The sequence below is a fragment of the Occallatibacter sp. genome (genome assembly GCF_049582745.1).
In the GTDB taxonomy this organism is placed as follows: Bacteria; Acidobacteriota; Terriglobia; order Terriglobales; family Acidobacteriaceae; genus Telmatobacter.
In genome coordinates this window covers 115,343-173,013 of sequence record NZ_JBAUUO010000067.1, presented here as the reverse complement: position 1 = coordinate 173,013, position 57,671 = coordinate 115,343, and the positions used below count along the sequence as shown (strand labels likewise).

Below are 57,671 nucleotides of genomic sequence, written 5' to 3'. Positions count from 1 at the left end.
TACTCCGATTGGTAGGGTTCTCGCTTGTCCGGCAGGATTCGAATTACGCTCTGGAGAAAATGGCGGTTCGGGACTTCGCATCCGTGGTAACGAGAATGTCGATCGATGTAGGAGAATAGAGGTACAGATGCGCAGCAAAGGAAAACAGGAAGCGGGCTTCACGCTGATGGAGTTGATGATCGTGATGATGATCATCGGCATCCTGACGACGCTTGCCATTCCGAGTTTCAAAGCTGCGATCAAAGCCGCGCAGGAAGCGGTGCTCAAGGAAGACCTGCGGGTTATGCGTTCTGCAATCGACTCCTACACCATGGATAAACAGAAAGCGCCTCAATCGCTTGACGACCTGGTGCAGGATGGGTACCTCAAGGCTATCCCCGAAGATCCAATGACCAAGTCGCGCGACACCTGGAACACGGATGTCAGCGACTCGCTGCACACCCTGGATCAGACCGATCCAGGCATCGACGATGTGCACTCCGGGTCGTCGGAAACAGGATCGGACGGGCAGCCATACTCTGCGTGGTAATGGCGAGGGGAACAGAATGGCTCGTAGAACGATCGGGTTGCTCCTGCTTGGGGGGATGGTCGCGCTGTGTGGCGCGCTGCATGCGGAACCCACCAAGACCATCATCATCAAGGTATTCGACGGAAAGACGGGGCGCCCTGTGGTGCCGACCGGCTACCAGGTGCGCGTCGACCACCTGACCATGCTCCACCCCGATTGGGTGAAGCAGAATGAAGACGGCACTGCCGAACTGACCATTCCCGCCAACGCTCACGAAATGGCGCTCCACCTTGCGTACAACGACTCCATGGATCTTTACGTGAATTGCGACAAGGACAAGAACGCATTTGGCGATGTCTGGTATCTCGTGCCCGAGATCATGTCGAAGGGGATGGTTACTGCGAACGGATGCGGGAAGGCCAAGGCGAATGAAAAGTACAAGACCACGGCAGCGCCCGGCGAACTGATCCTGTTTGTACGCGAGATGAACATGATGGAACGCACCAAGGACTGAGACGCACAGGTTGCGCCGACGCAACGGCGTGTGGAGAACCTCCAATTGGCGCCCGCCCCTTCACCGGCAAATTCAGACTCGTTGCAGTTTGAAGCTTTCTGTCTCTATCGCGCGCTCATGCGCGATCGAGCCTTCGATGAGGATGCCGAGCCGAACCTTGGTGGCAGGCTCTTGTACGTGGGCGAACTGAATGCTCACAGCCGAGCGATGGTGATCGCCGGCAACGTTGCGGGCTGTGCAACGCTTGCTGTCGCCGATGATCCGATGGTGCATAAGCTGGCGATGCGCGATGGCGTGGTTGACTTCGTTGTCAGATCGCTGGACGAGTCTCTGCGCATTTTTAAAAACGAAATTCGCAAGCGGAATGCGGTGGCGGTAAGCGTTACCGCGGCACCATTTGCGGTGGAGCGCGAGATGCTGGAGCGCGGAGTCCTGCCCGATCTGCTTTTTGCGGACCTGCGCGATGAACCGCGGAGAGTATGTCACTTCGGGCCGGGAGAGCAGGGAGTCCATCCTGATACGCCAGATGCGAGCGCCGCCAGAATCAACTGGCAGGTGGAGCAGGCTCCTGCGCGGTGGATGCAGCGGCTCGATGCGATTGCCATTGAGTGTCTTGCGGAGGACAAGCAGGCATCCCGCTGGATTCGCCTCGCTCCGCGTTATTTCGGGCGCACGGAGCAGGGGCACAGAGCGCTTTACTGCGATGCACTCGCTGCAAACGAGATCGTGCGCTGTTTCGGAGAGGCGGTTCGGAGCGGTGCAATCGGAACGAAGGTTGCAATGAGCCTTCGTATTCGCGGCGAGGCGAAGGAGTTTCAGTTCGATTCTGCGGCTAGCGGCTAGTGTGCTTAAAGTCCTTAACGGAAACCGGAAAAGGCAAAAGCAGATTCTTCGCTCACTACCCCCAAACTGAAGTACGTTTGGGGCCCCGTTCGCTCAGAATGACATCGCATGAAGGACGCCGCATATGAATGACACCGCGTATGAAGGACGCCGCATATGAAGGACGGCGCATATGAAGGACGGCGCATGTGGCGCATGTGACGGGAGTGATCTCAGAGTCGGGATATTAGACTGCTTCGATGGCGCTGGATGCTTCGATTCGGATCCAGAGTTCCTTGATGCCGGCGCCGGTTTTGGCGGATACAGGGAGCACTTCATCCAACTCAAAGGTTTTCTTGATGGCCAGAAGGTTTCTCGTGCGCGCGTTGCCGCTGAGGCGGTCCGTCTTGGTTGCGACCACCAGAAACTCGCGACCAGCGTGGCGGAGCCAGTCGACGAGCTTTCCGTCGTTCGGCTGCGGCGGAATGTTGGAGTCAACGAGGCAGACGCAGAGTTTGAGCGGCCCGCGCTCGGCGAGATACGGATCAATGAACTTCGGCCATTCGGCTGAAATGGATTTCGAGATCTTGGCGTAGCCGTAGCCGGGAAGGTCGGCGAAAATAAGTTTGCTTTGCTGGCGTGGATCGAGCAGTGCGAAGAAGTTGATGGCGCGCGTGCGGCCGGGAGTTTGCGAGACTTTTGCGGCCTTCTCGCCTACCAGTGCGTTCAAGAGGCTGGATTTGCCCACGTTGGAGCGACCGAGGAACGCGATCTCCGGCACCGTTGGAGCAGGAAACTGCTCAGCCGCCAGCGCGGAGAGCAGGAATTGCGTGGTGTAGCGCGTCGAAGGCATGCCTATCTCACTTGCAGAGGTCTGGGGAGTGAGGCCTCGCATTTCCTTGAGGATACAAGATCGAGACCGGAATGGCGTGTATGCAGAGCCCGCATGTTGGCGCTACGCCTCAGTGCAAAAAAGTAATGTCGTGCGACGAATGAACCCAAAAACCAACTACGTTGGGAATTAAACCTGCCCTATACTGAGCTCACCGCCACAACTTTTTGGAGTCAACGTGCATACACTCGTTGCGATCTGTCTGTTGGCCGCGACTACCAACGGCCCGGTTGTCCATATCATCAACCTTGAAGAGCCTCCAGTCACACAACCGGCGCTCGTAAAGATTCCTAAAGGCCCCAACAGCCTGACTCTCTACAACGTGAAGGGCGAGCGGGTCGCGGAGTGCCAGAAGAAGGACGACGCGTTTTCGAACTGCAAGGTCGAGCCGGGGTTCACCTTCGACGATGTGATGAATGCGTGGGTACACGCGTTCGAGGATATGCAGGGCAAGTAGGGCATCGACGTTCCCACTCATGCGCAAAGTGCGCATGAATGGGGCATAGTCGGAGTGGGGGCGATGCCGTAAACTGCGCGTTTTACTGCCGAGCGACCTGTCCGGATACGACGTCGGATGATGGCGGGACGGCGGAGAGCACTTCGGCCTCTTGAGGAACGGGCGTGGGTAGCGGGCTTTCGAGCGCCAGCGCGAGCACTTCGTCCATGGTGTCGACGAAGTGGAGCTTCATGGATTTCTTGATGTTGTCGGGTAACTCGGCAACATCTTTCTCGTTGGCCTTGGGCAGGATGACTTGGAAAATTCCCGCGCGCAGGGCGGCGAGGAGCTTTTCTTTCAAGCCGCCGATGGGCAGAACCTTGCCGCGCAGCGTGATTTCGCCGGTCATGGCGATGTCGCGCCGGACGGGGATCTTGGCGAGCGCGCTTGCAAGCGCTGTAGCCATGGTGATGCCTGCGGACGGGCCGTCCTTGGGTATGGCGCCTTCTGGTACGTGCAGGTGGAGGTCGACGTTGCGATAGAACTCGCGGCTGAGCCCCAGGGCCTGTGCGCGTCCGCGGATGTAGGCGAGGGCGGCCTGCGCCGACTCCTGCATGACGTCGCCGAGCTGGCCGGTGATGGTGAGCTTGCCCTTGCCGTCGAGGACCGTGACTTCGGTGGTGAGGATGCTGCCGCCGACTTCAGTCCACGCAAGGCCGGTTACGAGGCCAACTTCGCTCTTCTCGTGGACTTCGGAGTCGCGGAAGCGCGCCACGCCGAGGAATTCGCTGATGCTCGCTGCGGTGATTTCTTCCTTGTGCTTTGCGCCCTTCTTCACAACGCGGCGAGCCACTTTGCGACATACGTTGCCGATCTCGCGTTCGAGGTTGCGGACTCCTGCTTCGCGGGTGTAGTTGCGGATGATCTCGAGGATGGCATCGTCGGTGAAGACGACGTTCTTGTCGTTCAAGCCCGTTTGTCCGCGCTGCTTCTTCACCAGGTATTGCTTGGCGATTTCGAGTTTCTCCTGCTCGGTGTAGCCCTGAAGACGCAGCACTTCCATGCGGTCCTGCAGCGCTGCGGGAACGGTGTGCAGCACATTGGCCGTGGCGACAAAGAGGACCTGCGAGAGGTCGTAGTCCACGTCGAGGTAGTGATCCTGGAAGGTGGTGTTCTGCTCGGGATCGAGAACTTCAAGCAGGGCGGAGGCGGGATCGCCGCGGAAGTCGGAAGCCATTTTGTCGACTTCGTCGAGCAGGAAGACAGGGTTCTTGGTGCCGGCGCGCTTCATGTGCTGGATGATCTGTCCGGGCAGTGCGCCGATGTAGGTGCGGCGATGGCCGCGAATCTCGGCTTCGTCGCGCACGCCGCCTAGAGAGAGGCGAACGAACTTGCGGCCCGTTGCCTTGGCGATGGACATGCCGAGCGAAGTTTTGCCTACGCCCGGAGGTCCGACGAAGCAGAGAATCGAGCCCTTCGGATTTTTGACAAGCTGGCGGACCGCAAGGAATTCGAGGATACGCTCCTTGATTTTTTCGAGGCCGTAGTGATCTTCGTTCAGCACTTTTTCGGCGAAGTCGATGGAGCGTGTTTCTTTCGATTTTTTCTTCCACGGCACTGCGAGCAGCCAGTCGATGTAGTTGCGGCTGACGGTGGATTCGGCCGACATGGGCGGCATGGCTTCGAGCTTCTTGAGCTCCTGGATCGCTTTCTCGAGTGTTTCCTTTGGCATGCCGGCGGCTTCGATCTTTTTGCGGAGTTCGTCGAACTCGCTCTTTTCGCCGCGGCCGAGTTCCTTCTGGATGGCCTTGATTTTTTCGTTGAGGTAGTACTCTTTCTGCGCGCGCTCCATCTGGCGCTTTACGCGCGACTGGATGTTGCGGTCGAGATCGAGTTTTTCGATTTCGATGTCGAGCACATCGGCGATGCGCGCGAGGCGAGCAGCGGGATCGAAGATGCCGAGCAGTTCCTGTTTTTCCTCGATGCCCATTTGCAGATTGGCGGCGATAGTGTCGGAGAGCTTCGCCGGCTCATCCATCCGAACGGTCGCGATGATGGTTTCGTAGTTGAGCGACTGCTGGAGCTTTACATACTGCTCGAACAAGGTGGTGACGCGCTGCATCAGTTGCTCGACGGCCGGTGTCATTTCAAAATCGGTCTTGCCGGTGCGCACGGTGGCGACGAAGAATCCATCCTTGTCGTTCACTTCGGTCGACTTTGCGCGTTCGACGCCTTCGACCAGCACCTTGATGTTGCCGTCGGGCATTTTGACGCTCTGGACAATATTGCAGATGGAGCCGACCTGGTAGATCTCCTTAGCCCTGGGCTCGTCGATGGAGGCGTCGTGCTGGGTGGCGAGAAATATTTTGCGATCGCCATTGAGTGCTTCTTCAAGAGCGCGCACGCTCGAAAGGCGGCCGACGACGAACGGCGTCATCATGTAGGGGAAGATCACCATGTCCCGAATGGGCATCATGGGAAGTTTGCGCGGCTCGCTCTTGTCTTTGGAAGAAGTCATAAATGCACCATGAGTCTTAGACGCGGGACGATGCCAGGGGACTCATGTATCCCGCGCGCCTTGTTGGGATTGTACAGCGGATTGGGCAGACGGAGGGCACACGAATGCCTAAAGACTCAGAGGTCACATCTGCGGTGGTGACGTGACCTTTGAGTATACGAAAGTCAGTTGCGTGGGAGGAAAGTGTCGACGGACCGGCGATATCAGTTTGCGGTCGGGATCTTTGACGCATCCTCGACTACGACAACTGCGACGTGGTCCATGCGACTTTCAATCTTCAGGCCGAGTTGATCTTCAAGGGCTCGTTTCCATGCTGTAAAGATGTCAGTTCCCAACTCAGGCGGTCGGTCCACGCTGAAGTCGTAGGTGCCTTGCAGCCCTGTCTTGTCGAGGACCGGAATCGCGGGACCACCCGCTTTCACAGGAACACCGGGGTTCTCGGGCGCGGGCATTGTGAATTGAATGGCCAGAAGATCGGCGAACTGCCGCATGTCTCCGCGGAAGCGAAATCCATGACCCGCTGAGGGCGTACTTTCGTCCTGAACAGGTTTGATTTTCGGGCCATTCTTGCCGATTTCCAATTCGTATACGCGCATCAATTTGCTCTCGCTGTGTTGCTTCAAGCGGAAGCGGTCGACGAGAAGCGCGCGCAGCATCGGCTGCATCTGCTCCCTGGTCGCGCCTTCGGGAGCGCGCGCCGCGATGTCGTATTCGTTGTGGTCGAGCCACGACGACCCGGAGACCTGGTTGACCTGACAGTGCCACGCTTCAGCAATAAGACGTCGGAGCGTGACGTTCTTTCCGTTGAAGCCGTCGGGTGTGTAGGCAATCTGGTTGTTGTAGTCGGGCCCGACTTCGTTCTGGCTGGGCCTGACCGACGCAGCTTCAAACGAGGTTGCCGGTGGCTGGGGCTGCGCAAGTGCGACGGCGCTCAGGAAGCCGAGAAGAACTGTGGAGCGCGGCAAAAACATGCGATTTACGATATGCGCCGTTGGTTTCAAATGCAAATTGATTGCATGCGAAGGGGGGCGCCGGCAAAGAATAGTTTGAGGTCTCAAGATCATTGAGGTGAGTCTGGAGCCGAAAAAAGCAGATTCTTCGCTCACCACCCCCGAACTGAAATACGTTCGGGGCCCCGTTCACTCAGAATGACACCCTCGTTTTGTTCAAGCTAAAACTCAAAGGTCACATCGCCGGGGCGTTGTGACCTTAGTGTACGAAAGCTAGTTGTGCAACGAGGTTATCCGGCTTTTTCAAGCAGGCAGAGCGATAGATCGCGGCGCTCGACCATGTCTTTGGTGATTTCGAGATCGCGCACCTTCTTGTTGCTGGGCAGGTGATACATCAGGTCGAGCATCAGTTCTTCGAGAATCATGCGCAGACCGCGTGCTCCAACCTTGCGAGCCAAGGCCTCACGGGCAATACCACAGATGGCTTCCTGCGTGAAGTGGAGGCGAACATTCTCATACTCGAGCAGACGCTGGTACTGCTTGACGATTGCGTTGCGCGGCTTGGTGAGGATTTCAACCAGCGCATCTTCGTCGAGCTCATCGAGGATACCCATGACGGGGAGGCGGCCGACGAATTCGGGAATTAATCCGTACTTGATGAGGTCCTGCGGTTCGGTCTTGCGGAGCAACTCGGTGTCGCGATGCGAGCGTGTCGTTGCCGCATCGGCCTCGGCATCGACGGCTTTGAAGCCGAGAGCTTTCTTGCCGACACGACGGCCGACTACGCGCTCGAGGCCGACGAAGGCGCCGCCGCAGATAAACAAAATGTTGGTGGTGTCGACTGCGGTGAACTCCTGGTGCGGGTGTTTGCGTCCACCCTGCGGCGGGACATTGGCAACGGTGCCTTCGAGGATCTTGAGCAGTGCCTGCTGTACGCCCTCGCCGGAGACATCGCGGGTGATGGAGGGGTTCTCGTCCTTGCGGCCGATTTTGTCGATTTCGTCGATGTAGATGATGCCCTGCTGAGCGCGGGTGACATCGCCGTCGGCTGCCTGGAGGAGCTTGAGGATGATGTTCTCGACATCTTCGCCGACGTAGCCGGCTTCAGTGAGCGTGGTGGCGTCAACGATGGCGAAGGGAACATCGAGCATCTTGGCCAGGGTGTGCGCCAGGAGCGTCTTGCCGGAGCCGGTGGGGCCGATAAGCAGGATGTTCGATTTTGCGAGTTCGACTTCGTTGTTGCGCATGCGATTCATCTGCACGCGCTTGTAGTGGTTGTAGACGGCGACAGCGAGTTTTTTCTTGGTCTGGTCCTGACCGATGACGTAGTCGTCGAGGAAGCTTTTGACCTCCTGCGGCTTGGGCAGATGGCCGGCGGCGTTTGCGGGATGGGTGGCATCTCCGCGATCGTCTTCAAGGATGGAGTTGCAGACAGCGACACACTCATCGCATATGTATGCCCGTGGATAGTCGCTGGGCGACGAGATCAACTTCGCTACAGCGTCCTGCGATTTGTGGCAGAACGAGCACCGCAGCGCTTCTTCAGGTCCCGTGCGCGTTTTCATTTTTTTGCTCCCTTTGGACTGGCCTTTTCAAAAAGTGGCTTACAGACTGCGCGGCCGCTATGTGCGCGGTCGATCGATGATTTCGTCAATGATGCCGTATTCCTTGGCTTGCGTCGAGTTCATGATAAAGTCGCGTTCCACGTCGCGCTCAATGCGGTCGAGCGGCTGATTGGTGTGCTTCGCCATCAGGCTATTGGTGATTTCGCGGATGCGCAGGATTTCGCGTGCATGAATATCGATATCCGTTGCCTGGCCGCTCAGCCCACCCATCGATGGCTGATGGATAAGGATACGCGCGTTTGGCAGAGCAAACCGCTTGCCCTTTGTTCCGGCGAGCAGCAGGAATGCACCCATGCTGGCCGCCTGACCAATGCAGTATGTCACGACATTGTTGCGTATGAACTGCATTGTGTCATAGATTGCCAACCCGGCGGTAATGGAGCCTCCGGGGGAGTTGATGTAGAGCTGGACGTCCTTCTCCGGATCTTCGCCCGAGAGAAACAGCATTTGAGCAACAATGAGATTGGCTACCTGATCGTCGATCGGCGTGCCGAGGAAAATGATGTTGTCGCGAAGCAGACGGGAATAGATGTCGTAGGCGCGCTCGCCGCGACTCGTCTGCTCAACCACCATGGGAACCAGTGCCATTCGAGTTTTATCCCTCGCGGGGTTATTGCCCCGTCCTATTTGATGGCCGTGGGGTCCGGGGTGGTGCAAGTTCCGGTCAGCACGGCGGTTTCGCGAACTCAGCGACTACGCAGGCAATCTTTCGTACAGCAGACTAGCGGTTTTTTCGCGTTTCAATTGTTCCCGGATTCTAGCGAGACCGCCGTCGTCCGTCAAACGCTGGCGGAGGGTTTCGTACGGTTCGCGGGACTGGATTGCCGCCAATTGTAACTCCCTGTCGAGCTCTTCGTCGGTGATCGCAACCCCTTCTTTTTCAGCGATCCGGTCCATCAGGATGTGGGCTTTGACCTCGGCGAGGGCGGAATCGCGCTGGGCGCCGCGGAGGCGGCCGAAATCGAGCTTGCGCATCTGTTCTGGGTTCATGCCCTGGGCGGCGAGGGCCCGCAGGCCACGCTCGAGGCGGGCATCGATCTGGTCTTGCACAAGGCTTTCCGGCACCGGGAACTGGTATTTATTGACCAATTCGGCGAACAGGCGGTCCTTGGTTTCGGCTTCAACGCTGCGGCGCTTGCGGCTGGCCATGTGTTCGCGGACACGGGACTGCAAATCGTCCAAACTTTCGTAATTTCCGACTTCCTTGGCGAACTCGTCGTTCAATTCGGGCAGCGTCCGTTTTTTAATGGCTTTCACGGCGACGTCGTAGGCGACGGTCTTGCCCTGGAGCTTGGCTTCGGGATAGTCGGCCGGGTAGATGACTTCTGCTTTCAGTTCCTGGCCGGGTTTGGCGCCGCGCAGGGCCTGGGTGAACGCATCTACCGTATCTTTGCCGCCGACCTCGACGAGGGAGTCTTCGCCGGTGATGGGAGTCGCCTCGGCGTCCTCGGTCATAAGGCCGGTGTAGGATATCTCGGCCCAGTCGCCGTCGACGATGACGCGGTCTTCATCGACGGGCTCAACGATGGCTCGGGACTCCAGGAGCTGGGTCATTTCGTGATTGAATTCATCGACGGTCACTTCGACCGAGGGTTTCTCTACGACAACCTGCTCATAGCCTTCGATGGAGAAGTCAGGCAGGTATTCGAAGACAGCCTTGACGTGTAGCGGCTGGCCTTCTTCCACGGTCAGTTCGGTTACCTGTGGCTGGCCCACGGGGCGGATGCCGAGTTCGCGGACGCCTTTGCTGAAGCGGTCAGGGAGCAGGCCGTCGATGACTTCTTTGCGGATCTCGGTGGCGAACCGGCGGCGGACTACGGCCTCGGGCACTTTGCCGGGTCGGAAGCCGGGAAGCTTGGCGTATTTCTGGTAATTGCGAACAACGGTGCGGAAGGCTTTGGACACTTCCTCTGCGGGAACATCGAGCACCAGTTCGCGGGTGCAATCGGGATTGAGAACCGGACCATGTTGATGCTCGTGGGGTAGATGTTCGTGGTTAGGGTCGTGTTCGTGATCGTGGCCTTCGTGGCCGTTTGCGTCTTCGGGTGTACCCGATGCGGGGTTGGTTTCGAGTGTGTCAGCGGTGCTCAACGTTGTACCTTCCGGGCGCGACAGGCGCCAAATCTTGCTGCTACAGCGGGCTGTCACCAGACGGTAACAGCGTCGTGTGGCGGGGATAATGCCTCAGTTCATGGTAAGAGGGTTTGCGGGGGCGGTCAAACGGGCCGGGCCGGAAGGGTTGCCTGGCGGACCGCAGAAGACACGTTACTGCTCAGAGACCTCTGGTTTGCGGACGTAAGGCAGGAAACGGGGGTGGGCGGCGCCGCACTGGGAGTAGTGCAGACGGGCTTCGTTGAGGCTTAACTCGCCGTTGACGGTGTTCCGGACCTCGGATGCGTCGTCATCCTCCTGGCCGTCGTCCTCCCACCAGCAGACAGGACAAAGTGCCAAGGTGTTTGGCGCGTCGAGAGTCCGGTAGCCGCAGCAAGGGCATCGAAAACGAATCAGTGCCGTCCCCATGCCGGGATTGACGGTTTTTGGCGGTTGCCGGTTTACGAATGCGCTGTTGCAAAATTCATCAAACTCGGGGCGGCGCTGGGACGTCAGTACTTCAAAGTGCGGATAGGTCAGCGGGGCCGTGGGCTGTAGAATCGGGGCCGCAGGAGGAATTCGAACTTGATGCGCGCTCCAGGTTTTCGCAACTCATTTCTGTTGATCTCAATGTTGATGGTCTCGTTGATTGCTGCCGCTCCCGCGGGTGCCCGTGGTGAAGGGCCACATCCTCTGAAGGTGGCAATCGTGGGTCTTGAGCACGGCCATGTAGAGGGCTTCCTGTCGCAGCTTCCGAAGCACACGGATGTGCAGCTGATAGGGATCGCCGACGCAAACACAGAATTGTGGCAGAAGTACGGGAAGAAGTATTCGCTGCCGGACGCGCTGTTTTACAAGAGCGAAGCCAGCATGATTGAGCGGACCAAGCCGCAGGCGGTGCTGGTGTATACGTCGATCGGCGAGCACCGCCATGCCATCGAGATCGCCGCGCAGTATGGAGTGTCGGTGATGGTCGAAAAACCGCTGACCATCTCTCTTGAGGACGCGCTCGCGATTCGGCGCGTCGCACGGGAACACAAGATCCAGGTTCTGGTGAATTACGAGACCACGTGGTACCCGAGCAACAGGGCAGCTTACGAAGAAGCGAGCGAGGGGCGCATCGGCGAGATTCGGCGCGTGGTTGTTCACGACGGTCACCAGGGGCCAAAAGAAATTGGCGTGCCGCCTGAGTTTCTGAACTGGCTTACCGATCCGAAGCAGAATGGAGCCGGCGCGCTCTACGACTTTGGCTGTTATGGCGTGGATCTGATGACGTGGCTGATGCACGGAGAGACGCCGCAGACAGTGACGGCTGTGGTGAATCACGACAAGCCGCAGCTCTATCCGAAGGTCGACGATGACTCGACGATCATTCTGCAATATCCGCATGCGCAGGCCGTCATTATGGGGTCGTGGAACTGGCCGTTCGGGCGGAAGGATATGGAGGTCTACGGAGCGACGGGCTACGCCATTACGGTTGCGGCCGACCAAATTCGGATTCGGCATGAGCATGATTCCGAGGAGCGCATGACGACTGCGCCGGAGCTGCCTGCGCGGGAGCGCGATTCGCTTGCGTATCTCTCGGCGGTGCTTCGGGGGGAGATTGTGCCGAAGGGAGACCTGACGGCTCTCGATACCAACGTGATCGTGATGCAGATTCTGGATGCGGCGCGGGAGTCGGCGCGAACGGGGCGCACGGTGAAGTTGAGCAAGCTGGGGAGTAGTTTGTTGAGGTTCTGATCCGCGGAGGGCGGTTGTCAGAGCTACGATGAATTGGCCGTGCGCAAGCATCTTTCAGCCACTCTCAATTCCTTCTTTATCCAACACGACAGGCGATCTGAAGATAGAGATTCGGGACCCTTGGCCAAGCGTAGACTGGGTTTGAAGTCTTGCAGTCTTCGTAGACAGAAGGTAAGGGCGTGACGGCCTCACCGGGTCCGGTTCCATCGGGGAAAATCGAGCAGCAGCATCGCGATGCTCGTTTTGCGATGCGGCTATCTTTGTTCGTCGGCGTACTCATGCTAGTCGGCAAGGTGGCCGCGTACTTGTTTACGGGGTCTTCGGCCATCTTTTCCGATGCGGCTGAATCAGTCGTGCATGTGGTCGCCGTTGCGTTTGCTGTATTCAGTCTATGGCTGAGCACCCGACCGGCGGTTCCGCAATTCCACTATGGATTCGAGCGAATCACGTTTTTCTCCGCTGGTTTTGAAGGCGCAATGATCGTGCTGGCCGCTGGAAGCATCATCGTTACGACGACTCAAAAGTGGAGACACGGTCTAACCCTGGATCACCTGGGAGGCGGGGTGACGCTGGTCTTGGCCGCCGGAGTGGTGAACGCCATTCTGGGCTGGTACCTGGTGCGGATGGGTAGACGGAGTCACTCGCTGATTCTTGAGGCGGACGGAAAGCATGTCCTGACGGACAGTTGGACGAGCTTTGGCGTCGTTGCGGGCTTGGGATTGGTGATGATAAGCGGATGGAAGCCGTTCGATCCGCTAGTTGCCTTTGCCGTGGCGGCAAACATTCTGTGGTCGGGCGGTCGCCTGATGTGGCACTCGATGAAGGGATTGCTTGACTACTCCGACCCCAAGATCGGTCACCAGATTCGCAATCAGCTCGATGTCATTTGCAAGGAACTGGGGCTCCACTACCACGGCGTGCGCTTCAGAACCACAGGCTATCGCCAGATCATCGAGGTCCACCTATTGTTTCCCCACGCCATGGCAGTGGGCGAAGCACACCGGCAAGCGACAATGCTCGAAGAGCGGCTGACGATTGATTTGGAGGTGCCAGCGGAGGTCACCACCCATTTGGAGTCTCTTGAAGATCATGCCGAAGTCCATCACGTACAGCACTACACTGGACGACCCGACTAGTATCTCGTTACCAGCTTGAGGCTGCCAGAAACATCGAGTTGCCGCACCGGGGCGGGTCGGATCAATCACAGCCGGTCGTACAAACGGCCGTGGCGCAGGTCGGGTGCGATTTCTACGGACTTGATGGTGTGCGTCAAATGCTGGTGCCAGGCAACATCGCGCCACATACCAACGAATTGTGGACCGCAAAAGTTGCTGGTGGCGATCGAGAGCCAACGCCCGGAGGATGCGGCACGGCGGACGCCGATTGCACAGAGGTCCTTGACCCAATCCCACTTGAGGAGAGGCCAGTCCTTGTAGTCGACCACGGCCCAGCACTCGGTGGTGATCAGAGGCATTTTGATTTTGCGCGAGACGCCGGCGAATGCGTCGATGTTGGTTTCGAGTCCTTTCTGCCAGTAGTCGGGACGCGCGCGGTAGACGTCTTCTGCCTTGAGACCCAGGTTGGTGTAGCCCTTGGGATCGAAGCGTTCGTAGGTGTATCCGGCGAGCTTGTAGAACTCGCCGCCATACTGTTGGGCCATCCATATATGAGGATCGAGCAGGTCGAAGTCGTGGAGGTCGTGATCGAGGAAGCTTTGCATGCTGCCGCCGGCAACCGAGAACAGCAGCGGCATGGCGGGATATTGGGCGCGGACGAGAGCGATAGCCTTGTGCATATAGTCGAGCGATGCGGGATTGTCCCACTGGCCATAGGTGAGCGGCGGTTTCATGAACGGAGCCCAGTCTTCGCCGGGCCATTCATTGCAGAGATCGGTGTAGAGGATTGAATCGATCAGGTCGGCACCGGAGATCAGGTCAAGCGTCTTGATCCAGTTTGCGGCCATGACCTCAGGGGCGGTGATGGTCATGCGGGTGTCGGCGTCATCTTTGCGGTACCAGGTGGAGAGACCGACCTTGATGCCGCGGTCGCGGCATTTGCCGATGAAGTCAAAGAGCGCGGGCAGCAGGACGATGCGGTTCACATCGGGCGAGCCCCACATCTGGGTATTCCATTCGGGCCAGAGCGTCCAGGTCTTATGGGGGTCGGCCGCGAGCAGGTGCGGGAAGGGATCGATGCGCACGGCGTTGTATCCGCGTTCCTTCAGTTCATCGAGGGCGCGATCCCAATCTTCGAAGCCGGCGCCGGGCCAGCGGCGCTCGATCCAGGAGAACTCCCACATGGTGATGGCGCGGGGGTGTTTAACATTCGCTGGCATTGCGTCAGTTCGGTGGGCTGAGATGGCGGACAGTGCTGCAACCGATGCAGCGGCGCCGAGAAACTCTCTACGGTCCATGGCCCCTCCAGATTACGTCGAAACTCAACGACTCTTCGGCACAGCAAAGCCATCGAATGCCCTGCGTACCAAAAAATCTAAATCTGCTATTGCGGCGATACGTGGAAGCAGGCAACCGTCGTCTTCGGCTGCACGGCTGCGGCGGTCGCATCTGTCTCTCTTGTGCTGAGCGCAGTGACTTCCGCACTATTCAGCGCACGGCGATAGACGCGCACTTCTCCCACATCGCCGTTGAAGAAGAGTCCGTCGTCGCGTTGCGCTCCGATAAGCAGCGGTCCCGGGCCCGCGCCCCACGGAACAAGGTCGTGGACCGTTTCGACCTCGCGGCCGTTGACGTAAAGATGCAACTCGCCCAGCGTCTGGTCGAAAACGGCCGCGGTGTGGACCCAGGTGTCCACCGCGAGACCATCACCGCTGGCCCAGTAATCGGTCCAACGGGTTCCGAATGTCGTGGTACCCCACTGCGCAGCGGGTTTGGCCCAAACCCGAGTCGCCATTGTGAGCCCCATCTTGGACCCACCTGCGAAACCCACGCGGAATAGGCTGCGGGCTTGTGCGGGCGCACCCAGGCTGCAACGCTGATAGAACCCGCGGTATTGAAGTCTTGATTGCCGGGAATCTCAATGAAGGCGCCATCGCCACTAAAGCGATATGCACTATTTGGCCGGCCATGGCGATCGGGCACAAGGGGTGCTGCGTGAACCGTTGGTGCGATGTTCGGGTGACAGACATCGGCGGCCGCTCCCTGCATGGGAAGGTAAGCAACGAGCCCGTCGTTCAAATGCAACGCGGTTCCATAGTTATTCGCCAGCGAATGGTCGGCGTCGAATCCCGGCAGAGCACGGAGCTTTTTCGCGTCTTCAGTACGACCCTTGGCATCGAGGGCTTCGATCAGGTTCTGACGCTCGACCGGATCGAAACGGAAGTCGTCGGCAAACTCCGTTCTAAGACGCTCCCAATGAGCGCCGAGGTTCTCCGCGTCGGTGGACGCAAGCGCGTCAAGCATCGGACGAGCCACGGAGAATTCCGGCAGGGGCTTATCGTCGAAGGTGGAACCGAAGCGGCGGACCCATGCATGCCGGCGACGTTGTGCCTCACTCAGGTACCGTGCAGGACCAGAGGCGAGATGTGGATCGGGCTGCGCGAGATCTTCGAGGGCACGATAAAAGGCACGCAATCCCACCGAACCGTGGGTCTCTCCGGGAAAAACTTCGTAGCGATATTCCAGGTCGGCATTGGGGCTGCTTTCGAAGGTCTTTGCGAAGCGCAAGGCGCCGACCGCGATATCTGCCTCCTCATCTCCGCCTGCGCCAATGAAGACAAAGCGAGGCGCCGAGCCCGGTTTTGCGATCGCTCTGGCGAGCAGCGCAACGAAGCGATCGTCGAGTCCGAAGCTGGGGCTCAGCGCAATGTTTGCGCGAAAGACGTCAGGACGGCGAATGAACGCATACAGCGAGAACATTCCTGCATTGGAGTGGCCGGCCAGGCTGCGGTAGGCGCCGATGGGGTATTCGGCTGCAAGGTGAGGGATCAATTCGTCAGCGAGGAACGACAGAAACCGATCCGAAGGTCCGGAGGCAAACTCGCCCGCTTCGAAAGTTGGAGTCAAGTCGCGACCGCGATCGGTATTCACGACTCCAGCAACGACCATGGGCGGCAGGCGGCCATTCGAGACAAGATGATCCACAACGACAGCGACCTTGGTGAAGTTCCATTCACCGTCAAGGACAATCAGAAGCGGCATGTTTGGTTTGGGCTCATGCGGCGTGGATACGAGAATGTCTCGTTTCTCCCCGAGGATCTTGGACTGCACCACTTCGTGTTTACCGATGGTCAGGTTGAATTCCTGTGCGATCGACATCGGGACGAAGGCTCCGCACGCTGTAAATGCGAGGACTATGCTGCGGCGACGGAAAGAAATCATGGACGTTCCCCACTGTAAAAAAGCTATTGCCGATTTTCTTGAGCGTTTCGCGCGCAAGTATAAGAGGAAGGTCATTCGTTTGTCTGGGGGTTATTCGCCAAGGTGGCGACGGAGATCTTCGGGGTGGCTGGTGTGGGCATAGGCTGTATCGCGTGAGATGCGCTGGGTGCGCACGAGTTCAGCCAGGGACTGTTCGATGGTCTGCATGCCTTCGGAGCGGCCGGTTTCAATGTTGGCCCTGAGCTGATGGTCGTCTCCACGGCGAATCAGATTGCGGATTGCACCGGTGGCCATGAGGATTTCAACGGCGGGATACCGATCGACTCCGTTGATTGCGGGCAAGAGCCGCTGATGAATGACGGCCAGCAGGGCGAGGGAGAGCTGACGTCGCATCTGGGATTGAAAGCCTGCGGGGAAGATGTCGAGGATGCGTGAGACGGTCTGGGCGGCGTCGTTGGTGTGCAGCGAAGTGAGGACGAGGTGCCCGGTCTCAGCGGCGGTCAAGGCGGCCGCCATTGTTTCGCTGTCGCGCATTTCGCCGATGAGGATGACATCGGGATCCTGGCGCAGGACGGCGCGGACTGCCTGGGCGAATCCGGGAGTGTCGGATCCTACTTCGATCTGTTCCACGAGCGAGCACTGATTCGGCTGTTGAAATTCGATCGGGTCCTCGATGGTGATGATGTGGTCGCGGCGGTTGCAATTGATGGCGTTGATCAAGGCGGCCATGGTGGAGGTCTTTCCGCAGCCTGTGGCCCCGGTGAGAAGGATGAGCCCCTGGCGTCGCTCGGCGAGGGCGGAGAGCGACTGCGGGAGATGTAGCGACTCGATCGTCGGGATCTGGCGGGGAAGGAGACGGATCGAGGCTGCGATGGTTCCACGCTGGAAGTGGAAGTTTGCGCGAAATCTTCCAGCTGATCCGCGTTCAAAGCAGAAATCGAGACACTTTTGGCGATTCAACTCTTCGAGCCGGGCCGGGGACATCAACGGCGTCAACAGACTCCAGATGTCCTCGGTTGAGAGCTCGCCGCCCGCGAGTGGTTTAAGCGCACCGTTAACGCGGAGTGTAGGAGGCGACCCGTTGACCAGGATGACGTCAGAGGCGTTCAGTGCAAGCGCCTCTGACAGAAGATAGTCGATCAGCTCTGTGGTTTCCGCCGAGGAATCGGTTGAGGTGGATGGCTGACCGGCGGCCGGCGATGATGAATCTCTTTGCATACGGAATGATGAAGCTCATTGGGAGGCGAGAGTTGCTTGTAGGACGCGTTCGCCGGGGATTTCGCTCCGATTGGCGAAAATCCTTCTGCGGCTCAGATCCGATGCGCAATGTTCTGACCCTTGAACGGCCCGAATCTTGGGAACCCCGGGCCGCTCAAGCGTAATGACTGTGAAGAGGTTACGGAATAAACAGCTTGAGGCGGACGTGCCACTTGGTGCTCTGGCCAGGCTTGAGGGTTACCATGCCGGTGTCCATCGAACCCCACTCCTTGCCGAAGGGGTCGGCGAAGTTGAACTGGTCTTCGACGGCGACGAAGTTCTTGGCCGGAGGGGCATAGGCCTGGATGGTCTTGATCTCCGGTGAGAGGCCTTCGATTCGGACCCCGTAGTGGGCGGCGGGATCGGAGATATTCACCTGGACGACGCCGTTCTTCCAGTCGAGATTGCTCCAGTTGTCATCGTAGAAATTCTTGTAGAGCGGCTGGCCGGCGCGGAGGTCGTATTGTCCTGTAACGGGGACGAGCTTGCCGGTGGGAAAGACGTTGTCGTAGTTGTCGACCTTGGCCAGCATGGAGGCAGGAACCTGCAAGCGAGCCTGGGTGCGGTCGCCGGAGGGGAAGTTGAAGTAGGGATGCCAGCCGATTGCGATCGGCTCGTCTTCATTGCCGACGTTCTTGGCCACGACAACGGCATCGACCGCGTCGGCGGTGAGGCTGATGGTGAAGATGAGGTCGGTCTTCGAAAGCCAGTGGCCGCCGAAGTCACCGGCATGAATGACGCCCGAAACTTCCTTGCCGCCGGGGATAATCTTCTCGGCGACGTCGTCGGTATGGGCTTTCAGGATGAGGCCGTGCATGGCATGGCGCTCCGCGCCGGGCTCCTTGCCGATGTTGTTGGCGGGCAGGGTGATGGTGTGGCCGTGCCACTCGGTGGTGAGCGTCTTGCTGTCCGCGGAGAGCTTGCCGCGAATGCGATTGGGATAGGGGACGAGGAAGGCCGATCCGAGGCGGTAGCCAAGGTCGCCGTTGGCGGTATCGTCCTGGTCCAGCATTTTTTTCGATTCAGCTGCATCGGGAGATGCGAGGACATCGACATTTCCGCGACCCGGGAAGTTGGCAGTGATCTGGAGCAGTTCCATGCCGCGGCCGGGCATTACGGTGATGCTGGTGAACTCCGGCTTCGTGGTACTGGTTGCCTTGCGGGCAAGGGTGACGATCTTCTGCCCGCCGATCTCGGTTACAGTCTGGGCTTGAGCGCTCATCATTCCCCAGCTTGCCACAGTTGCCGGGAGGACGAAAGAAAGAACATAGGTACGAAGAGAAGGCTTCATCGCAATCCATCCCTGAAAGTGCGTTCGGATTTCCGGAATTGTGCTTTGCGGCGCTGCAATTCGGGGCGCGTGAAAGCGTATTCCGGAAGCGGCCTCATTCTACGACATGGCGCCTCGGGTGAGATGGAAATGAAGAGCGGGTGCGGGAGTCTCGAGTATGGGAAAGATGTGCATAGAGGCGATTGCGCGTTGTAAGTTCGCCCTCCGATTGGCTAGCGAGGAGGGCATTTCGAGCGATCCGTGGAAGTGATTCACCACACATTCGCTCCCAGAAAAGTAACCGAGGGAGGTACGAACTGGTCATATTGCGTCAGAACGATTAAGGGTACAATTCGACCGAATCAGTTCCTTCACTATTGCGCCCAGAGCACGTGTCGCCTGCCCTGGAGCATGCACCGGTCTCGCCACGCACGTATCGCTTCTTCGGGGGAAGACCCCGAGAAAGGTTCACGGTCAGTAAAATGCTCCCTCTGCACAGATTGGCTCTTCGTTGCATTGCCCTGGTATGTCTCTCTGGAGTGTTGCCTTTTGCGCAGACCAGCGCGCACGCGCAAAGCAGTGCGCCGAAGGCATTAATTGTCGAGAAGGTCAACGAGAGCCAACTGGTGAGGCTGGAAGGCAACACGCCTCCAGCGGCAATCGCACAGAACGATCGCGGACGAGTCAGTTCCGATTTGCGCATGGATGGGCTGATCCTCGTTTTGCGCCGCAGCCCTGAGCAGCAGGCCGCGTTTGACGCGTTTGTGGAGAGCCAGTACGACGCGACATCATCGAATTACCATCATTGGCTTGAGCCCCAGGAAGTTGGCGAGAAATTCGGCCCTGCGCCTGCAGACATTGCAACGGTCTGCTCGTGGCTGTCGAGCCATGGGCTATCGGTTGACGGAGTTTCGAAAGATCGCATGACGATCCGTTTCAGCGGGAGCGCAGCCCAGGTGGAGGGGACGTTCCACACAGTGATTCACAACCTGATGGTGAAGGGCGAGCCGCACATTTCGAATATGAGCGATCCGCAGATTCCGATGGCGCTGGAGCCGGTGGTTCTGGGACCGAAGGCGCTGCATAACTTTATTCCGAGGCCGCTGCATCGGACGGGAAGCAAAGTCGTGCTGAACCAGGAAACCGGGAAGTGGGAACGGGTTGCGACGGGGAATGCGACGAGTTTGAACCCGCGGCCCGAAATGGGCTTTGGTTGCGGCACAAATTGCCAGATTGAGGATGTAGCACCGTATGATTTTGCGGCGATCTACAATGTGCTTCCACTTTGGACGGCTGCTTCGCCGATTGACGGCACCGGGCAGACCATTGCAATTGCCGGAAGAAGCGACGTAAGAGCATCGGACGTGGCCACATTTCGCAGCACGTTCGGCTTGACAGGCGGGGCTTTCAATCTGATCAAGAACGGCACGGATCCGGGATTCTGCACGGGAACGTCGGGGAATTGCACGCTTGACGACCAGATTGAGAATGCGCTGGATGTGGAGTGGTCGGGCGCGGTAGCCAAGGGCGCGACGGTAGACCTGGTGGCGACGCAGCAGACGAATACGAATGACGCAATCTATGACTCGGCGCAGTACGTCATTCAGAACGTCTCCACTCTTGGGGCCAGGATTCTCAATGTGAGTTATGGTCTATGCGAACTGTTCGAGGGGACAAGCGGAAATACCGCCTACAACGGTCTGTGGCAAAGTGCCGCCACGCAAGGGATCGCCGTGTTTGTGGCTACGGGCGATTCCGGCTCGCCTTCGTGCGATCAGGGTGGCGATGCCGCCGGCACTCCGTACGGAGCGGAGTTCGGCCTAAGTGTGAGTGGAATTGCATCAACCCCTTTCAATACGGCGGTGGGAGGAACGGATCTACATTGGGGCGCCGCAGCTGCGCCGTACTGGAACGCAACGGATAATTCCACGAATGGTTCTACGGCGAAGGGCTATATCCCGGAGGTTTCGTGGAATGATTCCTGCACGAACCCGCTGTCCTTGGGCTATTTCCAATCCTGGGCGACGCAGCTTCGAAACAATGGTTACAGTGCGACCAGTCCAACAGACGCCGAGAGCGCCTGCAACTTTGTCGTGACCTGGTATTCGACGATTGCGGCTCACACGAGCCCTGCGGTGGATCTCTCTATTTACGTCGATTCGATCGGTGGCGGCGGCGGCGCCAGCAACTGTACCAGCAGCGATGGATCGACCGCTGCAAGCTGTACGGGCGGATATGCGAAGCCTAGCTGGCAGAGCGGTGTAACGGGCATTCCAAACGACAATAAGCGCGATATTCCGGATGTGTCGTTTTTCGCGGGAAATGGACTTCTGGGGAGCGCCTACCTGATTTGCGTTTCAGACTCCGGAACGTGCGTCGCTTCGGCAACCTCCACCACTGAGCCTAGTGGGGAGGAGATCGGCGGAACCTCCGTGGCTTCTCCTGCGATGGCCGGAGTGATGGCGCTGATCAATCAGAAGGCGGGTTCGCCTCAGGGCAACCCGAACTCCGAACTCTACGTGCTTGCCGGTAAGCAGACTTACGCGGGTTGCTCCGCCGAGACTGTGACGGCTTCGGGCAGTTGTTCCTTCAATGACATCAATACGGGAACAATTGCAATGCCATGCACCGCGGGCGCCTTGAATTGCACAGTGTCGCACTCTGGAGACGCGTGGGGAATCCTTTCCGGTTTCGCCGCCGGAACCGGATACGACGAGGCCACCGGTTTGGGATCGCTCAACGTGGCCAACGTCGTGAATGCGTGGTCCGCAGCTACGGGTACCGCAACAGCGACGGTGGCTGTGGCTGCTACGCCAAGCACCATCAATGTGGACCAGACGACGAGCGTGACAGTGACGGTGACTGGTGCGAGCGGAACGCCCACCGGAACGGTCACATTGACCGGGGGAGGATATTCGGCGGGAGCAGGCACGCTCGCGAGCGGTAGTTACACCTTCACGATTCCAGCAAACAGCCTGAGCGGCGGAAGCTATTCTTTGACCGCGCACTATAGTGGCGATCCAACGTATGCGATGGCGACCGGGACCGTCAGCGTTACGGTGAACAAACTTACCCCGACTGTGACAGTGGTTGCGAATCCGACGACCGTAACTGCCACGGTAAGCAGCGTGAATGTGTCAGTTGCCGTGACGGGTGCGGGACCGACGCCGACAGGAACAATCCAATTGAGCGGTGGCGGATATACGTCTGCACTCTGCACACTCGCAGCAGGCAACTGTACTGTCACCGTTCCTTCCAGTTCGCTGAGCAACGGCTCCGACGTCCTTACTGCCACTTATAGCGGCGACTCGAACTATGTCACTGCGACCGGTTCGGCGACGGTGACGGTGACCGTCTTTACGCCGACGGTGACGGTGACTCCGTCGACGAGCAACCTTGCGAGGTCGGCCAGCTTGACGGTGCAGATAGCCGTAGCCGGGAGCAACGGTACGCCCACCGGTTCAGTGCAACTCGGTGGAGGCGGGTTCACGTCGCCAGTGACCACACTTGTTGGCGGGAACGCAACGATCACGATTCCTGGTGGGAACCTGAGCGCGGGAACAGACTCATTGACGGTGAATTACTCAGGAGACACCACATATGTCAGCGCGTCTGGATCGGCAACGGTAACGGTAACTGTACCGACTCCGACCGTGACCGTGGTTCCTTCAGTTTCCAGTTTGTTTACGAATGTTCCGTTGACCGTAACGGGATCGGTTACAGGGATGGCGGGAACGCCAACCGGCACAGTGACTCTGGTTGGCGGCGGATACTCCTCCGGGGCGGTGTCGCTTTCGAGCGGGAACTACTCCGTTACGATTCCAGCTGGTCGTCTGAGCGCAGGATCTGACACGTTGACCGTGACCTATGGTGGCGATAGCAACTTCACGTCGGCAAGCAACTCGGCAGTCGTGACGGTAACGACGTTTGTTCTGCTGACGCCAACGGTGACGGTGACGCCGGCTTCGGGCAGCATCGATGGCGGGCAGACGCTGAATGTAACAGCAACCGTAACCGGAACCGGTGCGACGCCGACCGGAACGGTGACGCTTTCGGGCGGCGGCTATAGCTCTTCGGCGCAGACGCTTGCTGCGGGAACCTACATCTTTGCGATTCCGGCAAACAGTCTGAGCGCCGGGACGGACAGTCTCTCGGTAAGCTACAGCGGCGACGGGGTGTATTCGACTGGCTCGGGTTCAGCCAACGTGACGGTGACAGCGTCGGCCTTTACACTTGCGGCGACAACGCCGGCTAATATCAGTCGGGGCAGTTCTGCTTCGTCAACCATCACCTGGAGCACAACAACGAACTATTCGGGGACGGTCACCCTGAGTAGTTGCACTCTCAATTCAGGTGCGCCAGCGAACTCCGCCGCCGACACACCAACTTGCTCCGTTTCGTCTGCCGCGATTGCGATGAATGGAACGGGCACTGCGACAGTTACCACAAACGCTGCAACTACGGCTATGCTGACGCGGCCGGCGTTTCCGCAGAGGGGAATTGCGATTGCCGGCTCCGGAGCAATCCTGGCCCTGACGGTATTCTTCGGAATCCCGGCGCGGCGGCGCAGCTGGCGAGTGATGCTCGGAATGTTTCTGCTGGTGATGACACTTGGCAGCCTTGCGGCCTGCGGGGGCGGCGGCGGTTCGAGCAGCGGCGGAGGTGGCGGTGGTGGAACGAGCGATCCTGGTACTGCCTCCGGCCAATATGTTTTCACTGTGACGGGAACCGGAAGTCCGGCGGTTACCCCCGCACCTACCAAGACCTTCACTGTGACGGTGAACTAACGTTAACTTCTGTTCGGCGAAATTGGCCCTTCCTGCGGGGAGGGCCAATTTGTCCTCATGGTCTTTACGAAGTGGGGTGGTTGGGAATTGAGCGAGATTTTAACGAGAGGCTCTCGCTTTCGCAGCGAATAGAATCGGAGGAGGCGCGACGCCATTTCCGCCTAAGTCTGCACGGGAAAGTGGACGTGAGCAATCGATGAGATCCTTGTTACTGGAAGAGAACGGCAAGTTTGCCATTGCGGAACTGCCACGGCCGGAGCCAGGCGAGCAAGAGGTGCTGGTGCGTGTGGCGGCCTGCGGGATCTGCGGCAGCGACGTGCATGGCTACGACGGATCGTCGGGGCGGCGCATTCCTCCGCTGGTGATGGGACATGAAGCTGCCGGTGTCATCGTTTCAGTTGGCGCGGGTGTTACGACGTACAAGCCCGGCGATCGCGTCACCTTCGATTCGACGGTCTACTGCGGCCAGTGTGTGTACTGCCGTCGCGGCGAGATGAATCTCTGCGACTGTCGCCAGGTGATCGGCGTTTCGTGCGGCGAGTATCGCCGGAACGGAGCGTTTGCAGAATTTATCGCGGTGCCGGAGCGGATTCTGTATCGTTTGCCGAGCAAGATGTCATTTCCCGAGGCGGCGATGCTTGAGGCTACGTCGGTGGCGATCCATGCCGTGAAGGTGAGTGGAGTAAAGAAGGGCGATACGACGCTGGTGGTTGGCGCGGGAATGATCGGCCTGCTGACGATGCAGGCATTGCGCGCGGCGGGCGTGGGACGAGTGATGATCGCCGACATCGACGAAACGCGTCTTACACTGGGCGAACTGCTGGGCGCCGACGAGGCACTGCGCGGGACCGGCGAAGAGATTGCCAATGCCGTATTGAAGCGGACAGGCAGTGAGGGTGCGGACGTGGTGTTTGACGCAGTGGGCCGCGCCAAGACGGTTGCGGAATCGATCGACAGCGTACGCAAAGGCGGCACGGTGACGCTGATAGGAAACATCGAGCCGGAGGTCAGGCTGCCGCTGCAGAAAGTGGTTTCACGGCAGATCAAGATTCAGGGAACCGCGGCTTCGTCGGGGGAATATCCGCAAGCGATCGAGCTGATCTCGAGTGGCCGCATCCAGGTGCGGCCGCTGATCACGGCGGTGGCGCCGCTGGAAGAGGGCCCAAGCTGGTTTGAGCGCCTGCATGCGCAGGAGCCGAACCTGATGAAGGTGGTCTTGACTCCGATGGAGGAAGCACGCTGAAGATAGCGCGCAGCGAGGCTGCACTGTGACGGATTCGCTTTTCGATCTAACCGGTCAGGTTGCGATTGTGACGGGAACAAGCCGCGGCCTGGGGCAATACTTTGCGCAGGCGCTGGCGAAGGCCGGGGCAGACCTGGTGTTGACGAGCCGGAACCGCGACTCATTGCGCGAATTTGAAGCTGAAGTTAAGAGTCTCGGGCGGCGCTGCGTCGCCCTCGAACTTGACGTGCGCGAGCCCTTGAGCATTGCACGCATGGTGAGCGAAGCGACGGCGGCGTTCGGTCAGATTCATATCCTGGTGAACAACGCTGGATGCAACGTGCGCAAGCCGGCGGTGGAGGTTACGTGGGAGGACTGGAACCTGGTGCTCGATACAAATCTGCGGGGAAGCTTTTTTGTTGCGCAGGCGGTTGGGCGGGGCATGATCGAGCGCGGGTACGGGCGGATCATCAACATCGGGTCGGTGACGAGCATCTTCGGATTTGCAGGGCTGGCGCCATATTGCGCGAGCCGCGGCGGGATTCGGCAACTGACGATGAGCCTGGCGGACGACTGGGGCAGGCACGGTGTTACAGTGAATTGCCTGGCTCCCGGCTGGTTCAAGACCGAGCAGAACAAGGTGCTCTACGAAGACCCGGAGTGGGTGGAATATCTTACGGACCGGATTCCGGTGAAGCGCGCGGGGCTTCCGCATGATCTGGACGGTGCAGTCGTATTTCTGGCGTCTGAGGCGAGCCGCTACATCACGGGACAGACGCTGCTGGTGGATGGCGGCATCTCGACCGGCGCGACGCGTGCTACGGCAGCGCGCAAGCAGAACGGCTAATGTCTTGGGTCTGAATTCAGAAACCAGAAGGCAAAGAAGCAGATTCTTCCCTCCCCACCCCCAAACTGAACTACGTTTGGGGCCCCGTTCGGTCAGAATGACACCGTCCTTTGTTGGAATGACACCGTTGAACATGGGAAGAACATCAGCCCCGAAGCTCTAACTTGGAATATCCGGTGTTCTGAAGGCAGCCGCTTGCGCTTCGGCGGTTTGGCTGGAGGCTTCTGCCAGCGATATGATGTGCCCCGTGGATTTTCGCACGACAAGCTTGGGATAGACGGTGATTGCCTCGGGTTGGGGATGCGGGATCTCATTGCGGATGAGAGAGAGCAAGGTGCTCGCGGCCACTTGGCCCATGCTGCGCAGCGGCTGATGAATGGTGGTTAACGGCGGGTGGTGCATCGACGCGGCCGTGATGTCATCAAATCCAAGAACCGAGATATCTTTGGGGACGCGCAGGCCTGCTTCGCGCAACGCCGAGATGGCGCCGATGGCGGTGACGTCGTTGAAGGCGAAGATCGCGGTGAATGGGTGATTCGATTGCAGAAGCTGGCGTGTCATTTCCTGTCCAGGAGCAGGGCCGGGCTCGGGACTTTGCAGCTGAACTACAGTGCGGTCGTCGATTTCAATATGGAGATCGCGTGCCGCTTGCACGATGGCCTGCCAGCGTAAGACAGTGTCGGAACTGAATGCCTGGCCCTTGATGAATGCGATCAGCTTATGGCCAAGGGATTTCAGATGCGCGAGTGCGAGGTGCGCGGCCTGGTCGTGGTCAAGCTCGATGTTGATGACGCCGTCGCGGCGATCGTGACCCGAGATTGAAACGACCGGTACCGGGAGTTCCTCATTCATAGGCGAATCGACGGCGATGATGCCTTCCACGGATCGCGCAAGCATCATGCGCGGGTATCCTTCGAGGAGATCGGCGCGGTGGCGATGGCTGGCGACGAAGTAAAAGAAGCCGTCCTTGAGTAACTCATCTTCAATCCCGCTGATGACGGTGGTCGAGTAGCCTTCGCTGATTTCGGGGACGATGACGCCGATGGTGTAGGTGCGCTTCTGCCGCAGGCCACGTGCCATGGTGTTGGCGACGTAGCCGTTGAGAGCGGCAGCGTGGAGCACGCGCTGCTGGGTTTCTTCGGCGATGCGGTGCGCTGTCGCTTCTCCATTAATGATGCGGGAGACCGTGGACTGCGAGAGATCGAGCATGGCTGCGAGCTCTTTCAGCGTAATCGGCTTGATGGGTGCTTTCGCCACGTTACTCTGCTTTCGGAATCGTCTTATACGCAATCATGCGGTTGCGTGGAACCCTGCGCTCTGCATTGCACGGGTTGGCTCGGGATTGCGCATGAAAGTATTCCAAACCAGGCCCGTACGGAGGTTTTCTGCCATCAGCACCGAGATGCCCTGATCGATGCCGAGGACGTCGGGGTCATACCAGTTCGCGGCGGGGTGAAAGGCGTCGACAAATCCGTAGCGTCCCCATGCCCGCTTGCCCCACTTGTCGCGCATGGCGCGTTGAACGGCGATGCAATCGACGGGCAAAAAGGCCAGCGAGCCGGCAGAAGCATTGGGAACCACGGTTCCATCGAGCGGCCCCTGCGGCGGCGGCCCTCCCCATGCTGTGTAGCCGCCCTGGTAGTCGGATGCGGATACTCCCCAGTAGTCTTCGTTGTACCACTTGGGATAGGAGAGACAGAATGCTTTGTGCGCGCGGGTTGCTGTGATGGAATTCTCAAAGTAATTGGTGTACTTGTCTCGCTTGTTACGGAAATCGAACCACGCATGCGAGTACTGGTGGGTGAAGATCGGATCGTTGCCGCTGATGTAGGTGAATTCCTTGAAATGGATGACGGGACGGGTCCAGTTTAGCCAGTATTCACCGCCGACCGGGTGCGTGGGCGAACCGATGGCCAGCAGATAGATCATCATGAGTTCGCAGAAATGTTCCCAGCGCGCATCGAGGAAGCCGGAATCGGGATGCCATCCCATGGAGAACGTCTTGCCGCCGTTGAGCATCCATGGCCAGTCGACGCGTTCATAAATCTGGGTGGCAAGCGACTTGATCTTCGGATCGCTGAAATACGCGTGTGCGGTGAGGACGCCGCAGAGAAGCAGGGAAGTGTCGATGGAGGAAAGCTCGACACCTTTGACGCGTTCGCCGGTCTCGATGTCGCTGAAGTGATAGAAGAATCCGTGAACTTCAGGGAACTTGTTCAGGTGCCAATCGAGCGTGGTTCGAACGCGATCGACAATCTGCGCATGAGGCAGGTAGCCGCGCTTGTCCGCGATGCACAGCGCGGTCAGTCCGAAGCCGGTCGCGGCAATGCTGGCCATGCGGCGCGGGTCGCGGCTGCCGTTGAGGTCGTTGCGAGCACGATCGAGCACCTGTCCGGTTTTGTCGCTGCCCTGCTCCCAAAAGAAGAGACAACCCTGCCGTTCCAGATCGTCGAGAAAAGCTTCATCGCCGCTTTTCGGTTGCCAGGAACCGGCAGCGAAGAGCTTCGAAGGGAGGAGCGCGCAGCCACCGGCGGCGGCAAGCGATTGCAGGACCCTGCGGCGTGTCAGGGGTAGTGCCGGTGCATCGTGCATCAAGGTATTCCTCCTGCTTCGCTCAGCCGGATCTTCGATCACGCAGGTCGTGTACACTCCAGCAAATACTGTAGCCGTACAGTCGATTTGAAATGCTCGAATCCCTGCAAGTCTGTTTGCCAATCGACAGATTGGAGTAAGGTCAAAAGCAGCTATGCGCTTAATTCGCGTGCGCAATAGATTGCGCACGGCCAATTTTTATCATTCACTGAATTGCATCGTCAAGATTTTTCGAAGAGCGCACGTGACTCCGGCACGCATTGCCGATGACGACCGTGCTCAGGAATCGACAATCCGCCCTTGGGAGAACCGTTTACTTCCGCCGGCTGTTGAGCTCATTTAGCTTGGTCTTCAACTGATCGAGCTTTTGTCCGGCTTCGCCAAGCTTTCCCTGCGCGGTGAGGCGCTGATAGTCATCGAAATCCTTCGCGGCGCCTTCGATGAGCGCATTGAGATCGGCCGGTGTTGCCGTCGATTTTGTTGCCGCAGGAATGCCGGAAGACTGCGCGGGTGCGCTTGACTCCGTCGCCAGGCTCGATACTTCGCCGCCGAAGAGCGAACGGAGCGCGGCTTCGAAGGTGGAACCGTAGGCGAGGCGATCCTGCAAGGCAAGCACGACGAGGCGCAACTCCGGCATAGGACTGCGCTCGGCCTGGAGATAGATTGGCTCAGCATAGATGAGAGCCTTGCCGCATGGAATGACGATGAGCGTGCCGCGCCGCACACGCGATCCCTGCTGATTCCACAAGCTGAGCTGCCCGGAAAGCTGTGCGTTCTGATCGATGCGCGCTTCTATCTGCAGCGGGCCATCGACGAGACGGGTCTTGGGAAAGTCATAGACGACTGACTTGCCAAATTGTGCTCCATCGCTGCGGCCGGCGATCCAGCCGATCAGGTTATTGCGGTTGGAAGGTGTGAATGGCAGAATCTCGATAAACTCGGTCGAGGATTCGCCCGGTAGCTTCATCAGAACGAAATTCGGATCCATGGGTTGCGCAGCCTGGTCGCCGGATGAAGTCATGCCGACTTCGGATGCGACGGTCCACAAATCCTCGCGGTTGTAAAAGACACCCGGATCCGTCATGTGATACAGGCCGTAAGCAGCGGCCTGCAGGCGCAGAAGCAGCTCAGGGTAGCGCACATGCCGGCGAAGATCGGGAGGCATGGTGGATGCATCTTTGAACAGTTGAGGGAAGATGCTGCGGTAGGTTGCGATAATCGGATCGTCCGGATCGAAGACGTAGAACGTTGTGGTTCCGTTGTAGGCGTCGATCACCACTTTCACGCTGTTCCGCATGTAGTTAATCTGGTCGTTGCCGAGAGTGTAATGAGTGGAGTAAGGGTAGCTGTCCGACGTCGTAAATGCGTCGAGCATCCACGACAGCCTGCCGTCATCGCCGACCACGATGTACGGGTCGGAATCATAGGTGAGGAAGGGGGCAAGAGTCCTTACGCGGTCCAGAATATTCCGTCTCATCAGCAGCCGGCTCTGCGCACTGATGTCATCGCTGAAGGGAAGCTTGGTGAGGTCGTCGCGATCGAAGGCGATCAGGAGACGCCGCGGGAACGATCCCAATTCGATGCCGCCTGTGCCCTCGTACGTCGCCATGCTGTTGGTTTCGCCCTGGGGGTAGTCGAACTCTTTCTGGCGTGTTTTGACGTAGACGTCGGTGTTGGTGAGCTGGCCGAAGTAAATCTCGGGACGCTTGACCTGAATCGACGGGACCATGCTTTGAATGGGCATATTGCTCAACAACAGTGTTGGCAGGCCTTCCGAGGTAAAGCCGTTGACCGGATTCATGGTGATGCCGTAGCCGTGGGTGTAGATGAGCTTCTCGTTGATCCAGTTGCGGCTGCTTTCGGGGAGCTTTTCGATATTCAACTCGCGTGTCGCCAGCATTACCTGTCGTTCTTCGCCGTTGATTTCGTATCGATCGATGTCGATGTCGGGGAAGTCGTAGTAGGTGCGGATTTCCTGGATCTGGCGGAGGGTATCCTGCAGCGCGTGCCAGTCCCACAGACGGATGTTCTGGAGTGTAGGCTGATTATTCGCGGCATCGGCGGATTCAACAGTGACGTCGGCGGGAAACTCGTGTTGGGCAATCTGATCGAGATTGAATGCCTGGCGCGTGAATTGAATGTTGTGCCCGATGAATGGCTGCTCGCGGACCAGTTCGTTGGGCTTGACGATAAAACTGCTCATGTACCAGGCGCTGACCTGCACGACGAGGAAACACGCCACAGCCGGCACAGGGGCCGCGAGGAGGCGACTCACGCGCGGACGAAGAAAAATGTTGGAAGCGGCAATGCCGGCTCCCAGGATGAGCGCGGCGCAGACCACCAGCAATCCGCCGAGGATCAGATGATCGTCGGTATAGGTTACTCCGCTGAAGACAGTGTGATCGGCGAGGATTGTGTCGAAGCGGCTCAGCCAGGTGCGCATCGCAACGACGATCAGGAGAAAGGCAGCGGCAGCGGAGAACGCGCGCCACGGCAGCGAGGATGATCCGTAGGCGCCTTCCCGGAAGAGCTGCGAACTGCCCGTGAACAGGATGAAGAGTCCGGCGATCGCACAAACCAGCACAGCAATCATCAGGAGCCATCCGAAGAGAAAATGCAGTGCCGGAAGCGTAAAGAAATAGAAACTGAGGCTTTTGCCAAAGATGGGATCGCCCGGCCCGTTTGTGGCGGCTCCCTGAAACCAGAAGAGAGCAAAACGCGTCCATTCGCTCATAAAACTTGCGCCAGCCAGCAGCGCAAAGAACGCAGATCCAATCAGACCGCCGACCTTCAGGACGGGATCGACGGGAAGCTCGAATGTGCGGCTGCCGAGAACGATGGTTCCGGCGTTGTGCAGTTCGTCACGGCATGCACGCCTGAGCGCCGAGAACCATGCAAACAGAATCAGAAACGTGAGGACCGTTGGAATTGCAAATGCGGCCCACTTGAAATCGAGTGTTCTCCAGAAAACCTGGGAATAGCCGAGAGAGGAGAACCAGAGCGAATCGACGTAGTAGGAGATCGTAGTGCGCGCACTGAAAAGGATGACAAGGACAGCCAGGACAATCCAAAGGATGGCGCGGCGGGGCTTGATTGGCGGATCTTCTCGAATTGGGTATACGACACGTTCGTGGACCACGCTCACCAGCTTTCGCCGGAGAGATTATTCGTCAATATCCGGCAAGCGCAATTGTACGGCCAAGGGGTGAGCAGCTTGTGAGGCAATAACCTATCTGGTTGCCGCCAACTGCTCGTCCGCAGTTTGACCCTTGACTGCAGTGAGGCGTCCCGCGCGCAAATCTCGCCGCTTCATCAACAGGAAGAAGACCGGCACGAGGATCAGGACGTGAATGGTGGATGTGATCATTCCGCCGAGAATGGGCGCGGCGATGGGCTTCATCACATCCGAGCCAATGCCCGATTCCCAGAGAATGGGCGCGAGGCTCAGCACCACTGCGGTGACGGTCATCAGTTTGGGACGCAGACGTTGGACGGCGCCGTCGATCGTGGCCTTTTCGAGGTCATCGTCGGTGAGCGGACCACCGGTCTTGAGACGATGCTCCAGGGATTCGTGAAGATACACCACCATCACGACACCCGTTTCCACGGCGATTCCGAACAGCGCGATGTAGCCAACCCAGACCGCAACGCTGAAGTTGTAGCCAAGAGCCCATTGAAGCAGCAAGCCGCCAGACATCGCGTAGAGTGTGGGAAAGATCAGGATGGCGGCTTCCGCCACGGATTTGAAAACGAGGTAAAGCAGCAGAAAGATCACGAAGAAGACGACCGGCAGGATGATCAAGAGACGCTGGCGGGCGCGGACTTCAAATTCGTATTCGCCGGCCCAGTGCCAGGTGTAACCTGCAGGCAAAGCGACGGTCTTTTCAAGCAGATGCGTTGCGCGATCGACGTAGCCGCCATAGTCGTTTGTCGTGAGGTTCAAATAAACGTATCCAGTCAGTGAGCCATCTTCATCGCGGATCATTGCCGGTCCGCGCGAGAACGATACGCGCGCGATCTCGCTGATCGGGATCTGCTCGCCAGTGGGAGTCGGGATAAGAGCTTTGCCGATTGCCTGCGGACTATCGCGAAAATCGTGCTGATAGCGCACGGCAATGGGAATGCGTTGCCGGCCTTCAACGTTTTCAGCAATGTCGGCTCCGCCTATTTCGGAATTGATGACGCGCTGGACGTCACCTACGGTCAATCCATAACGCGCCGCCACGGGACGATTGACCTCAATGTTGAGATAAAACCCCTGCGACACGCGTTCTGCAAAGACGGAACTGGTGTCGGACATGCCTGACAGCACCTGCTGCATCTGAGCGCCAATGTCCTGGACGCGAGCGAGATCGGGACCCTGAATTTTGATGCCGACTGGCGTCTTGATACCGGTGAGTTCCATGTCGAGGCGATTTTGCACGGGCATCGTCCAGGTGTTGGTGAGTCCAGGAAATTGCAGCTTCTCGTCCATGTCATGAATGAGCTTTTCGTAGGTCATGCCGGGACGCCACTGCCCGCGCGGTTTCAGCATGATAGTGGTGTCGTACATATCGAGCGGCGCGTTATCGGTGGCGCTGTCAGATCTTCCAACGGTACCGAAGACGGTTGCGACTTCAGGGAAAGTCTTGATGATCCGGTCCTGCTGCTGCATGAGCGCGACTGCCTGCGTGACGGAGATTCCCGGTAGTGCGCTGGGCATGTAGAGCGATGAACCTTCGTAGAGCGCGGGCATGAACTGGCTGCCAAGGCGGAAGTAAAGCGGAATGGTCGCAGCAAGAAATGCGAGATTCAGGATCACGACAAGCTTCCAGTGCTTGAGGCACCAGCGAAGGACGGGCAGATAGATGGCCTGCGTGATGCGCGCGGCGGGGTTTTGCGATTCAGGGCGGAGCTTTCCGCGAAGGCAGAGGGGCATCAGCGCCGGGACAAGCGTGATGGAAAGCAAGGAAGAGAAGACAAGGGCGAGAGTCTTCGTCCATGCGAGCGGGCGAAACATGCGGCCCTCCTGCGCCTCGAGAAGGAAGACAGGCAAGAACGACACAACGATGATGACGAGGGAATAGAAGAGCGCAGGTCCGACCTGTTGCGCTGCGCCGATCAGGATGCGATGGTGCTCTTCGCCGCTTGGCGTTTCGGTGCGTTCAGCGAGATGGCGATATCCGTTTTCGACCATGACGATGGCCGCATCGATCAGCACACCGATCGCTAACGCGAGGCCGCCGAGCGACATGATGTTCGAGCTGACGTGCAGGTAGTACATGGGAATGAACGCCGCGACGACAGCGATGGGCAACGTGAGGATGGGCACCAACGCCGAACGAAAGTGAAAGAGGAACGCGATGCTGACGAAGCTGACGATGATGGCTTCGAAGATCAGGTCACGCTTGAGGGTGTGAATCGATTCGTTGATGAGCCACGACCGGTCGTAGCCCGTGTCGATTTCAACGCCGGGAGGCAATGACGGAGCAAGCTCTTTAAATCGCTGCTTCACGCCTTCGATCACGTCGAGCGCATTCATGCCGTCTCGCATCACCACGATGCCACCCACGGTTTCGCCCTGTCCCTGCCAGTCGGCAGCGCCTCGCCGGACATCGGGCCCGAACGATACCGTGCCCAAATCGCGGACCAGCACCGGCGTGCCGTTTTTGGTTGCGACAGGCACGTTTTCGAGATCGGCGAGGGTGCGCGCGTAGCCCATTCCACGAATCATGTATTCGGCGCCGCTCATCTCGAGAACATCGCCGCCGACTTCGTTGGTGCTCTGGCGGACCTTCTCGATCACCATGGATGTCGGAATGCCGTAGGAGAAGAGCTTGTTCGGATCGAGGTTTACCTGGTACTGGCGTACGAATCCGCCGATGCTTGCAACTTCCGCAACACCGGGAACGGTTTGAAGTTGATAGCGCAGGTACCAGTCCTGCAAGGAACGCAGATCGGCAAGGCTGCGTGTATGGGTGCGATCGACGAGCGCATACTCATATACCCAACCTGCTCCCGTTGCATCGGGACCAATGGCCGGATGCACATCCGCGGGCAATTTTCCGGCAATCTGCTGGAGGTACTCCGTCACGCGCGAACGCGCCCAGTAGAGATCGGCGCCGTCCTGAAAGACCACGAAGACGTAAGAGTCGCCAAACATCGTTTGTGCACGCACGTTGCGAACGCGGGGCGCGGAGAGCAATGCGGTGACGATGGGATAGGTCACCTGGTCTTCGATGACGCTGGGCGGTTCGCCGGCCCACGGGGTGTGGATGATGACCTGGACGTCGCTGATGTCGGGTAGCGCATCGAGCGGCACGTGCACCATGCACCAGATACCCGCGACGGCGAGCAGAATTGCGGCCGTGATGACCAGGAATGGATTGCGTGCGCACCAGGCGATGGTTCGAGCGATCATTACATGCCTCCCGTGGCGCTCACGCTGAGCTGCTTTGTTGCGATCGTCGTGCCGGCGCGCTGAACCGTGATGGTCACCTGCCAGGTTCCGCCTGCGTCAAGGTGGAGCGGCGATTCATAATTGCCGTTGCCTTTTTCGGTGAGAGATACGGAAGCATGTTGAGCGGCCATGCCCATCGCGGGCATCGCGGGCATGAAGAACGTTATGGTCGTCTGCACTCCGCTTAGGGTCTTGCCGTCGGGGCCGGTTAACCGTACGCGCACGGAATTCGCACCTTTTCGCGGGGGGTTGGGTTCGGTGATGAAGTCAATCTGCACTTGTGCGGCTGATTGCTGCGGACCGGAGGCCGCTTGTGATGGCGGAGGTGCGAAGCTGCCCATGGCACTCTGCAATTGAGCCTCGGAATCAACCAGAAAATTGGCGGAACTGACGATGCGATCGCCGGCTTTGAGTCCTTTGAGCACGACGATAGAATCGCCGAGCGTGGGACCGGTTTCAATTTCGCGGGGTTCCAACGAACCCTGTCCGCGGTCGATGAACGCGATCTGGCGCGAGCCGGCCTGCAGAACACCGGAAACGGGAATGAGGAGCTGGCGGCCGAGTGGAGCGGCGATATCGACGTTGACGTACATCCCGGGCTTCAGCGCAACACCGGGATTGCTCATGACGAGACGCACGCGCACAGTGCGCGTGGTGACATCGACATCGGGAAGGATTTGATCGATGCGGCCGTTGAATTTACGCCCAGGGTACGCGTCCACCGAGACCTGGGTGCGGTCACCGGGCTTCAAGCGGCCCACGTCCGTTTGAGGCACGTTGGCGTAGACCCACACGGTAGAGAGATCGGCGATGGTGTAGAGCCTTGTTTCAGGCTGCACGTACGCATTGGGCAGCGCATTGCGCTCGATGATGTAGCCGGATGCCGGCGAATCGATTGTGATTTCGTGATTCGCGGTGCCGCTGGAGTCAAGATGCGCGATTTCTGCTTCGGGTATGTCGAAGCGGCGCAGACGCTCGGCAGCGGCCTGCAGAAGCCAGTTGCCTTCTTCCGCCGGAGTTCCGTGCATGTGCTCCGAGACGGATTTCTGGTTCTTTTTCGCCAGCAGGTACTCCTGCTCGGTGCTTACAAGGTCGGGACTGTAGATGGTGAAAAGACTCTGTCCCTTGCGCACGTATTGGTAAGTCGCATTCGCAAAGACATTGCGAATCCATCCGGGAAAGCGGGTCTGCACATACGAGATCCGCTGTTCGTCGATCGCAACGCTTCCTGGAGCCTGCAGTTCGTCGCTTACTTCTTTCATTTCCGCGACAGCCGTCGTGACGCCAATTTCCTGCATGCGCTGCGGCGACATTTGAACGGGCGTGAGCGCCGGCTCTTCCGGGCCGGTGGGTTGAGACTTGCCGCCGCCGCCGCTTTGCGAAGGTGCTTCAGGGCCTCGCGCGACAACGGGGCCGGTGTCGGTTTGTGATGATGCCGGGGCCCAATGACGCCATAGCACGTACCCCAGAGCGGCGGCAAGACCTACGCAGAGCAACGCGCATACAGCGAACGCATTCTTTAAGGATGTGTCAGTCATTTCGTAATCTCCTGCGCAGTCAGCGGTGCGCCCACTGCCATCTCAAGGTCGGCCATCTTGATGTTGAAATCCGCGAGCGCATCAATGGACCCCAGGTCGACATCCACGACGGTCATCTGGCTGTCGAGCAGATCGAGGAACGAAGTCTCGTCGTTCTCATAGGCCACGACTGCGGCGTGCAGCGTCTGATCTGCCTGCGGTTTCAGCGAGTCTTGATAGACACGCGCCAGGCGCTGTGCTGCACGAGCCTCGGCCAGGGACTCTTCGATCTGATCAAGGGCCTCCGCTTTGATGGCCGTGACTTCAGCACTGTTTTGAGAAGCAGATGCAGCGGCCTCACGGACTTCGGCATCGTGTTTGCTGCGATTGAGCCAGGGCAGGGACATCGATCCTTCAACCATGTAGTTGTTGCGCGGGCTCATGCCCGACGGCATCAACATGTACCCGGCGGAAACGCTGAAATCGGGCACCATCGCCTTTCTGGCAAGATCCTGTTCCTTGCGGCTCTTTGCTTCGGCCGCCAAGGCCTCAGCCAGGTCCGGGCGCGCTTGCATCGCGGAGGATACGAGCGCCTCAAGAGCAGGCAGCGGAGTGTTGACGGCGTAGTCGCCTTGAACATCGATCGGAGTCTCGGGCTGCCGGCCCATCAGGGTATTGAGGCGGGCGCGGGCCACATCTCCGTCGCGATCAAACCGGATCATGTGTTCGGCCAGACGCGTGAGGGCAAGTTGCGCCTTGAGGATTTCGACTTGCGGAGTCTTGCCGACGCTGTACTTGATGCGCGCGGCCTCAATCGCCTGCTGCGCGATCCCCACATGTTCGTCGTGAATGTGAATCTCATCCTGCGCAAGGAGCATCTCGAAAAACGCTTTGCGCACATTCACGCGTACACGCAGGCGCGCCTGGTCCAGTTCGTCCCTTGCCAGATCGACATCGGACTGGGCAATGGATGTGCGAAGCCCGCGTTTGCCACGGCCTGGAAAAGACTGCCCGAGCATGAGCATGTTCTGCGCGCTGTTGTAGTCATAGGGGTGCGCCAGCGGCACCTGCCAACCGCGATACATGGCTTGAGGATCATCGAGCGCGCCCGCCAACGGGACATGCGCCTGGGCGGCTGCAACTTTTCGGGCGGCAAGCTCAATCTCTGGATTCTGAGCGAGAGCGATGCGTTCCACTTCATTCAGCGAGAACGCGGTCCCGGGTGCGGTGGTGGCGTGTGTGGTGCCGATCAGTGCGCTCAAATCGCCGATCGCAGTTGAACCGCCTGGGGCCTGTGCCTTACAGAAAGGCAACGTGAGCGCAAGGCTGAGCGCACTTGTCCATAAATATCGAGTCTTCATCTCTCCCTCAAAGGCCGTGCGAGTTGGGGCCAGACCAAGCGCATCCGGCACATTGGGCCGGGTACACGAAACCTGATTGCAGACGGAAGGGTGAGTGCCTAGATTCGAAGGATGAAAGAACGACCGGAAGCGGGTGCGCCTGGGGGCGCTTCGGCCGATGGAACATGAGCGGCGCCACTCGTCAAAACGGGCATGAGGATGGTTGCGACGACGAGTTGGGATGACAGACTGTTATTTTCAGGGTGCGACGCCAGCGCGGGAGGCATGTTTGTGTCGGTCGAGCGCATCTTGCAGCAGGAGTCCGCCATCGTCATGGACGAACCGCAATTCTGCATCATCTGCTGGCAGCACGCGGAGCGGTGCGTGGGCGGGAGACAGGCCAAGCTGGGGAGCGCCGTCGACAGCAGCATGATCGCCAACAAGAACCAAGCGCTTTTCCTATCCACATGCACAGTGTAAACCTGCCCTTGCTATGAATATGCCGTCTGTTTGGCTCAAATGACGGTGATTTGAATCACACGTCGATTGTGACAATTCCGGAGGCGGAGCGGCAGGGCCGCCAAATCTCTGAATCGCTGGAGATTAATACGGCCAGCGTTGGCGCAATTTGCTGCATTCGCAGTTGAAACGGAGTTTTACGCGGAAGGCGGGAGGGCAGGATTGTTCGCACATTGGGTTGCCGCTGTTCATGGTCCGGGGAGGCAATTTCGATACAGATGGCTGAATTTCGAAGATGAGGCTGAGGAAAGTTTCGGAATCCGACATGGAAAAGGATGCACAGAAAAAGCGTCGGAGGGCTTTAGAAGCCCTCCGACGTCTTTCCTAGTTCTTTACCATGCTGAGACCTTAAGGGCATCCAGGTAAGCAGTGACGGTTCCGCTTGAGCCAAGCCCGTCAACCTGGAACTGGGTATTGATTATCGGGTCCCATCCAAGATCGGCTGCGCCGAACGCCTGCACGTTAAGGGTGGACTGAACACCATCGAGCCACACGGAATGATAGGTAATGGTGCCGCCGCTGCTGCGGTAGAAGCTGGCCTGAACGTGGTGCCACTTATCGACCGACCAACTGCGCGGGTTGCAGTGCGTGCCGCTCTTGCCAACCCAGGCCATTTTTGGACTGCCTGCAGATCCCTTGTTAACGTTGTAAGCCCATTCCCCGGAGTAGCCGTCGCACTGCACGCCAATTAATACGGTTTGGCCGTTCGGCATTACCTGATTTACGTCAAACTCCAGGTTGCCAATCTTACTGGACGAACTGGTGAGATAAACCCATGTGTCATAGAACAGGTTCTTGGCATCGACATTGTCAGAGAATGATTTCGAATACCGTTCATCGCCGCTATTTGAGAATGACGTCACGAATTTGCGTGCGCTTCCGTAAAGCGATGGGGAACTAACCAGCGACATATAGCCGCTGGAGGAGCCGGGTCCGCCTGAGTCATGCGCAGCTTTCCAACCGTTTAATGCCTCAATGGAGCTGACGATGTCGGCAGTAGAGGGGATGATCGACTCAGAGCTTGTGCTGCCAGCCTTGACGGTGATGGCGATCGATGTGACACATGAGGCTCCGTTCTGACCCCACGCCTTCACATGCAAGGTGTGCCCGCCAGTAGAAGATGAAATCGATGTATTAATGGATTGACCCTTGAAGACGGTTGTATCTGAGCTACTGTCTAACGAATAGCCCATGGATACAACGCTCGTTGACGAGCATACGGACGCAGAGGCGTTCAAAGTAAATGGCGATGAGACATCGGTGTCATTGGAAGGGCTGTTGACTGTTACACCGGCGAGGGCGGGCAAAGTCATGGTGAGGGCAAGGATAGAGGCGAGGGTGATGCTCCGAGCAAGATTCATCGAGTTTCCTTTGCGATAGAAGGCATTATTCTGCTACGTCCCCAGATTGCTCGTACAGCTGGGAAGCCGAAAGGTTTTCGTTTTAGGCGGGTATGTCTGAGATGCAGCGCAAAGCGCCGACTTCGAACTACTCAGCAACCTCTGATCGCGGCGTCGCGGTGCGCAGTGTGCGTGCGACTGCGCTGCCGAACCGATTCGGGCCTAATCTGAGATCCATGGGTGAGACTTGCTGGTACATCGGCATCATAGGTTTTACGAACATGTCGACTTCACTCGGATTTTTGATGGGGCCCCAGGCAACCTTTTCCAATGTGTCTCTAGGAATACTTTCACAATCTATTGCATCCTACAACGAAGAATTCGCAGTAATTTTCGTGCAAAATCGATTTTTTTAGCTATCCCGGAAAGAATTACCGGCAGCGTGCAAAAACTCCACAGCGATCGCGTAAAAATTAGCCACCGCGGCGACGACGACCCGGGGGACAGGCATCGTCTGGCAATTGGGGCAACGGATTGGACTCGTGATTTGTATAGGGGAAACCGCCCGAAGACTGTTGCGCCAACATTCGCACTTCAAAAAACGTATGGCGGGCGTATGCCTTCGGGCGGTTCTGCGTTGTGGAGTGCTCACCACCTGTATATGGTGAAGTTATCGAGATAGAGCGTTGCAGAGCCGTCTGTGCCTGTGGGACCATCAATCTGGAAGTTGGCGATAAGAACTCCGGCGGCCCAGCCGAGTCGGAAATCGGAGTTCACAGTTTTGTTGATCTGCGACTCAACGCCGTCAAGCCACACCGAGTGGTAAGTAACATTGCCTACATTGTCGCGAGAGTAACTGATCTGGACGTGGTGCCACTTATTCGGTGTCCAATTTGCAGGGTTGCAGGGAGCACTGGAGCGAATCCATTTCACCACTGGCTGGCTTGGGGTTCCGGCATTCGAGCTGTACTCCCAGGTATTTGAGGCGCCGGCACACTGGAACGCATAGATGACGGTATCCCCATTGGGGATGACCTGATTGTTGTCCATCTCGAGGTTCATGATCTTGCTGCCTTCTTCGATATAGACCTCGGCGTCATAGACGAAGTTCATTGGCACTGTGTCTTTCGCGTAAGTGACAGAGTAGAGTTCACCTCCGCCATTGGTGAAACTGGTGTCAAACCGCTGCGCCAGTCCGCTCAACGAAGGATCCGCAACGTCAGTCATCACCCCCGTCGATGTACCCGGCGTGGCTGAATCGTGCTTGATTCTCCAATTGGGCATTAACTGCACGCCTGCTACTTTGATCGCGTTTGAAGGAATGGATGGCCCTTTCGACGTGACAATCGAATAGTCCGCTCGCGCGATGCCGCTGTTTGCATAACCCGAAGCCACAGCCAATGCCTGGACCGTCATTGAATTCGCCACCAGAATGGGTCCGGCGTAAACAGGCGACGATGCAGATGGGCCAGAACCGTCGAGCGTGTAGTGGATCGTCGAGCCCGCAGTAGGATCTGACAGCGACACGTACTGCTTGGATGTGTATTGGCCGGGAGCCAGCGAGAACGCGGGTGTGGCCGCAGCGGCCGCCGACGCCACTTTGATGCTGAGTAGGACTTGATCCGCGGCGTGCTGGCCCCAACATTTCACATGCAATATATGGCTACCCGCGCTTGCAGAGACAAACGCACTGAATGAAGTTGGCTCGATGGTCACGGGGCCGCTATCGATCGAGTAGCCCATGGAAACGGCCGGAACTGAAGCGCATGTCTGTGAGCTTGCAACCAGCTTGAACGGTGAGGCCAGGGTCGTGCCGTTTGCAGGACTCGCCACGGAGATATTGGTAGTTGCGGCAAGAATTGTAATGTTGAAAAGCACCTGGGCATTTACTTGCTTGCCCCAGCATTTCACGTGGAGAACATGCGATCCGGGACTGGCTACGACCATGGCACTGAATGATGTGGGTTGAATAATTGCCGCATTGTGATCGATCGAGTAGCCCATCGAGACAGCGGGGACTCCGGCGCAGGTGCTGGTACTTGCCACCAATTTGAAAGGTGAAGTTAACACTGCACCGTTGGAAGGCGTAACGACTGTAATGGCTGACATCGGGATTGTTGATCCCGCTAGCGCTAAAAGTGCGAAAAGGCGAGTCTTCATGGACATTCCTCAAGTCAGGATGGCGAGCACACGTGGATGCACCCCGATTGCGGGTCGCTTCACGATTCGAAAGGCATGGAGAACGCGACGTTCATGGTTCAACGAAACGTGTGAACTTGAAGTCGCGAGCTGAATCGTGCTTTTCCGATACTCCGGTTGCAGCACATCACGGAACCTGCGAGTGAGAAAACGAATTGGTGTAGACGCGAAATGGCTGCGTCCGATGAATCGCAGAGTTCGAGGAATAGCCATCGGTGAGAACATTCCCACCTTGGAAGGCCGGACAATTGCGCACTTGAGGTCGGCATCAGTCCCATGCTGGATAGCGATCCAGCATGGATTGCTCGTTCTACGGATGCTCGCCGATCGTTTTTCAAGACTGAGCCACATTGAGTGCGCCCACCCAACGTCGACGTGGATGTCGTTGGGTAACCCACAGAGAAATCGAGGCGCCTGAACGTCACGATGTGCTGTGTAGGATCAAGTGAAGTGAATTATTTGAATGTCAGTATAGGAGGGGAATAGTTGCGAAACGGTGACTGAAATCACAGTCCGCATTACTTAGGTTATGACGACGATTGCGGTGGGATAACTTCTTGATTTAGATCGACCGAAATGACCACAAACAGACAAAACCCTGGCAACATTGACTCATTTGGCGAAGCGCCGTGAGCCCAACGTTACCAAGGTCCAATCTTCTACAGGTTGTATCGTGCGCCTACCGGCTTTTCTACTGCACGGTGACGGAGAGATTCGTGGTTGATTGCATAGATCCGCTGGTGCCTGTGACGGTGATCGAATAGGCCCCTGCTGTTGTGCCACCGCTTCCTTGGGTTGGACTCGGCGTTTTAGTTACACCGCCGCAACCGCAGGCTACAGAAGCCAGTGTCGCCAACAACAGCAGTCCCAGCATCGTTTGCCATCTACGACGACGAAAGGGAAGCCAAAAGAACGGGATGGCCACAAGCGTTCCCTCACCGATCTTGACGAATGGGCGCAGCGGGTTATGAAGCGCCGCTGCCGAGGCAGCCGTGGTGTTGATGGTGAGCTTGGAGGTCACCGCCTGGGCGCCGGATATGGAGGCGGGCTGGGAGACATTGCAGGTAGGCGGAGCGACAGCGCCCGCCGGACTGCTGGTGATCGCGCAAGAGAGAGACACGCTTCCGGTAAATCCGCCGGCGGGAGTGATTGTGATGGTTGAAGTCGCTGACCCGCCCGCTGCGATGGCTGGTATGGAGCCCCCCGTCAACGTGAATGAAGGCTGAGTAATTGTGAAGGTCGCGCTGGCCACGCTGCTCAGGCCATACCCTGGGGCGCTGGCAATAGCCTTGATGGTTGTATCGGTGCTGATGGTAATCGGCGCAGTGTATTGTGTCGATGTTGGTGTCGGCGTGGAGCCGTCGAGGGTATAGAAGATGCTCGCAGACGGTGTCGAACTGGATATCTGAACACTCTGGCTCGTGGAGAATGTTCCGCCATTGGGATTGATGACGGGTGCCGCTGCGCTTGCCGCAGCATTGAGGAGCCCGTAGACGTCCACTTCTCCATGTGCTGCAACGTAGACCTTTCCGTTGGTCACCACTGGTACGGAGAACTTATTGGCGGGTCCAGCCGAGTCGCGCGTAGCGTTGGTGTCGCTCTCATAGAGGATATCGGAAAGATCGGTGGCGTCGAAGGCGTACAACACGGCAGGTCCGTTGGTGTTGAACTGGTCGGCCTGCACTGCCCAGGCGATGCCATCCTGCGTTCCATTGGATGAGATTGAGAAGGTAGGTCCGGGGAATTTTGAAGTAGAGGTTGTCTCGCTGTCGGGCTCGGTGTCCATTACGCCGTTATTCATCTTGAACAACATGCCGGCGTTGGGTGTGCCGGGGTTGTCGCCGCCAGCCCACACATAAACATTCCCATTCCAGTAGGCGCCCGTGCCCCAGAAGCCTTGTCCTTGCGAGATCACGCCGGAGATGTCCTGTAGCGCATTGGTGTTCGACGATGCGCCGGATACAAGACCGCCGAGATTATCGCGGTTCAACACTGTGATTCGCCCTTCCTTTCCTGCGGTGACCAGCACGTGGGGATAGGAACCCGGCTGGTCTGGCAACATCAGCACGCCACCGGCACCCTGATCCCAGTCTTCAGTATTGAGGGTCAGGTAGTTGAACGAAGTAAACGAATCAGTTGGCGTGAGCGCGCCGTTCGCGAGATTAAAGGCAATGACGCTCTGACCGAAATCGGTGCTGGCGTTGAATGGTGGATTGGAACGGGCGCCATTGCCGGTTACGACAAACATACGGCCACCGGAGATGTTGGTATCGATTGGCATTCCTGCGCCCGAGCCCCACACGCCCGCGCCGATATCGTTCGGGCTGAGACAAAGCGCTGCTGACTGTTTCAGCGTGGTCGCGTCATACGCGAACAGCCATCCATGCCAATTGTTGAGGTCGCCGTGCGCCGCGTAGCCGAAGTAGACGTACCCGTTGTAATAATTCAACGCGGTGCGCTGATTCTGCCACAGCGGACTGAACGTAATCTGCCCACCGGAACTGCCGGCCCCGGTTCCCGCCGCTGTCGCAGTAATGTTCACCGGGCTATTCGCCTGCTCAGTACCGTTCATAATGTTGATCGCATGCAGGCGCGAAAAGTACACACCGTTTTCTTTTGTATTTGCGACGACGTACATCGTGTTCGTTGCGGAGTTGATCGTCGGAGTGCCTGTAATGCCCACAGTTGGCGCAACGTCGGGTGATCCAGTATCGGCCCAGGGCACTGCCGTGGCACCGGCCCCCGCCCCGTAAGCAGCGGTAAGCAGGCTAACTTGCCAGATTGGCTTCGCATTGGCTCCGCCGTTTGAATCCGCGTCAAAGGCGTAGATTGAGTCATTCTCCGTCGCAACAAAGAGCACATTGTGCACGAGGCCGTCGCTCATCTTCAGCGCCGGGACGTAAAGCGGCTGAGCATATACCGTACTGTCTACGGGGAGCGAGAATAACTTGCCGAATGATTGCGGGTTTACGTTCGCTTGAGTAAGTGCTGTTTCTTGCGTGTTATCGCCGGCGTGTGTCAGATCGTAGCGCCACGTTAGAACGGGAACGGGCGTTGGTGATTGAGCAACGACGCTCGCAAACGACGTGCAGATCAGGGCGAATCCCAGCATTCGGTGGAAACAAATCGGCCGCTTGGAGAAATATCTTGTACAGATGAGAATCGCAATGACAACAGGAGACTGGCGAACCCGTTGGATCATACAGAGGCACCTTTACGGAAGATGAACTGAAATACCACTCCGCCAGGAAAAGAAATGACGGGTCAACAGCTTGCCTGCGAGTTGCGGGCATGAACAGCTATGCAATGAGCTGATTCAGTGATCGACTCTTGCGTTTTGAACGTGGAAACACCGCGCTACACTCTACGTCGTTACACTTCTCTGGTTTGCCAACTGATGAAATTAGCGTGAGAGAGCAAAGTGGGATCTTCACGAGAGGTCATGCTCCCATACAGAAAGGGAGCTATTCGTAAGATGGTTGTCGGCGCACGGCGGTTGCTTTCGAGGCTGAATCGACTTTTCAATCTATCTTCGGGCAGAATATCCACTATGCACTCTGCAAGATCCATCGCAATGTCAACGCGGGGCGAGGCAACAGTTCGCCTCTTCGCCGCTGGGGGCCGGTCTTTGCTGCTGATGTGGATCGCAGTCGCGATTGCAGCGGGCGCTCAAAGCGCGCCGCAGATTCCGCTGGGCGTGGCCTGGCAAGTCAAGGGGCCATGGCGTGCCGATGGCCAGACAAAGCCGGTTCAGACGGGTGATGCAATCAAGCCGGGGTCGCTGCTTTCGCCGGTAGCGGGATCTCCTGCGCACTCAATCACGGTCCTTCTTCCTGACGGTCAACGCATACTTTACGAGTGCTTCCAGGCTGAAGATTGCGACCGCGGTTTTCGCGTGCCATCGCTGTATCGCTTACCCGATCCGAAGGCAGTCGACATGCTGTGGCGCATTCATGCGGTGCTGGTGAAAGGACTCCCTGTGCCGGGGATCACGCGAGGCAATCAAGGCGTGCTGCCGCGAGACGAAGCCGTAGCGATCCTCGATGCGCAGTCTCGAGCCGAAGTCACCGGTTTGGTCGCCGCTCTCCCTGATGGTCGTTATACATATACGGAGCAATCGCTCGGCCATGATGACGCACATCCGATCCATAAAACGTTTGACAAAAAAGGTGCTTCCGTTGTCCTTGACATGCCATCGCCGGGATTGTTCGCCGTGATTATTGCCGATCGCCTTAATACGCCGCGTGTCGATCTGCTGGTCGCCGCAGTGAAGGAGCCGCAGGGCGCGATTATACGAGATTCTTTCCGCGATGCGAAAGCATTGATCAAGGATTGGAATGGCGATTATCAGGGATGGCCTATCCATGACTTTCAGAGGGCCTATCTCGAGGCATTGATTATGGGCATCAATCCTCAAATCCCTCACGCCGGCTCCAATACTTCGGGCAGTCAGAAGAATCATCCCGGTATGGTTGCAGAACCTGTCTTCATGCCCAAACCCGGAGTGCTTCAAGGCGACACCGCCGTGACTTTGCGGAGCGATACGCCCGGCGCGACGATTCACTTTACGGTTGATGGTTCGCAGCCGTTCACGTCCTCGCCGGTATACAGTGCTCCAATCATGGTGAAAGGGACGGCATTGATGATCAAGGCGTTTGCGACTGCGAAAGGCAAAGATCAAAGCGCCGTCGTTACGGGAATATTCAGAATCGGAGAGTAGCCGGGATCGCCGTCAGGCAACCACATCTTCCCGTCTTGTCATCGTATGACATACATCTCGATTTGAGTCGACCCGGACATCGGAGGGGAACCGGGTTAGGCGTCTGCGATGTTTTCACAATAACTGTATACCGCATGAGAGAGCCTCGGATATGGATCGCCTGGGCTCAGCGTTGAAGTGTGCGCATCGGGAGTGATTGTTGGACGTCAGCATAGTTAAAGGCGTTTCGTTCCGTGTTTTCATGAGCATCCTCATTCTGGGGATCTTCGGTTGCGGTTCCATTCATCAAAACAATTCACCTCAGGCCGCAACCGTAAACATGGTTGCCTCTTCCACATCAATCAACGCTGGAAGTTCAACAACTTTGACCGTCACCGCGACATATGCATTGAGCGTGCAAATCACGGGCTCTGACGGGACTTCCTACAAACTTCCGGCGAGTGGCGGAACGCAAACTGTGAGTCCCGCGGCGACAACTACGTATACCGCAACCGCGACTGGCTCTACAGGGAATGTAACCGCCGCAGTTACAGTGACTGTAAGTACGGCATCTAATCCTCCGCCGACTGTTACGATCAGCGCCAGCCCCGCGTCCATCGCCGCGGGAAGTTCATCGATTCTTACAATCACCGCTACTAATGCGACCACGGTTGTTATTGCCGGATCGGACGGGAACACTTACAACTTGCAGGCCACCGGCGGCACCCAGGCAGTAAGTCCGGGGGCAACGACGACCTATACAGCCTCTGCCACAGGCGCAGGAGGTACTGTATCGGCATCCGTAACCGTGACCGTGACGCCTAATCCTGCACCGACGGTGCAAATCAGCGCGAATCCAACCGCCATTGCGACCGGAGAGTCTTCCACGGTCACGGTTACCGCGATGAATGCGACGCAAGTCACTGTCTCGGGAAGCGACGGTACTACGTATACTCTCGCGGCCAGTGGAGGAACGCAGTCGGTGAGCCCGTCTGCAACGACGACATACACCGCAAACGCGACTGGGCCGGGCGGAACGGCTACCGCCGCGGCCACCGTGACAGTCTCAGCGAATCCAGGGCCGACCGTGACCATCTCGGCAAACCCAACCACTGTTGTTACCGGGAATTCGTCGTTGCTGACTGTGACCGCGAGCAATGCAACGGCGGTTGCGATCAGCGGAACGGATAAAAGCGCTTATACGCTGGCGTCCACGGGCGGAACTCAAGCGGTGACACCAGCGGCGACGACGACTTACACAGCGACGGCGACCGGAAGCGCCGGTAAAGCGACGGCGGGGGCGACGGTTACCGTCACACCTGCGGGGAGCCTTCAATCCATCGACCACGTGATCTTTATGCTTCAGGAAAACCATTCGTTCGATAACTATTTCGGGATGCTGAACCCTTACCGGATAGCCAATCACTGGAACGTGGGGGATGACGGTGTCACCTATCAAGTCGATGGCATTGATGACAAGTTGACGACGATCAGCAATGTCGACAATGAGGGCACGGCGTTTCCGCTCTTCAAGTTCACGAGTACGTGTGTCGATGACGAGTCGTCTGACTGGCTATCAAGCTATGGCGACGTAAACCGGTATAACTTCCTTGCTACGCGTCCAATTCAGATGAGTGGTTTTGTCCACGACGCCGAGGGTTTTGCAAACAGTTGCTCCTCAGGAGGCGGCAGCTGTTCCGGGAGCTATACGGACCTGACCGGTCGGCGAGCCATGGGTTACTACGATCAGAATTTCCTGAACTACTACTACTACATGGCCTCGCAATTCGCGATTTCAGATCGCTGGTTTTCGCCGGTTGCGAGCAAGAGTGTCCCCAACCGGCTGGCTACATTCACGGGCGGTACGACGCAAGGTCTTGTCAAGGATCCTGGCGGGAACGATCATCTTCAGCAGCTCGACATCAATAACATATTTGAGGAGCTCGATCAGGCAAACGTCACGTGGAAGATTTACTACACGGTAACCGAGGGTCTCTGCCTCAATGACGATGACTGCCTGGCCTCGGGAAGCAGTGTATATCCCGCCATCCACTTCTCTAACCTGACTTACTCATTCCGGTATATCTATGAGAATCCGACGGGCGCCGCCTGCAAAGCTCCCACGCAGCCGTCGAGCGTAGTGGGCGACTCGACCAACTCTTTCTGTATCGATCCGGATCACATTGCCCGGCTGTCTGCGTACTTCACAGACTTGACCAACGGTACGCTTCCCAGCTTCGGCTTCATCGAGGCGGGTTACGGACACAGCGACGAGCATCCGGGCTCAGGCCAGTCGATTCTTGAGGGGCAGGCACAGGTTGCGAATATTGTGAATTCGCTGATGAACAGCGGCGAATGGAAAGATTCGGTCTTTTTTCTGAGTTACGACGAGGGCGGAGGTCCTTACGATCACGTTCCGCCAGTACCAGGGCATTCGAATGATTTCACCGATGCGTCGCTGGGGACAATCCCGGATATCTCGCAGATCGCGGTCAATGCAGATACCTATTCACCCTGTGTGCCGGCAGGCGGGACACCCACCCTTCACTGCGATCTTGCATCGACTGATCCAGGAGCCAACCCTGGGGACGCCGCGGCGATACAAGGATTCAGTGCGCAACTCGGTTTTCGCGTGCCGAACATTGTCATCTCGCCATTTGCACGCCGGCACTATGTCTCTCACATTCCCATGGACCACACAGCCGTAATCAAATTTGTCGAGAACCGCTTCATCGGCAGCTCCGCGCACCTGACGCCCCATGATGCCGCGCAGCCCAACCTGCTCGACTTTTTAGATTTCACCAACGTTCCGTGGGCCGCACCGCCGTCACCGCCGGCTCCCGTCACTGCCCAATCGTTGGGGTATGACCCGTGTACTCCGGCTAGTTTTGGTCCTTGAATTGCGACGAGGGCGATCAGATCCACGATCTCTGCCCTTCGATGATTGAAATTACGACATTCTCACATCGCGTGATCCGATCTGTTGCAGGATCGGAGTTCCGCGCCTGACCGGAGCGCTCGTGAGACCGTTCACCTGAGCATCGTCCACGTCGTCGAAGATGACCGCGGGGCGCGCGTCTTCGGCGGTCGCAGTGAAGGCAAGATCATTCAGCCGCAGTTTTTGCGCGTGACGAACGTACAGTCCCGTCGCCGGCAGCATGCCGAACATGCGCGCTTCAGGATATGCGCTCTCTTTCTCCGGCACAGCGCGGCCGACCCAATCCGGGCGCCCTGGAAGCACGTTTTGAACCTGGATGTGCGAGAGCGTTACGTCCTGGACATTCAAACCCGGCAGCCCGGTGATTGAACTCGCGAGCAGCGATTCAGTCGCCTGAACATTTTCGATATTCACGTTCCGAAGGCCGTGTTGCGGATTATCGTGCGCATGCTTGCGGTTTTCCAGACGGATAAAAATCGGCGTACGGGTCCGCTCCATCCGGATCCCCGTGACCTCAACTCCGTCAATCCAGCCCCCATCCACAACCTCGAGCGCAATCCCGGAGATGACTCGATCCGCGAACGGAACGGGCCCATTGCGGACAACGGAATTGGAGAACTTGATGTTTTCAAAACCGCCCTCGGAAGAGGTGCCGAGCTTGAATCCGTTACAACATGTTGTGAGCGTGCAGTTGGTAACTTCGATGTTCTTGAGACGACGCGGTTCAGGGCCATACGGATTTTCGCTTTTCAGGCAGATGGCGTCGTCACCTGTATCGACGACGCAATCTGTAATTAACACGTTCTGACATCCAGTGATGTCCATCCCGTCGGTGTTGGGGCCGACAGTCGGATTCTTGATATTGACGCCGCGAATCTCGACGTTGTCAGAGTTCACCGCTCTCATGGTCCATCCTGGAGCGTTTTCAATATGCACGCCATAGATCTTCAATCGTTGGCAGTTGACGAACTCGAGCATGGGGCTCGGACGCCCGCTCTTCTTGGGCGCCATGGAATGCGAGGCAACATCGGCCCATTCTTCCTCGGGCGGCAAAGGCGCACGGCCAGAGGGCTCCCAGAAGCTAGGTCCCTGACCGTCGATTCTCCCCGCTCCGGTCAGGGTCACGTCGTCTGCGTCCTGCGCAAAGATCAGGTGTCGCGGGTTGATGCCAGGGTAGGCAGACGATCCGTGCTCGGCGTTATAGTCGTTGATCGATGTGCTGCCAAGAAGCGTTGAGCCTGATTGCAGGTTCAGGGTCACCTTTGCCTTGAGTTCGATTCTGCCGGTGAGAAAGGTGCCCGGCGGGATGTTCACCGTTCCGCCGCCGAAGCGGAAGACGTCGTCGATCGCGCGCTGGATGGCCCGGGTGTTCAGCGTTCTGCCATCGGGTTTGGCGCCGTATTCCAGAATGCTTTTCGTCGCCTGAGCGAGCTGCAAAAAGCCGCGGCGCGCAGTCACGACGCTTAGGGCAAACGGCAAAGTGGTGAGGAAATCTCTTCTCAGCATGGGGACCCCGGCCGGTTAGATTCTGCCAGACGCATCCTCGATCTGCAAGGTGCACGGGAATTATTGACCTGAGCAGATGCAAGAACTTCCGTGAATAATCGGAATGTTCACGTTCGCGGAATAGAATCGTCGCAATGGAGCCGACTCGGCTTCAGCAGCACGAGCGGCAGGGGGAACGACTACGGCCCGCCCGCGCCGGCTACGCCGAGCAATAACAGAAAGAAACCGGATCGTGCATCGACCCGAAGATCAAAGGGAAGATCCGGCAGGCTAAGCGGATACCAGGTGAACAACATCCGCGGATTGGGCGGATCTGTGACACTTCCAAGGTGCCGTCTAACCGCATCCGCAGCTCCGCGCCAGCAGTTCCGCGAAGTGCAAGGCCTGCTTATGCCCCAGTTGCTGAATCTGTTCGCGGCAGCTGAACCCATCCGCGAGGATCACGGTCAGCGGACCCGCCGAGTCGACCGCCGGCATCAATCCATCGCTCGCGATCCTCTTCGACACTTCATATTTCTCTGCCTCGAATCCGAAAGGCCCGGCCATCCCGCAGCATCCCGCCTTGATCACCTCCACGTTCGCGCCGGCGCGCTTGAGCAACGCGATCTCGCTGCCCGGCCCGCCAAACACCGCCTTGTGGTGGCAATGCCCATGCACCAAAACATGCGCACCTTCAAGCCACCCCGGCACCCATTCAGGGGCCTCTGCCGCAAGCCAATCCGCCAGCAGCCACACCTGCTTGCTCATGCGCTCCGCTCGTTCATGTTTCGGAAAGAATTCGAGAAGTTCGTCTTTGAAGACGCTCGCGCAACTCGGCTCAAGAAAGATGAAAGGCATTCCCGCATCGATCTCGCGAGCCAGGCGTCTCAGCACATCGTCGAGATACGCCCGCGCCTGATCGAGAAAGCCGAAGTCATAGAGCGGTCGTCCACAGCACATATGGCCCTTTGCCGTTTGAACGTCGAAGCCCGCTCCGCTCAGCACGGTCTCGGCGGCAACCAATGTCTGCGGGTGATAGTAGTTGTTCCACGTATCCGGCCACAGGAAGACCTGCCGTTTGGTTGACATTCCAGCAGGGGCTGCAGCCGCACTCTTATTGGCGGCGTTTTCGGCACGACTCAAGCCACCCCACGGACGAAGACCTGTCTGCGGGGACTCCGAAAAGTCGTGCCCTGATACAAAACTGCTTCGCGCGAGCCGGGGCAATGCACGCTCAGACGCAACGCCTGCGATCCGCTTGATGATCGGGCTTGTGAGCGCTCCGGTAAGGATGCCATTCGTGATTCCCGGCGCCATCGATCCGAATCGCGCCAGCTTGTCTGCGAACCCGAACACGTAGTGCCGCGCAGGATGCACGCGTCCTTTGTAGTGCTGCGCTAGAAACTCCGCTTTGTACGCAGCCATATCCACTTGCACTGGGCATTCCGTTTTGCATGCCTTGCAACTCAGGCACAGATCGAGCGCCTCATGTACGGCCTTGCTTTGATATCCCTCTGCGCGGAGCGAACCTGCGAGCATCTCCCACAGCAGGTGCGCCCGCCCGCGCGTGGAATGCTTCTCATCGCCCGTCGCGCGATAGCTTGGGCACATCACGTCATTGTCTGTCTTCCGGCAGGCGCCCACGCCAACGCAGCGCTCGGTAGCATGCTCCAGCGACCCCTCGTCGCGCGCGAATGCAAAATGCGGTTTGATATCCACTCCAGCACTTTCACCCGCTTGCACATCGCTCTCGATTCCCTTGCGCAAATTCTCGATGGGGTCGTAGACCCGTACCGCATCCATAAGCTTCCCAGGGTTCATGCGGTTGTCTGGATCCCAGAGTGCTTTGAAATCGCGAAATGCCCGCATCAGTTCCGGCCCGAACATCTTGGGCAAGAGCGCCGCGCGCGCCTGCCCGTCGCCGTGCTCACCGCTTAACGATCCGCCAAAGCCGAGCACCACATCGGTGGCACGATCGAGAAACTCACGAAAATCGCGAAGCCCCTTTTCGCTGCGGAAATCGAAGTTGATGCGCATGTGCACGCATCCCTGGCCGTAGTGACCATAGAGCGGGCTCGAGTAGCCATACTCCGCCATCAACGAGGTAATGCTGCGCAGATAAGCTCCCAACTTCTCCGGCGGAACGGCAGCGTCTTCCCACCCTTCCCACCGATCCGGCTCACCCGGCACGAACACCACCGCTCCCAGTGCTGACTCGCGCACGTACCACACGCTCGCTGCTTCCGCGGGCGTGCAGATATGTGCAACCGGTGGATTGGGCCAGCATCGGCAGTCTCTTGTCAGCGCCTCGGCCTTGCTCTGCGCTTCGTCCGCGCTCCAGGCCCCCATCTCCACCAGCAGAAAACCAATTCCCGGCGGCAACTGGTCGAGTTCCTTCAGAGCCAGACCTTTGCGACGCATGAACTCGACCAGCAGATGATCGAATCCCTCCAGACCGATGGGCTTGTGCTCCAGCGTCAGGGGAACCGCATCCGCCGCCACGAAAGGATCGTCGAATCCCAGCACGGTGAGCACGCGGAAGGGAGGGCTCGCCGTCAGGTTCAGAGTCGCCGACAGCACCGTGGCGCAGGTGCCTTCGCTTCCCACAAGCGCTCTCGCCACGTTGAAGCCATTCTCCGGCAGCAGTTCGTCGAGGTTATAGCCGGAGACGCGGCGCGGGATCCGCGGAAACCTCGATCGCACCATGTCGCCATATTGATCGCGAATGCGCTTGAGGCCGGCATAGATTTCGCCTTTCCGGCCACCTGCGCGGATGATGCTTTCGAGTTCTTCTTGGCTCGAGCGGCCGACGGTCATGCGGGTGCCGTCGTAGAGGACGATGTCGAGACTTTCGACATTGTCGACGGTCTTTCCGCCCAACAAGCCGTGGACGCCGCAACTGTTGTTGCCGATCATGCCGCCCAGGGTGCAGCGCGAGTGCGTCGCCGGGTCCGGTGCGTAGGTCAGATGGTGGTTCTCCGCCGCTTCGCGAAGTCTGTCCAGCACAATGCCCGGTTGCACCACAGCGAGCTTGGCAGTGGGATCAATCGACGTAAGCCCATTCATGTACCGGGAAAAATCGAATACGACTGCAACATTCGCGCACTGGCCGGAGAGACTGGTTCCACCGCCCCGCGGCAGCACCGCGGCGCCCAATGCACGACAGGCTTCGAGGGCAGCTTCTACGTCTGCACCATCGCGAGGCAGAATCACACCGATCGGGAGCTGCCGGTAATTCGACGCGTCGGTCGCATAGAGAGCGCGCGAACCTGCATCAAAAAGTACGTCGCCGCGAAGCCTGGATTTGAGCCGTGCTTCGAGTTCGCGATGCGCACTGAACCGCTCGTGATCCAAAGGAGGTTGATTAAGAATCGTGAAAACGTCCACGTGGGAATAGTAGCGCGCCTAGCGCGTCGGCCACTCTTCGACAACGATGCCCAGATCGTTCAGCTGCTGGATTGCGGCCTCTACGTTGCGCCGTATCTTCGGGCGATCCTTCGCAGAGGCGCCGGGCAGCTCGGCCACTGCCACCACGCGGCCGTATTGCCATGCACCCTGGGGCAGCGCGGCCATTGCCTCAGCGAGGTCTTTGGGGCGAATCTCGATTTCCTGCCGCCGCGCAGCTTCCGGACGGAGCATGGTGCCTTTGCCCAGATCGCTTGTATTGGCATCCGCCTGCACAATGCGCAAGTGAATGGCATCGGGTCCAACGGCGAGAAACGGATTTGCCCAAGCCGACGGGTCATGCACATCCACATACATGCTCTTGGTCGGAAGCGGAATGTGCGAAAGCGCCCCGCGTTGCTGATCGCCGGTGCTGGCCCGCGCCTGGGCGGCAGCCTGGGCCTGGTGCTCGGCGTTCACGGCGTTCTTGGCCACGCCTACAACCGCTTGCTCTTCGCGATGACAGGCAACAAGAGCGACCGCCAAAAGCGCAGCCATAGCTGCAAAGCCGGCAGTTTTGGAGGGAAGGGTCACCCGTCCAGAATATCAGGAAGGCGATTCTGACTCAGACGGCAGAATGGAGTGTGGGCTGCTTACTCGCCTTTCCAGATCGGTTTCCGCTTTTCAAGGAACGCCGCGGTCCCCTCGGCTTTGTCCGCGGTGTCGCATAAGAGCCCAAACCGATCTGCCTCGCGCAAAAGCGCAAGATCCAGCGGCAGATCGAGTCCTTCGTCCACGAGGCGCAAGGTTTCAGCGATCGCCAGCGGCGCCTGGGCCGCAATTTCGCCCGCCAGCGCTTCGGCGCGCTGCATCAACTCGGCGGCAGGCACTACCTCATCGACAAGGCCGATCCGCAGCGCTTCGCGGGCATCGATGATTGCACCGGTCAGCAGCAGCTTGAGCGCCGCTCCGCGTCCCACCAGCCGCGGCAGACGCTGCGATCCGCCATATCCCGGCACCACGCCCAACTTCACCTCGGGCTGTCCGAATTTTGCGTCGTCAGCTGCGATCCTGAGGGTGCAGGCCATCGCCAGTTCGCACCCGCCGCCCAGCGCGAACCCTCTTACGCAGGCGATTACGGGCTTGTTGAGGGTTTCGATCTTGCGGAAAACCGCCTGGCCCCGGAGCGCAAAAGCCTTGCCCGCACCATCCTCCGCCGCTGCCAGTTCGCGTATATCGGCGCCGGCGGCGAAGGCGCGCTCCCCGGCTCCGGTCAGCAAAACCACGCGCACGTCTGTGTCTGTTTCCAGTTCGTCGAATACGGAACTCAGTTCGGCAAACGTCGCCGCATTCAGGGCATTCAGTACGTTGGGCCGGTCCAGGGTGACGGTAGCCAGCATCCCGTTCTTTTCCACGCGAATGTTTTCGGTGTCCATGTCTATGTACTTTACTCAACCAGCCACGACTTCGAGAGGGGGGGACCCCTATTATCCCCCCTCTTAGGGTAAATGTTTTGTTTTCAGTGAACTACAGCGGAGAGCGCGGCCAAAGGCCTCTCTCGATTGGGTTTAGCTGTAGAGGTTTCTCATATAAGGGCTTAGGTTCGTCGCTGGAGTGTGCAACTGTGAGTGAAGCGGGAAACCTCAAAGAAAGATAGTAGGATTTCCCACATAATTCAGGTTATGCGAACGGCCGAAATAACCTGCAAAATCGCAAAAGAAATTTGCCGTTTGTTTTGAAGGGGTTAGGCGGTAAATTTGGTTCAGGGGGCTTGACGAGGTGTGAGGTGAACCCCTGTGGTGAGACAGATGGGTTAATGGCGACTGCGGAGGAAGAGCAACTGCGGGTTCCTCCACTCCCGTTGGTCGGTCGGAATGACAGGGCCTGGGAGTGGGATGGGTTAATGGCGACTGCGGAGGAAGAGCAACTGCAGGTTCCTCCACTCCCGTTGGTCGGTCGGAATGACAGGGCCTGGGGGTGGGATGGGTTAATGGCGACTGCGGAGGAAACGCAACTGCGGGTTCCTCCACTCCCGTTGGTCGGTCGGAATGACAGGGCCTGGGAGTGGGATGGGTTAATGGCGACTGCGGAGGAAGAGCAACTGCGGGTTCCTCCACTCCCGTTGGTCGGTCGGAATGACAAAGTGGGGGATAACCGACTCAGTGGTGGGTTGGCCCGGCCGACGAAAAGAAAAGGGCGGGCCGATTTCGGCCCGCCCTCAAATCTGTATGCCAGAGATGTACAAGTAAATTTCAGGAGGCATGCTTAGAGTAGCGAGAATGCGGTGCTGCGTCTTGGGTCATTCGGACGACGAACTCCTCCACCCGTGGGTGGAGACCTTTCCAGAACCAGCACAATGAATCGAAAGGGTTTCTGCGTATTCTGCGGTCTGGGCTGATAATCGGAGTAATGCCCTTGCAACGTCACGCTTCTCGTCCGGGTCTGGATTAAGACACCTTGTTGCGCATTGAAGCGAACCCGATCACCAAGGCTCCCGGACCTGGCCAATCTCGGCTCGTCGTGGGGCTGTCGCGAGTGTCTGTTCCGTTCGCCGGAAGCCTGATGGCGCTTCTCTTCGCGTACACGGGCTGGGCTTCGGCCCTGGAGCCGACTACACCGCTGGCGAACTACGGCCGCCAAACATGGGTCATGGAGAACGGGCTACCGCAAAACACCGTGCAGGCTCTTGCGCAGACACGGGACGGGTTTGTCTGGCTCGGCACGGAGGCGGGGCTGGTTCGCTTCGACGGCAACAGTTTCGTCGTCTTCGATCAGAACTCGAAGCCCGCGCTCCCCGGCAATGACATCACTTGCCTCATTGCCACCGACGACGGCTCTCTCTGGATCGGCACTAGCGATGGGCTGGCACGCTTGAAAAATGGATCGGTCACGACCTTCACCACAGCGGACGGCTTGCCCAGCAACTCCATTCGCTCCCTCCGGCCATTCCGCTGGCCAGACTCGGAGTATAGCGTCGATGCCTCCACCCAGAATGGAACAGTCGCAATCAAGGGATCTCGCGCGGTGCCGGTCCTGGTTGACCGGGCAGGCGAGCCGCGCCCGCTGTTCTACATTCATTTGACCAACAAAACCGATGTGTCCGTCTATACGACCGCGGTCAACATTGTCGAGAAGGATCATTCGCCGCGGAGGCTCGTCGTCGGCAAGGACTTTCCAGGTACGCGCATCCAGACGGCATTCGCCGATCGTGAAGGGAAATTATGGATCGGCACGAACGGCGGCCTCGTCCGCTGGGTAGCGGACAAGGTCGATCGTTTTCCAGTGACCGATCCGCTAGCTTCGGCATCCATCCTCTCGGTCCTTGAAGATCGCGAAGGCAACATATGGGTAGGCACCGAAACCGGCGGGCTGCACATTCTGCGCGACGAACGCTTTCGTACCT

The 57,671-nt window shown here is 58.3% G+C and carries 38 protein-coding genes and 1 pseudogene (2 of these 39 running past the window's edge); 14 read left to right on the top strand and 25 right to left on the bottom strand.

Annotation, left to right across the window (positions count from 1 at the left end):
- The 4 genes from WCA10_RS11515 to WCA10_RS11500 form a co-directional block, all read left to right on the top strand.
- A protein-coding gene (locus WCA10_RS11515; RefSeq protein ID WP_472822666.1) for a type II secretion system protein crosses the window boundary here: on the top strand, nt 1–15 show its end. 456 nt of this gene lie to the left of the window's left edge; the window shows 15 of its 471 coding nt (coding positions 457–471); the start codon falls outside the window, past its left edge; the stop codon is at nt 13–15.
- 112 nt (nt 16–127) lie between these two features.
- Nucleotides 128–529 carry a type II secretion system protein gene (locus WCA10_RS11510; protein ID WP_472822665.1) on the top strand — a complete coding sequence of 134 codons (402 nt, stop codon included), beginning with the start codon at nt 128–130 and terminating at the stop codon, nt 527–529.
- Nucleotides 530–545: 16 nt separating this feature from the next.
- Nucleotides 546–1,022, top strand: coding sequence for a hypothetical protein (locus WCA10_RS11505; RefSeq protein ID WP_472822664.1), 477 nt, complete (start codon nt 546–548; stop codon nt 1,020–1,022).
- A 45-nt stretch (nt 1,023–1,067) separates the two neighbouring features.
- Nucleotides 1,068–1,865 (top strand): hypothetical protein, encoded by a 798-nt coding sequence (locus WCA10_RS11500; RefSeq protein WP_472822663.1) that lies wholly within the window; start codon nt 1,068–1,070, stop codon nt 1,863–1,865.
- A 226-nt stretch (nt 1,866–2,091) separates the two neighbouring features.
- On the opposite strand, the gene yihA is transcribed toward WCA10_RS11500, so the two are convergent.
- A complete protein-coding gene (gene yihA, locus WCA10_RS11495) occupies nt 2,092–2,697 on the bottom strand; it encodes a ribosome biogenesis GTP-binding protein YihA/YsxC (protein ID WP_472822662.1) in 606 nt (201 codons plus the stop codon).
- Nucleotides 2,698–2,914: 217 nt separating this feature from the next.
- Here yihA and WCA10_RS11490 point away from each other — a divergent pair, with 217 nt between their 5' ends.
- Nucleotides 2,915–3,193 carry a hypothetical protein gene (locus tag WCA10_RS11490; RefSeq protein WP_472822661.1) on the top strand — a complete coding sequence of 93 codons (279 nt, stop codon included), beginning with the start codon at nt 2,915–2,917 and terminating at the stop codon, nt 3,191–3,193.
- A gap of 82 nt (nt 3,194–3,275) precedes the next feature.
- Here WCA10_RS11490 and lon read toward each other — a convergent pair whose 3' ends face one another.
- From lon to WCA10_RS11460, 6 genes are all read right to left on the bottom strand, one after another.
- Nucleotides 3,276–5,690 carry an endopeptidase La gene (gene lon / locus WCA10_RS11485; RefSeq protein ID WP_472822660.1) on the bottom strand — a complete coding sequence of 805 codons (2,415 nt, stop codon included), beginning with the start codon at nt 5,688–5,690 and terminating at the stop codon, nt 3,276–3,278.
- Between the two features lie 203 nt (nt 5,691–5,893).
- A complete protein-coding gene (locus WCA10_RS11480; protein WP_472822659.1) occupies nt 5,894–6,661 on the bottom strand; it encodes a TIGR03435 family protein in 768 nt (255 codons plus the stop codon).
- Nucleotides 6,662–6,930: 269 nt separating this feature from the next.
- On the bottom strand, nt 6,931–8,205 hold the full coding sequence (gene clpX, locus WCA10_RS11475) for an ATP-dependent Clp protease ATP-binding subunit ClpX (RefSeq protein ID WP_472822658.1): 1,275 nt from the start codon (nt 8,203–8,205) through the stop codon (nt 6,931–6,933).
- Between the two features lie 57 nt (nt 8,206–8,262).
- Nucleotides 8,263–8,853, bottom strand: a complete 591-nt coding sequence (clpP, locus tag WCA10_RS11470; protein ID WP_472822657.1) for an ATP-dependent Clp endopeptidase proteolytic subunit ClpP — start codon at nt 8,851–8,853, stop codon at nt 8,263–8,265.
- A gap of 105 nt (nt 8,854–8,958) precedes the next feature.
- Nucleotides 8,959–10,356, bottom strand: a complete 1,398-nt coding sequence (gene tig, locus WCA10_RS11465) for a trigger factor (RefSeq protein ID WP_472822656.1) — start codon at nt 10,354–10,356, stop codon at nt 8,959–8,961.
- Between the two features lie 174 nt (nt 10,357–10,530).
- Entirely contained in the window at nt 10,531–10,785 is a 255-nt protein-coding gene (locus WCA10_RS11460) for a CPCC family cysteine-rich protein (protein WP_472822655.1), read from the bottom strand.
- Between the two features lie 159 nt (nt 10,786–10,944).
- Between WCA10_RS11460 and WCA10_RS11455 the strand changes: the two genes are divergently transcribed.
- Nucleotides 10,945–12,096, top strand: a complete 1,152-nt coding sequence (locus WCA10_RS11455) for a Gfo/Idh/MocA family protein (protein ID WP_472822654.1) — start codon at nt 10,945–10,947, stop codon at nt 12,094–12,096.
- Nucleotides 12,097–12,275: 179 nt separating this feature from the next.
- Complete coding sequence (locus WCA10_RS11450) at nt 12,276–13,232, top strand: cation diffusion facilitator family transporter (protein ID WP_472822653.1); 957 nt, start codon at nt 12,276–12,278, stop codon at nt 13,230–13,232.
- Nucleotides 13,233–13,297: 65 nt separating this feature from the next.
- On the opposite strand, the gene WCA10_RS11445 is transcribed toward WCA10_RS11450, so the two are convergent.
- The 5 genes and pseudogenes from WCA10_RS11445 to WCA10_RS11425 all read right to left on the bottom strand — a co-directional run bounded on the left by WCA10_RS11445 (nt 13,298) and on the right by WCA10_RS11425 (nt 18,981).
- Complete coding sequence (locus tag WCA10_RS11445; protein ID WP_472822652.1) at nt 13,298–14,509, bottom strand: cellulase-like family protein; 1,212 nt, start codon at nt 14,507–14,509, stop codon at nt 13,298–13,300.
- An 86-nt stretch (nt 14,510–14,595) separates the two neighbouring features.
- A complete protein-coding gene (locus WCA10_RS11440; RefSeq protein ID WP_472822651.1) occupies nt 14,596–15,006 on the bottom strand; it encodes a LamG domain-containing protein in 411 nt (136 codons plus the stop codon).
- Between the two features lie 908 nt (nt 15,007–15,914).
- Nucleotides 15,915–16,370 (bottom strand): annotated as a pseudogene (locus WCA10_RS11435) (alpha/beta hydrolase); the annotation flags it as partial.
- Nucleotides 16,371–16,523: 153 nt separating this feature from the next.
- Nucleotides 16,524–17,651, bottom strand: coding sequence for a type IV pilus twitching motility protein PilT (locus tag WCA10_RS11430; protein WP_472822650.1), 1,128 nt, complete (start codon nt 17,649–17,651; stop codon nt 16,524–16,526).
- A 178-nt stretch (nt 17,652–17,829) separates the two neighbouring features.
- Nucleotides 17,830–18,981, bottom strand: coding sequence for an aldose epimerase family protein (locus WCA10_RS11425; protein ID WP_472822649.1), 1,152 nt, complete (start codon nt 18,979–18,981; stop codon nt 17,830–17,832).
- A gap of 521 nt (nt 18,982–19,502) precedes the next feature.
- On the opposite strand from WCA10_RS11425, the gene WCA10_RS11420 reads away from it, so the two are divergent.
- The 3 genes from WCA10_RS11420 (at nt 19,503) to WCA10_RS11410 (ending at nt 25,816) form a co-directional block, all read left to right on the top strand.
- On the top strand, nt 19,503–23,747 hold the full coding sequence (locus tag WCA10_RS11420) for an Ig-like domain repeat protein (RefSeq protein ID WP_472822648.1): 4,245 nt from the start codon (nt 19,503–19,505) through the stop codon (nt 23,745–23,747).
- A 196-nt stretch (nt 23,748–23,943) separates the two neighbouring features.
- Entirely contained in the window at nt 23,944–24,990 is a 1,047-nt protein-coding gene (locus tag WCA10_RS11415; protein WP_472822647.1) for a galactitol-1-phosphate 5-dehydrogenase, read from the top strand.
- Nucleotides 24,991–25,015: 25 nt separating this feature from the next.
- Nucleotides 25,016–25,816, top strand: a complete 801-nt coding sequence (locus WCA10_RS11410; protein WP_472822646.1) for an SDR family NAD(P)-dependent oxidoreductase — start codon at nt 25,016–25,018, stop codon at nt 25,814–25,816.
- Between the two features lie 159 nt (nt 25,817–25,975).
- Here the strand turns inward: WCA10_RS11410 and WCA10_RS11405 are convergent, their stop codons facing one another.
- From WCA10_RS11405 to WCA10_RS11380, 6 genes are all read right to left on the bottom strand, one after another.
- Entirely contained in the window at nt 25,976–27,073 is a 1,098-nt protein-coding gene (locus WCA10_RS11405) for a LacI family DNA-binding transcriptional regulator (protein WP_472822645.1), read from the bottom strand.
- A gap of 33 nt (nt 27,074–27,106) precedes the next feature.
- Entirely contained in the window at nt 27,107–28,408 is a 1,302-nt protein-coding gene (locus WCA10_RS11400; RefSeq protein ID WP_472822644.1) for a glucoamylase family protein, read from the bottom strand.
- A 313-nt stretch (nt 28,409–28,721) separates the two neighbouring features.
- Nucleotides 28,722–31,553 carry a UPF0182 family membrane protein gene (locus tag WCA10_RS11395; protein WP_472822643.1) on the bottom strand — a complete coding sequence of 944 codons (2,832 nt, stop codon included), beginning with the start codon at nt 31,551–31,553 and terminating at the stop codon, nt 28,722–28,724.
- A gap of 84 nt (nt 31,554–31,637) precedes the next feature.
- Nucleotides 31,638–34,808, bottom strand: coding sequence for an efflux RND transporter permease subunit (locus tag WCA10_RS11390; protein WP_472822642.1), 3,171 nt, complete (start codon nt 34,806–34,808; stop codon nt 31,638–31,640).
- Nucleotides 34,808–36,385, bottom strand: coding sequence for a FixH family protein (locus WCA10_RS11385; RefSeq protein ID WP_472822641.1), 1,578 nt, complete (start codon nt 36,383–36,385; stop codon nt 34,808–34,810). The genes WCA10_RS11390 and WCA10_RS11385 overlap by 1 nt, the downstream gene beginning before the upstream one ends.
- Nucleotides 36,382–37,725: a TolC family protein gene (locus tag WCA10_RS11380; protein WP_472822640.1), complete on the bottom strand. Its 1,344-nt coding sequence runs from the start codon at nt 37,723–37,725 to the stop codon at nt 36,382–36,384. The genes WCA10_RS11385 and WCA10_RS11380 overlap by 4 nt, the downstream gene beginning before the upstream one ends.
- 264 nt (nt 37,726–37,989) lie before the next feature.
- Here WCA10_RS11380 and WCA10_RS11375 point away from each other — a divergent pair, with 264 nt between their 5' ends.
- Entirely contained in the window at nt 37,990–38,184 is a 195-nt protein-coding gene (locus tag WCA10_RS11375) for a hypothetical protein (RefSeq protein WP_472822639.1), read from the top strand.
- A 371-nt stretch (nt 38,185–38,555) separates the two neighbouring features.
- Here the strand turns inward: WCA10_RS11375 and WCA10_RS11370 are convergent, their stop codons facing one another.
- The 3 genes from WCA10_RS11370 to WCA10_RS11360 all read right to left on the bottom strand — a co-directional run bounded on the left by WCA10_RS11370 (nt 38,556) and on the right by WCA10_RS11360 (nt 44,874).
- The gene (locus WCA10_RS11370; RefSeq protein WP_472822638.1) at nt 38,556–39,584 is read right to left on the bottom strand and encodes a hypothetical protein; all 1,029 of its coding nucleotides are present in this window, start codon (nt 39,582–39,584) and stop codon (nt 38,556–38,558) included.
- Between the two features lie 627 nt (nt 39,585–40,211).
- A complete protein-coding gene (locus WCA10_RS11365; protein ID WP_472822637.1) occupies nt 40,212–41,723 on the bottom strand; it encodes a chitobiase/beta-hexosaminidase C-terminal domain-containing protein in 1,512 nt (503 codons plus the stop codon).
- A 730-nt stretch (nt 41,724–42,453) separates the two neighbouring features.
- Complete coding sequence (locus WCA10_RS11360; protein ID WP_472822636.1) at nt 42,454–44,874, bottom strand: chitobiase/beta-hexosaminidase C-terminal domain-containing protein; 2,421 nt, start codon at nt 44,872–44,874, stop codon at nt 42,454–42,456.
- A 438-nt stretch (nt 44,875–45,312) separates the two neighbouring features.
- Between WCA10_RS11360 and WCA10_RS11355 the strand changes: the two genes are divergently transcribed.
- Entirely contained in the window at nt 45,313–46,482 is a 1,170-nt protein-coding gene (locus WCA10_RS11355) for a chitobiase/beta-hexosaminidase C-terminal domain-containing protein (protein ID WP_472822635.1), read from the top strand.
- Between the two features lie 364 nt (nt 46,483–46,846).
- Nucleotides 46,847–49,360, top strand: a complete 2,514-nt coding sequence (locus tag WCA10_RS11350) for an alkaline phosphatase family protein (protein ID WP_472822634.1) — start codon at nt 46,847–46,849, stop codon at nt 49,358–49,360.
- Nucleotides 49,361–49,411: 51 nt separating this feature from the next.
- Here WCA10_RS11350 and WCA10_RS11345 read toward each other — a convergent pair whose 3' ends face one another.
- The 4 genes from WCA10_RS11345 to WCA10_RS11330 form a co-directional block, all read right to left on the bottom strand.
- Complete coding sequence (locus WCA10_RS11345) at nt 49,412–50,905, bottom strand: glycoside hydrolase family 28 protein (protein ID WP_472822633.1); 1,494 nt, start codon at nt 50,903–50,905, stop codon at nt 49,412–49,414.
- Between the two features lie 336 nt (nt 50,906–51,241).
- On the bottom strand, nt 51,242–54,238 hold the full coding sequence (locus tag WCA10_RS11340; RefSeq protein ID WP_472822632.1) for an FAD-binding and (Fe-S)-binding domain-containing protein: 2,997 nt from the start codon (nt 54,236–54,238) through the stop codon (nt 51,242–51,244).
- 51 nt (nt 54,239–54,289) lie between these two features.
- Complete coding sequence (locus WCA10_RS11335; RefSeq protein ID WP_472822631.1) at nt 54,290–54,862, bottom strand: hypothetical protein; 573 nt, start codon at nt 54,860–54,862, stop codon at nt 54,290–54,292.
- A 59-nt stretch (nt 54,863–54,921) separates the two neighbouring features.
- Nucleotides 54,922–55,704, bottom strand: a complete 783-nt coding sequence (locus WCA10_RS11330; RefSeq protein WP_472822630.1) for an enoyl-CoA hydratase/isomerase family protein — start codon at nt 55,702–55,704, stop codon at nt 54,922–54,924.
- Between the two features lie 1,021 nt (nt 55,705–56,725).
- Here WCA10_RS11330 and WCA10_RS11325 point away from each other — a divergent pair.
- Nucleotides 56,726–57,671, top strand: partial view of a sensor histidine kinase gene (locus WCA10_RS11325; RefSeq protein WP_472822629.1) — the 5' portion only. 2,018 nt of this gene lie beyond the right edge of the window; only the first 946 of its 2,964 coding nucleotides appear in the window; it begins with the start codon at nt 56,726–56,728; its stop codon lies beyond the right edge, outside the window.

Excerpts from the sequence above, each read along its gene's own strand:
- WCA10_RS11510 (WP_472822665.1), top strand. The coding sequence starts at position 128 with ATGCGCAGCAAAGGAAAACAGGAAGCGGGCTTCACGCTGATGGAGTTG.
- WCA10_RS11505 (WP_472822664.1), top strand. The coding sequence starts at position 546 with ATGGCTCGTAGAACGATCGGGTTGCTCCTGCTTGGGGGGATGGTCGCG.
- yihA (WP_472822662.1), bottom strand. The coding sequence starts at position 2,697 with ATGCCTTCGACGCGCTACACCACGCAATTCCTGCTCTCCGCGCTGGCG.
- lon (WP_472822660.1), bottom strand. The coding sequence starts at position 5,690 with ATGACTTCTTCCAAAGACAAGAGCGAGCCGCGCAAACTTCCCATGATG.
- WCA10_RS11480 (WP_472822659.1), bottom strand. The coding sequence starts at position 6,661 with ATGTTTTTGCCGCGCTCCACAGTTCTTCTCGGCTTCCTGAGCGCCGTC.
- clpX (WP_472822658.1), bottom strand. The coding sequence starts at position 8,205 with ATGAAAACGCGCACGGGACCTGAAGAAGCGCTGCGGTGCTCGTTCTGC.
- clpP (WP_472822657.1), bottom strand. The coding sequence starts at position 8,853 with ATGGCACTGGTTCCCATGGTGGTTGAGCAGACGAGTCGCGGCGAGCGC.
- WCA10_RS11460 (WP_472822655.1), bottom strand. The coding sequence starts at position 10,785 with ATGGGGACGGCACTGATTCGTTTTCGATGCCCTTGCTGCGGCTACCGG.
- WCA10_RS11455 (WP_472822654.1), top strand. The coding sequence starts at position 10,945 with ATGCGCGCTCCAGGTTTTCGCAACTCATTTCTGTTGATCTCAATGTTG.
- WCA10_RS11445 (WP_472822652.1), bottom strand. The coding sequence starts at position 14,509 with ATGGACCGTAGAGAGTTTCTCGGCGCCGCTGCATCGGTTGCAGCACTG.
- WCA10_RS11440 (WP_472822651.1), bottom strand. The coding sequence starts at position 15,006 with ATGGCGACTCGGGTTTGGGCCAAACCCGCTGCGCAGTGGGGTACCACG.
- WCA10_RS11430 (WP_472822650.1), bottom strand. The coding sequence starts at position 17,651 with ATGCAAAGAGATTCATCATCGCCGGCCGCCGGTCAGCCATCCACCTCA.
- WCA10_RS11425 (WP_472822649.1), bottom strand. The coding sequence starts at position 18,981 with ATGAAGCCTTCTCTTCGTACCTATGTTCTTTCTTTCGTCCTCCCGGCA.
- WCA10_RS11415 (WP_472822647.1), top strand. The coding sequence starts at position 23,944 with ATGAGATCCTTGTTACTGGAAGAGAACGGCAAGTTTGCCATTGCGGAA.
- WCA10_RS11400 (WP_472822644.1), bottom strand. The coding sequence starts at position 28,408 with ATGCACGATGCACCGGCACTACCCCTGACACGCCGCAGGGTCCTGCAA.
- WCA10_RS11390 (WP_472822642.1), bottom strand. The coding sequence starts at position 34,808 with ATGATCGCTCGAACCATCGCCTGGTGCGCACGCAATCCATTCCTGGTC.
- WCA10_RS11385 (WP_472822641.1), bottom strand. The coding sequence starts at position 36,385 with ATGACTGACACATCCTTAAAGAATGCGTTCGCTGTATGCGCGTTGCTC.
- WCA10_RS11380 (WP_472822640.1), bottom strand. The coding sequence starts at position 37,725 with ATGAAGACTCGATATTTATGGACAAGTGCGCTCAGCCTTGCGCTCACG.
- WCA10_RS11375 (WP_472822639.1), top strand. The coding sequence starts at position 37,990 with ATGTTTGTGTCGGTCGAGCGCATCTTGCAGCAGGAGTCCGCCATCGTC.
- WCA10_RS11370 (WP_472822638.1), bottom strand. The coding sequence starts at position 39,584 with ATGAATCTTGCTCGGAGCATCACCCTCGCCTCTATCCTTGCCCTCACC.
- WCA10_RS11365 (WP_472822637.1), bottom strand. The coding sequence starts at position 41,723 with ATGAAGACTCGCCTTTTCGCACTTTTAGCGCTAGCGGGATCAACAATC.
- WCA10_RS11360 (WP_472822636.1), bottom strand. The coding sequence starts at position 44,874 with ATGCTGGGATTCGCCCTGATCTGCACGTCGTTTGCGAGCGTCGTTGCT.
- WCA10_RS11355 (WP_472822635.1), top strand. The coding sequence starts at position 45,313 with ATGCACTCTGCAAGATCCATCGCAATGTCAACGCGGGGCGAGGCAACA.
- WCA10_RS11345 (WP_472822633.1), bottom strand. The coding sequence starts at position 50,905 with ATGCTGAGAAGAGATTTCCTCACCACTTTGCCGTTTGCCCTAAGCGTC.
- WCA10_RS11330 (WP_472822630.1), bottom strand. The coding sequence starts at position 55,704 with ATGGACACCGAAAACATTCGCGTGGAAAAGAACGGGATGCTGGCTACC.